General features: G+C 65.8%; 51 protein-coding genes and 1 pseudogene (1 of these 52 cut by a window edge). 22 read left to right on the top strand and 30 right to left on the bottom strand.

Features of this window, described 5'->3' with window-relative positions:
* On the bottom strand, positions 1 to 493 hold the beginning of the coding sequence (locus AC4BAR_RS07670; protein ID WP_490627261.1) for a pilus assembly protein PilM. It extends 569 nt beyond the left edge of the window; the window shows 493 of its 1,062 coding nt (coding positions 1-493); its start codon is at positions 491 to 493; the stop codon falls past the left edge of the window.
* Positions 494 to 845: 352 nt separating this feature from the next.
* Between AC4BAR_RS07670 and AC4BAR_RS07665 the strand changes: the two genes are divergently transcribed.
* Positions 846 to 3,173, top strand: a complete 2,328-nt coding sequence (locus AC4BAR_RS07665; protein ID WP_490627260.1) for a penicillin-binding protein 1A — start codon at positions 846 to 848, stop codon at positions 3,171 to 3,173.
* A 22-nt stretch (positions 3,174 to 3,195) separates the two neighbouring features.
* On the opposite strand, the gene cyaY is transcribed toward AC4BAR_RS07665, so the two are convergent.
* Complete coding sequence (gene cyaY / locus AC4BAR_RS07660; RefSeq protein ID WP_490627259.1) at positions 3,196 to 3,525, bottom strand: iron donor protein CyaY; 330 nt, start codon at positions 3,523 to 3,525, stop codon at positions 3,196 to 3,198.
* Between the two features lie 218 nt (positions 3,526 to 3,743).
* Here cyaY and lysA point away from each other — a divergent pair, with 218 nt between their 5' ends.
* Complete coding sequence (gene lysA / locus AC4BAR_RS07655; RefSeq protein WP_490627258.1) at positions 3,744 to 5,024, top strand: diaminopimelate decarboxylase; 1,281 nt, start codon at positions 3,744 to 3,746, stop codon at positions 5,022 to 5,024.
* Positions 5,025 to 5,051: 27 nt separating this feature from the next.
* Here the strand turns inward: lysA and msrQ are convergent, their stop codons facing one another.
* The 5 genes from msrQ to AC4BAR_RS07630 all read right to left on the bottom strand — a co-directional run bounded on the left by msrQ (position 5,052) and on the right by AC4BAR_RS07630 (position 11,004).
* Entirely contained in the window at positions 5,052 to 5,696 is a 645-nt protein-coding gene (gene msrQ / locus AC4BAR_RS07650) for a protein-methionine-sulfoxide reductase heme-binding subunit MsrQ (protein ID WP_490627257.1), read from the bottom strand.
* A 26-nt stretch (positions 5,697 to 5,722) separates the two neighbouring features.
* Complete coding sequence (gene msrP / locus AC4BAR_RS07645; RefSeq protein ID WP_490627256.1) at positions 5,723 to 6,718, bottom strand: protein-methionine-sulfoxide reductase catalytic subunit MsrP; 996 nt, start codon at positions 6,716 to 6,718, stop codon at positions 5,723 to 5,725.
* A 46-nt stretch (positions 6,719 to 6,764) separates the two neighbouring features.
* A complete protein-coding gene (gene ccsB / locus AC4BAR_RS07640) occupies positions 6,765 to 8,084 on the bottom strand; it encodes a c-type cytochrome biogenesis protein CcsB (protein ID WP_490627255.1) in 1,320 nt (439 codons plus the stop codon).
* Positions 8,085 to 8,108: 24 nt separating this feature from the next.
* The gene (locus tag AC4BAR_RS07635; RefSeq protein ID WP_490627254.1) at positions 8,109 to 10,244 is read right to left on the bottom strand and encodes a cytochrome c biogenesis protein ResB; all 2,136 of its coding nucleotides are present in this window, start codon (positions 10,242 to 10,244) and stop codon (positions 8,109 to 8,111) included.
* A gap of 121 nt (positions 10,245 to 10,365) precedes the next feature.
* On the bottom strand, positions 10,366 to 11,004 hold the full coding sequence (locus AC4BAR_RS07630) for a c-type cytochrome (protein WP_490627253.1): 639 nt from the start codon (positions 11,002 to 11,004) through the stop codon (positions 10,366 to 10,368).
* Between the two features lie 114 nt (positions 11,005 to 11,118).
* Here AC4BAR_RS07630 and yihA point away from each other — a divergent pair, with 114 nt between their 5' ends.
* On the top strand, positions 11,119 to 11,868 hold the full coding sequence (gene yihA / locus AC4BAR_RS07625; RefSeq protein WP_490627252.1) for a ribosome biogenesis GTP-binding protein YihA/YsxC: 750 nt from the start codon (positions 11,119 to 11,121) through the stop codon (positions 11,866 to 11,868).
* Between the two features lie 19 nt (positions 11,869 to 11,887).
* A complete protein-coding gene (locus AC4BAR_RS07620) occupies positions 11,888 to 12,811 on the top strand; it encodes an alpha/beta fold hydrolase (protein ID WP_490627251.1) in 924 nt (307 codons plus the stop codon).
* An 11-nt stretch (positions 12,812 to 12,822) separates the two neighbouring features.
* Here the strand turns inward: AC4BAR_RS07620 and AC4BAR_RS07615 are convergent, their stop codons facing one another.
* Together AC4BAR_RS07615 and AC4BAR_RS07610 are read right to left on the bottom strand one after the other, a co-directional pair.
* Positions 12,823 to 13,689 carry an LpxL/LpxP family acyltransferase gene (locus AC4BAR_RS07615; RefSeq protein WP_490627250.1) on the bottom strand — a complete coding sequence of 289 codons (867 nt, stop codon included), beginning with the start codon at positions 13,687 to 13,689 and terminating at the stop codon, positions 12,823 to 12,825.
* Positions 13,689 to 14,519: a lysophospholipid acyltransferase family protein gene (locus tag AC4BAR_RS07610; RefSeq protein WP_490627249.1), complete on the bottom strand. Its 831-nt coding sequence runs from the start codon at positions 14,517 to 14,519 to the stop codon at positions 13,689 to 13,691. Before AC4BAR_RS07610 ends, AC4BAR_RS07615 begins: the two co-directional genes overlap by 1 nt.
* 172 nt (positions 14,520 to 14,691) lie before the next feature.
* On the opposite strand from AC4BAR_RS07610, the gene metK reads away from it, so the two are divergent.
* Complete coding sequence (metK, locus tag AC4BAR_RS07605; protein ID WP_490627248.1) at positions 14,692 to 15,873, top strand: methionine adenosyltransferase; 1,182 nt, start codon at positions 14,692 to 14,694, stop codon at positions 15,871 to 15,873.
* 64 nt (positions 15,874 to 15,937) lie between these two features.
* Here metK and AC4BAR_RS07600 read toward each other — a convergent pair whose 3' ends face one another.
* A complete protein-coding gene (locus AC4BAR_RS07600) occupies positions 15,938 to 17,746 on the bottom strand; it encodes a CocE/NonD family hydrolase (RefSeq protein ID WP_490627247.1) in 1,809 nt (602 codons plus the stop codon).
* A 378-nt stretch (positions 17,747 to 18,124) separates the two neighbouring features.
* Here AC4BAR_RS07600 and groES point away from each other — a divergent pair, with 378 nt between their 5' ends.
* Both groES and groL read left to right on the top strand, forming a co-directional pair.
* The gene (gene groES / locus AC4BAR_RS07595) at positions 18,125 to 18,415 is read left to right on the top strand and encodes a co-chaperone GroES (protein ID WP_490627246.1); all 291 of its coding nucleotides are present in this window, start codon (positions 18,125 to 18,127) and stop codon (positions 18,413 to 18,415) included.
* Between the two features lie 43 nt (positions 18,416 to 18,458).
* Positions 18,459 to 20,111 carry a chaperonin GroEL gene (groL, locus tag AC4BAR_RS07590; RefSeq protein ID WP_490627245.1) on the top strand — a complete coding sequence of 551 codons (1,653 nt, stop codon included), beginning with the start codon at positions 18,459 to 18,461 and terminating at the stop codon, positions 20,109 to 20,111.
* A gap of 109 nt (positions 20,112 to 20,220) precedes the next feature.
* Here the strand turns inward: groL and pgi are convergent, their stop codons facing one another.
* From pgi to AC4BAR_RS07575, 3 genes are all read right to left on the bottom strand, one after another.
* Positions 20,221 to 21,801, bottom strand: a complete 1,581-nt coding sequence (gene pgi / locus AC4BAR_RS07585; RefSeq protein ID WP_490627244.1) for a glucose-6-phosphate isomerase — start codon at positions 21,799 to 21,801, stop codon at positions 20,221 to 20,223.
* 2 nt (positions 21,802 to 21,803) lie between these two features.
* Positions 21,804 to 22,751: a transaldolase gene (tal, locus tag AC4BAR_RS07580; RefSeq protein ID WP_490627243.1), complete on the bottom strand. Its 948-nt coding sequence runs from the start codon at positions 22,749 to 22,751 to the stop codon at positions 21,804 to 21,806.
* A gap of 228 nt (positions 22,752 to 22,979) precedes the next feature.
* Entirely contained in the window at positions 22,980 to 24,086 is a 1,107-nt protein-coding gene (locus AC4BAR_RS07575) for a porin (protein WP_490627242.1), read from the bottom strand.
* A gap of 302 nt (positions 24,087 to 24,388) precedes the next feature.
* Here AC4BAR_RS07575 and coq7 point away from each other — a divergent pair, with 302 nt between their 5' ends.
* A complete protein-coding gene (gene coq7, locus AC4BAR_RS07570; protein ID WP_490627241.1) occupies positions 24,389 to 25,018 on the top strand; it encodes a 2-polyprenyl-3-methyl-6-methoxy-1,4-benzoquinone monooxygenase in 630 nt (209 codons plus the stop codon).
* 72 nt (positions 25,019 to 25,090) lie between these two features.
* On the opposite strand, the gene AC4BAR_RS07565 is transcribed toward coq7, so the two are convergent.
* Positions 25,091 to 25,540 carry an OsmC family protein gene (locus AC4BAR_RS07565; RefSeq protein ID WP_490627240.1) on the bottom strand — a complete coding sequence of 150 codons (450 nt, stop codon included), beginning with the start codon at positions 25,538 to 25,540 and terminating at the stop codon, positions 25,091 to 25,093.
* Between the two features lie 301 nt (positions 25,541 to 25,841).
* Here AC4BAR_RS07565 and ilvA point away from each other — a divergent pair, with 301 nt between their 5' ends.
* Positions 25,842 to 27,401, top strand: coding sequence for a threonine ammonia-lyase, biosynthetic (gene ilvA / locus AC4BAR_RS07560; protein ID WP_490627239.1), 1,560 nt, complete (start codon positions 25,842 to 25,844; stop codon positions 27,399 to 27,401).
* Positions 27,402 to 27,416: 15 nt separating this feature from the next.
* Positions 27,417 to 28,529 (top strand): anhydro-N-acetylmuramic acid kinase, encoded by a 1,113-nt coding sequence (locus AC4BAR_RS07555; protein WP_490627238.1) that lies wholly within the window; start codon positions 27,417 to 27,419, stop codon positions 28,527 to 28,529.
* Positions 28,530 to 28,541: 12 nt separating this feature from the next.
* On the opposite strand, the gene erpA is transcribed toward AC4BAR_RS07555, so the two are convergent.
* The 7 genes from erpA to AC4BAR_RS07520 all read right to left on the bottom strand — a co-directional run bounded on the left by erpA (position 28,542) and on the right by AC4BAR_RS07520 (position 32,927).
* Complete coding sequence (erpA, locus tag AC4BAR_RS07550; protein ID WP_490627237.1) at positions 28,542 to 28,907, bottom strand: iron-sulfur cluster insertion protein ErpA; 366 nt, start codon at positions 28,905 to 28,907, stop codon at positions 28,542 to 28,544.
* A gap of 82 nt (positions 28,908 to 28,989) precedes the next feature.
* Positions 28,990 to 29,385: a bactofilin family protein gene (locus AC4BAR_RS07545; protein WP_490627236.1), complete on the bottom strand. Its 396-nt coding sequence runs from the start codon at positions 29,383 to 29,385 to the stop codon at positions 28,990 to 28,992.
* A gap of 23 nt (positions 29,386 to 29,408) precedes the next feature.
* Positions 29,409 to 30,119, bottom strand: coding sequence for a DUF6776 family protein (locus tag AC4BAR_RS07540; protein ID WP_490627235.1), 711 nt, complete (start codon positions 30,117 to 30,119; stop codon positions 29,409 to 29,411).
* 84 nt (positions 30,120 to 30,203) lie between these two features.
* Positions 30,204 to 31,355 carry a porin gene (locus AC4BAR_RS07535; protein ID WP_490627234.1) on the bottom strand — a complete coding sequence of 384 codons (1,152 nt, stop codon included), beginning with the start codon at positions 31,353 to 31,355 and terminating at the stop codon, positions 30,204 to 30,206.
* A gap of 303 nt (positions 31,356 to 31,658) precedes the next feature.
* Entirely contained in the window at positions 31,659 to 32,051 is a 393-nt protein-coding gene (gene rpsI, locus AC4BAR_RS07530; RefSeq protein WP_490627233.1) for a 30S ribosomal protein S9, read from the bottom strand.
* An 11-nt stretch (positions 32,052 to 32,062) separates the two neighbouring features.
* On the bottom strand, positions 32,063 to 32,494 hold the full coding sequence (rplM, locus tag AC4BAR_RS07525; RefSeq protein ID WP_490627232.1) for a 50S ribosomal protein L13: 432 nt from the start codon (positions 32,492 to 32,494) through the stop codon (positions 32,063 to 32,065).
* Positions 32,495 to 32,690: 196 nt separating this feature from the next.
* Positions 32,691 to 32,927 carry a hypothetical protein gene (locus AC4BAR_RS07520; RefSeq protein WP_490627231.1) on the bottom strand — a complete coding sequence of 79 codons (237 nt, stop codon included), beginning with the start codon at positions 32,925 to 32,927 and terminating at the stop codon, positions 32,691 to 32,693.
* A gap of 83 nt (positions 32,928 to 33,010) precedes the next feature.
* Here AC4BAR_RS07520 and AC4BAR_RS07515 point away from each other — a divergent pair, with 83 nt between their 5' ends.
* Positions 33,011 to 33,937, top strand: a complete 927-nt coding sequence (locus AC4BAR_RS07515; protein ID WP_490627914.1) for a 23S rRNA (adenine(2030)-N(6))-methyltransferase RlmJ — start codon at positions 33,011 to 33,013, stop codon at positions 33,935 to 33,937.
* Between the two features lie 20 nt (positions 33,938 to 33,957).
* On the opposite strand, the gene AC4BAR_RS07510 is transcribed toward AC4BAR_RS07515, so the two are convergent.
* A complete protein-coding gene (locus tag AC4BAR_RS07510; RefSeq protein WP_490627230.1) occupies positions 33,958 to 34,794 on the bottom strand; it encodes a DUF6279 family lipoprotein in 837 nt (278 codons plus the stop codon).
* A 46-nt stretch (positions 34,795 to 34,840) separates the two neighbouring features.
* On the opposite strand from AC4BAR_RS07510, the gene glmU reads away from it, so the two are divergent.
* The 5 genes from glmU (at position 34,841) to AC4BAR_RS07485 (ending at position 39,996) form a co-directional block, all read left to right on the top strand.
* Positions 34,841 to 36,265, top strand: a complete 1,425-nt coding sequence (glmU, locus tag AC4BAR_RS07505) for a bifunctional UDP-N-acetylglucosamine diphosphorylase/glucosamine-1-phosphate N-acetyltransferase GlmU (protein WP_490627229.1) — start codon at positions 34,841 to 34,843, stop codon at positions 36,263 to 36,265.
* An 84-nt stretch (positions 36,266 to 36,349) separates the two neighbouring features.
* Positions 36,350 to 38,218: a glutamine--fructose-6-phosphate transaminase (isomerizing) gene (glmS, locus tag AC4BAR_RS07500; protein WP_490627228.1), complete on the top strand. Its 1,869-nt coding sequence runs from the start codon at positions 36,350 to 36,352 to the stop codon at positions 38,216 to 38,218.
* Between the two features lie 97 nt (positions 38,219 to 38,315).
* The gene (locus tag AC4BAR_RS07495; protein ID WP_490627227.1) at positions 38,316 to 38,657 is read left to right on the top strand and encodes a hypothetical protein; all 342 of its coding nucleotides are present in this window, start codon (positions 38,316 to 38,318) and stop codon (positions 38,655 to 38,657) included.
* A complete protein-coding gene (locus AC4BAR_RS07490; protein ID WP_490627226.1) occupies positions 38,654 to 39,493 on the top strand; it encodes a Crp/Fnr family transcriptional regulator in 840 nt (279 codons plus the stop codon). Before AC4BAR_RS07495 ends, AC4BAR_RS07490 begins: the two co-directional genes overlap by 4 nt.
* Before the next feature lie 257 nt (positions 39,494 to 39,750).
* Positions 39,751 to 39,996, top strand: a complete 246-nt coding sequence (locus AC4BAR_RS07485) for a hypothetical protein (protein WP_490627932.1) — start codon at positions 39,751 to 39,753, stop codon at positions 39,994 to 39,996.
* Here AC4BAR_RS07485 and AC4BAR_RS07480 read toward each other — a convergent pair.
* The 8 genes from AC4BAR_RS07480 to AC4BAR_RS07445 form a co-directional block, all read right to left on the bottom strand.
* The gene (locus AC4BAR_RS07480; RefSeq protein ID WP_490627225.1) at positions 39,899 to 40,267 is read right to left on the bottom strand and encodes a hotdog domain-containing protein; all 369 of its coding nucleotides are present in this window, start codon (positions 40,265 to 40,267) and stop codon (positions 39,899 to 39,901) included. The genes AC4BAR_RS07485 and AC4BAR_RS07480 overlap by 98 nt on opposite strands.
* Positions 40,268 to 40,287: 20 nt before the next feature.
* Positions 40,288 to 41,490, bottom strand: coding sequence for a 3-oxoadipyl-CoA thiolase (gene pcaF / locus AC4BAR_RS07475; protein ID WP_490627224.1), 1,203 nt, complete (start codon positions 41,488 to 41,490; stop codon positions 40,288 to 40,290).
* 73 nt (positions 41,491 to 41,563) lie between these two features.
* Entirely contained in the window at positions 41,564 to 43,066 is a 1,503-nt protein-coding gene (locus AC4BAR_RS07470) for a 3-hydroxyacyl-CoA dehydrogenase (RefSeq protein ID WP_490627223.1), read from the bottom strand.
* Positions 43,060 to 43,797: an enoyl-CoA hydratase-related protein gene (locus AC4BAR_RS07465; RefSeq protein ID WP_490627913.1), complete on the bottom strand. Its 738-nt coding sequence runs from the start codon at positions 43,795 to 43,797 to the stop codon at positions 43,060 to 43,062. The genes AC4BAR_RS07470 and AC4BAR_RS07465 overlap by 7 nt, the downstream gene beginning before the upstream one ends.
* Positions 43,798 to 43,870: 73 nt before the next feature.
* The gene (gene boxA, locus AC4BAR_RS07460) at positions 43,871 to 45,139 is read right to left on the bottom strand and encodes a benzoyl-CoA 2,3-epoxidase subunit BoxA (protein ID WP_490627222.1); all 1,269 of its coding nucleotides are present in this window, start codon (positions 45,137 to 45,139) and stop codon (positions 43,871 to 43,873) included.
* An 81-nt stretch (positions 45,140 to 45,220) separates the two neighbouring features.
* The gene (gene boxB, locus AC4BAR_RS07455; RefSeq protein WP_490627221.1) at positions 45,221 to 46,648 is read right to left on the bottom strand and encodes a benzoyl-CoA 2,3-epoxidase subunit BoxB; all 1,428 of its coding nucleotides are present in this window, start codon (positions 46,646 to 46,648) and stop codon (positions 45,221 to 45,223) included.
* A 10-nt stretch (positions 46,649 to 46,658) separates the two neighbouring features.
* Entirely contained in the window at positions 46,659 to 48,317 is a 1,659-nt protein-coding gene (boxC, locus tag AC4BAR_RS07450; RefSeq protein WP_490627220.1) for a 2,3-epoxybenzoyl-CoA dihydrolase, read from the bottom strand.
* 114 nt (positions 48,318 to 48,431) lie between these two features.
* Positions 48,432 to 49,406: a helix-turn-helix transcriptional regulator gene (locus AC4BAR_RS07445; RefSeq protein WP_490627219.1), complete on the bottom strand. Its 975-nt coding sequence runs from the start codon at positions 49,404 to 49,406 to the stop codon at positions 48,432 to 48,434.
* Positions 49,407 to 49,488: 82 nt separating this feature from the next.
* Here AC4BAR_RS07445 and AC4BAR_RS07440 point away from each other — a divergent pair, with 82 nt between their 5' ends.
* The 6 genes and pseudogenes from AC4BAR_RS07440 to AC4BAR_RS07415 form a co-directional block, all read left to right on the top strand.
* Positions 49,489 to 49,956, top strand: a complete 468-nt coding sequence (locus tag AC4BAR_RS07440) for a DUF4863 family protein (RefSeq protein WP_490627218.1) — start codon at positions 49,489 to 49,491, stop codon at positions 49,954 to 49,956.
* Between the two features lie 24 nt (positions 49,957 to 49,980).
* Positions 49,981 to 51,531 carry a 3,4-dehydroadipyl-CoA semialdehyde dehydrogenase gene (locus AC4BAR_RS07435; protein ID WP_490627217.1) on the top strand — a complete coding sequence of 517 codons (1,551 nt, stop codon included), beginning with the start codon at positions 49,981 to 49,983 and terminating at the stop codon, positions 51,529 to 51,531.
* A gap of 23 nt (positions 51,532 to 51,554) precedes the next feature.
* Positions 51,555 to 53,147, top strand: coding sequence for a benzoate-CoA ligase family protein (locus tag AC4BAR_RS07430; RefSeq protein ID WP_490627216.1), 1,593 nt, complete (start codon positions 51,555 to 51,557; stop codon positions 53,145 to 53,147).
* Positions 53,144 to 53,941 carry an alpha/beta fold hydrolase gene (locus AC4BAR_RS07425; RefSeq protein ID WP_490627215.1) on the top strand — a complete coding sequence of 266 codons (798 nt, stop codon included), beginning with the start codon at positions 53,144 to 53,146 and terminating at the stop codon, positions 53,939 to 53,941. Before AC4BAR_RS07430 ends, AC4BAR_RS07425 begins: the two co-directional genes overlap by 4 nt.
* 30 nt (positions 53,942 to 53,971) lie before the next feature.
* Positions 53,972 to 55,141 carry an ABC transporter substrate-binding protein gene (locus tag AC4BAR_RS07420; RefSeq protein WP_490627214.1) on the top strand — a complete coding sequence of 390 codons (1,170 nt, stop codon included), beginning with the start codon at positions 53,972 to 53,974 and terminating at the stop codon, positions 55,139 to 55,141.
* A gap of 6 nt (positions 55,142 to 55,147) precedes the next feature.
* Positions 55,148 to 55,279 (top strand): annotated as a pseudogene (locus tag AC4BAR_RS07415) (branched-chain amino acid ABC transporter permease); the annotation flags it as partial.

Raw genomic sequence — 55,279 nt, 5'->3', positions numbered from 1 at the left:
TCACGGGCTTGAGTCCAGCGGCCTCGGCGATGCCTTGCAGGTCCTGCACCTTTTCCTTGCGGGAAGCGGCAATCAGCACCTCGATGTCGCCGTTGGCGGTGGCGCTGGGGCCGATCACGCAAAAATCCAGACTCACTTCGTCCAAAGAGAACGGAATGTACTGGTTGGCTTCCGACTCGACATGGACTTCAAGCTCCTGCTCGTTCAGTCCTCCCGGCACGGTGATTTTCTTGGTGATGACGGCGGACGCCGGCAAAGCGAGCGCCACCTGACGGGTCCGGCTGCCGCTCTTGCGCACCACGCGACGCACTGCTTCGGCCACCTCGTCGAATTTCTCGATGTTGCCGTCGCTGACCCAGCCCTTTTCGAGGGGCTCCATTTCGCAACGCTCCAGAACCAGATTGCCCGATGCGTTACGCCCCAATTCAACCAGCTTGACGCTTGAAGAACTGATGTCCAGGCCAAGCAAGCCGGCCGGCTCCTTGGCAAACATTGATCCCCATGAAATCAAAACGCACCTCTGTTCGTGTGTCGAGGGGTTACCAAACCTCACAACTTTGCGCCAATACTATCAGCAAGCCCAGGGTTTGCCGTCAGAATTTTCAAGAGCCAATGCAGGGCCGCGTTGTCAAAAGCAGACGCCCGAACCACGGGTAGGTTGTTCGTACTCAGGGTCGCACCACGCGCCTACGCCACCGGGCATGCGCGCTCGGTGGCTTGCCGATGGCCTGGCCCGGACTTTTTATAAACTGAGAGGCGTTAACCTCTGCCTTATGCCCAAACAAAAATCCGCCGGCCCCGGCCACCCCTCGCAAGCAACCGAAGACGGTCGAGCCACCCCCACCATGCCGCGGCTTTTGATGCGGGTGGGTCTGTGGGCCCTGGGCCTGGCCGCCGCGGCGGCCGTGTGCCTGTTGCTGGTGATTGCCACCTCGCTGGCCGTGGCCTACCCCAATCTGCCGGACGTGTCTGACCTGTCCGACTACCGGCCCAAGCTGCCGCTTCGCATTTTCTCGACCGAGGGCACGCTGATCGGTGAGTTTGGCGAGGAAAGGCGCAAGCTCACCCCCATTCAGGACATTCCCCAGGTGATGAAGGACGCGGTGCTGGCCATTGAGGACGCCCGCTTCTATTCCCACGGCGGCGTGGACTACCTGGGCGTGATTCGCGCCGGACTGGCCAACGTGGGGCGGGGCGCCAAGGCCCAGGGCGCCTCCACCATCACCATGCAGGTGGCGCGCAATGTCTACCTGTCGGCGGAGAAAAGTTACATCCGCAAGATTTACGAGATTCTGCTGACCTTCAAGCTGGAACATCTGCTGACCAAGGACCAGATCCTGGAGATCTACATGAACCAGATCTACCTCGGCCAGCGGGCCTACGGCTTTGCCGCCGCCGCCGAGGTCTACTTTGGCAAGGAACTGAAAAGCATCTCGGTGGCCGAGGCCGCCATGCTGGCCGGCCTGCCCAAGGCGCCGTCGGCTTACAACCCGGTGAGCAACCCCAGCCGAGCCCGGACACGCCAGCTTCACATCATCGACCGCATGGAAGAAAACGGCTTCATCAAGCCGGAACAGGCCAAGGCCGCCCGCGTCGAGAAGCTCACCATCCGGACCAAACAAGACCACGCCGGTCCGCACGCGGAATACATCGCCGAAACGGTGCGCCAGCTGATGTACAGCCAGTACGGCGACGAAACCTACACCCGGGGCCTGAACGTCTACACCACCGTGCGGGCCTCCGAGCAGGCGGCGGCCTACCGGGCGCTGCGGCGCGGCATTCTGGACTTTGAGCGCCGGCAGGTCTACCGCGGGCCCGAAAAGTTCGTGGAACTGCCCACAGATGCCAAAGAAGCCGCCGAAGCCATCGACGACGCGCTGGCCGACTTCAGCGACAGCGAGGACCTGATGGTGGCCATGGTGCTGACCGCCACCCCCCAGCGTGTGGTGGCGGAACGCCAGAACGGCGAGCGCATTGAAATCGCAGGCGAGGGCCTGAAGCCCGCCCAGTCCGGCCTGTCGCCCAAAGCCCCGCCCAACATCCGCATCCGCCGTGGCGCCATCATCCGCGTCGCGCCGGCTGCCAAGGGCAGCTGGGAAATCACCCAGCAACCCGAGGTGGAAGGCGCTTTTGTGGCGCTGGACCCCCGCGATGGCAGCATCCGGGCCCTGGTGGGCGGCTTTGATTTCCAGACCAACAAGTTCAACCACGTCACCCAGGCCTGGCGCCAGCCCGGCTCCAGCTTCAAACCTTTCATTTACTCGGCGGCGCTGGAAAAGGGCTTCACCCCTGCCACCGTGGTCAACGACGCCCCGCTTTTTTTTGACGCCGGTGTGACCGGCGGCCAGCCCTGGGAGCCGAAGAACTACGACGGCACCTTCGACGGCCCGATGAGCCTGCGCCGGGCCCTGGCCAAGTCCAAGAACATGGTGTCCATCCGCATCCTGCAGGCCGTGGGGCCGCAGAACGCGCAGGAATGGGTGGCTCGCTTCGGCTTCGATCCCGACAAACACCCCGCCTACCTGACCATGGCGCTGGGCGCTGGCTCGGTCACGCCCATGCAGATGGCCACCGCCTACTCGGTGTTTGCCAATGGCGGTTACCGCCTCAACCCCTATCTGATCGCCCGCGTCACTGACTACAAAGACAAGCTGCTGGTGGAAACCAAGCCCCCCGAACTCGACGAGTCGCTGCGCGTCATCGACGCCCGCAACGCCTTCGTGATGAGCAGCCTGCTGCAGGAAGTCACCCGCTCAGGCACCGCGGCCCGAGCCCAGGCCACGCTGAAACGGCCCGACATCTACGGTAAAACCGGCACCACCAACGACTCCATTGACGCCTGGTTCGCCGGCTACCAGGCCAACGTGGCGGCGGTGAGCTGGATAGGTTACGACACCCCGCGCAAGCTGGGTGACCGTGAAACCGGCGGCGGCTTGAGCCTGCCGGTGTGGATCAGTTACATGCAGCAGGTGCTCAAGGGGGTGCCGGTGTCCGAGCCAACGCCCCCGCCCGGGGTGGTCAACGTCGGTGGAGAGTGGTTCTACGACGAGTACGCGGCCAACGCCGGTGTCAGCAGCCTGGGTGTGGACGATGCGGCTGCCGCCCCCAAGCAGCCTCAGACCGCCCCTTCGGCCGAGGAAAAACGCAGCATCCTCGACTTCTTCAAGAACTGAGTGCAGCCCCGAGTGGCTGTGCTCAGATCGTGAATTGCAGCGGCAACCCAGCCTGGGCGCTGGCCTGCTGGCTCAGATCCCCAAAGAACTCCTGCGCGGTCTTGGTGTCGCGCCAGGCAGCGCCGTCAAATTTGTAATGGAAACCGCCGGCACGCGCGGCCATCCAGATTTCATGCAGGGGTTTTTGCAGGTTGACAATGACCTGAGAGCGGTTGGCAAACGTCAGCGTGACCATGCCGCCCACCCGCTGGTTGTCGATGTCGGCATCGCTGGCGTCGTTGATGCGGTCGCAGGCCGCCTCGATCGCGCGCAGCACCGCCTCGGCGCGGTCCATGAATTCGGGGTCGGTCATTACAATTTCACCATGTTGTCTATCCGTCAAATTCTAGTCACCGCCCTGGCCGGTGTCCTGCCCCTGTTGGGCGGCTGCGGTCAAAAGGGTCCCTTGGTGGTGCCCAACCCGCCCCCGGGGGTTGAGCGACCCACGCTGCCCCAGGTGCTGCGCTCCAGCGTCACTGGCAGCCCCGCCAGCGCGGCGCCCGCGGCAAGTGCCCCTGAGACGGGCAAGCCATGAGCCGCCCCGCCCTGCCCGGCCACCCCCACATCGCCTACTGGAATGACGCCCTTTGCGTGGAAGGCCAGCGCCTCGATGCACTGGCCACCGAGTTTGGCACACCGCTGTTTGTCTACTCCAAGGCGGCCATGTTGCAGGCCCTGGCCGCCTACCAGCGCGGCTTTGCCGGCCGCCGCGCGCAGATTTGCTACGCCATGAAGGCCAACTCCTCGCTGGGTGTGCTGCAGGTCTTTGCCCAGGCCGGCTGCGGCTTCGACATCGTGTCGGGCGGTGAGTTGCAGCGCGTGCTGGCCGCCGGTGGCGATGCCGCCAAGGTGATCTTCTCCGGCGTGGGCAAGACCCGCGCCGAGATGCGCCAGGCGCTGGACGCTGGCATCGCCTGCTTCAACGTGGAAAGCGACGCTGAGCTGGAGGTACTCAGCGAGGTCGCCCAGGCCATGGGCCGGCGCGCGCCAGTGAGCATCCGCGTCAACCCCAACGTCGACCCCAAGACCCATCCCTACATCTCCACCGGCCTCAAGGGCAACAAGTTCGGTGTAGCCCACGAGCAGGCGCTGCAAACCTACCAGCGCGCCGCCGCCCTGCCGGGCCTGCAGGTGGTGGGCATCGACTGCCACATCGGCTCGCAAATCACCGACAGCACCCCTTACCTGGACGCAATGGACCGGGTGCTGGACCTGGTGGAAGCCATCGAGGCCGCCGGCATCCCCATCCACCACATCGACTTTGGCGGTGGCCTGGGCATCGACTACAACGGCGACACCCCGCCCGCGGCCGATGCGCTGTGGGCCCAGCTGCTGGCCAAGCTGGACGCGCGCGGCTTTGGCCAGCGCCAGCTGATGATCGAACCCGGCCGCTCGCTGGTGGGCAACGCCGGCGTCTGCCTGACCGAAGTGCTTTACCTGAAGCCGGGCGAGCAAAAGAACTTCTGCATCGTCGACGCGGCCATGAACGACCTGCCGCGCCCGGCCATGTACCAGGCCTTCCACCAGATCGTGCCGCTGACACCCCGCGACAGCGCCACCACCGACTACGACGTGGTGGGCCCGGTGTGCGAAAGCGGTGACTGGATCGGCCGTGACCGTGCGCTGGCGGTGCAGGCCGGCGACCGGCTGGCCGTGCTGTCGGCGGGCGCCTACTGCATGAGCATGGCCAGCAACTACAACACCCGGGGCCGGCCGGCCGAGCTGCTGGTGGACGGCGACCGGGTGCATTTGCTGCGGCCCCGGGAGACCGTGGCCGACCAGCTGCGCGGCGAACAGCTGCCCACGGCCTGAAAGCCAGCCAGCACTCGCACAGCAGTCCTACTGTTTCGAGAGCTGTGCGCCCATGCGGGGAAATGGTGGGCGGTTCTTTTTGCTGAAAAAATACCAGACCCGCCAGCCCAGCAGGCTGCCGAGAATGGCGGCGTAGACAAAGACCTCGGCAAAGTTGTTCTTGCCGGCGCGCATCCAGAAAAAATGCAGTACCGCCAGCCCGGCGATGGCATACACCGCCTTGTGCAGCCATTGCCAGCGGCGGGCGCCCATGGCCTTGATGGCGCGGTTGAACGAGGTGGCGGCCAGCGGCGTCAGCAGCAGCCAGCCGGCAAAACCCACCAAGATGAACGGCCGTTTGGCGATGTCCTTGGCGATGTCGGCCACGTCAAAGCCCATGTCAAACCAGCTGTAGCTCAGCAGGTGCACCACCGCGTAGAAATACACAAACAGGCCCAGCATGCGCCGAAAACGCGCCAGCGCAGGCAGGCCGGCCATCACCCGCAACGGCGTGACCGCCAGCACAAAGCAGAGGAATCGCAGCGTCAGATCCCCGGTGGACCGGATCAGCGCTTCCTGCGGGTTGGCACCCAGGCCGTTGGTGGCGGCCGCGTACACCAGCCACAGAAAAGGCAGCAGCGCCGCCACGAACAGCAGCGGTTTGGCCAGCGGATGCAGCAGCCAGGCTTTCATGGACGGCTCCAGACCAGACCGTGTGGTCAGAAGAACTTTTTCAGGTCCATGCCGGCGTAGAGCTGGCCCACCTGGGCCTCGTAGCCGTTGAACATCAGGGTCTTGCGTTTGCGAGCGAACAGCCCGTCTTCGCCGATGCGGCGCTCGCCGGCCTGGCTCCAGCGCGGGTGGTCGACCTCGGGGTTCACGTTGGAATAAAACCCGTACTCCTGCGCTGCGGCCTTGTTCCAGGCGGTCGCCGGCTGCTTGTCGGTGAAGCGGATTTTCACCAGGCTCTTGGCGCTCTTGAAACCGTATTTCCAGGGCACCACCAGCCGCACCGGTGCACCGTTCTGGTTGGGCAGCACCTCGCCGTACATGCCAAAGGCCAGCAGGGTCAGCGGGTTCATGGCCTCGTCCAGCCGCAGGCCTTCCACATAAGGCCATTCCAGCACCCGTGAACCCACGTAGGGCATGGTCTTGGGGTCGGCCAGGGTGACGAATTCCACGTACTTGGCGCTGCCCAGCGGCTCGACTTTTTTGATCAGTTCGGCCAGCGAGTAACCCACCCAGGGAATCACCATGCTCCAGCCTTCCACACAGCGCAGCCGGTAAATGCGTTCTTCCTGGGCACTGAGTTTGAGCAGGTCTTCCAGCGCCAGCTTGCCCGGCTTCTTCACCAGGCCCTCAATCTCGACCGACCAGGGGCTGGTCTTGAGCGTGCGGGCACTGCGGGCCGGGTCGGCCTTGTCGGTGCCGAACTCGTAGAAGTTGTTGTAACTGCTGGCGTCTTCGTAAGGGGTGAGCTTGTCCAGCGTCATCGCGCCGGCCACCGCCGATTTGGCGCCAGGCAGCGCCGTCAGCTTGCCCGGCCGCGCCACCTGGGCGAAGGCCTCGCGCTGGGCCCAGCCGGCCAGCGCCAGCCCGGCTGCACCGCCGGCCAGCGCCTGCATCAGTTGGCGACGGTTCTGGTACACGCCTTGCGGCGTGATCTCGCTGCCCAGGGGGTGGGTGAAGCCGGTGTCGTTCGTTTGAATGAGCATTGCACGTGTCCTTTGTGGTGCTTGGTCGTGCGGCCGGCTAGGCTTCTTACAAGGTGCCGTAACTGTGCAGGCCGCTCAAAAACATGTTGACGCCGAGGAAGGCAAAGGTGGTGACGGCCAGGCCGGCCAGCGCCCACCAGGCCGCCACCGTGCCACGCAGGCCTTTGACCAGGCGCATGTGCAGCCAGGCGGCGTAGTTCAGCCAGACGATCAGCGCCCAGGTTTCCTTGGGGTCCCAGCTCCAGTAGCCGCCCCAGGCCTCGGCCGCCCACAGCGCGCCCAACACGGTGGCGATGGTGAAGAAGGCAAAGCCCACGGCGATGGCCTTGTACATCACGTCATCGAGGATCTCGAAGCTGGGTAGGCGCGACGCAATGCGTTTGCGGCCCAGCAAAATGCCGGCGGCAATCAGCGCCGAGATGGCGGCATAACCCAGCCAGTAGCTGCCCCCGGCTTCCGTGAGGCCGCGCTGGCGGAAGGCGATGGGCACAAAACACAAGGCCACGCCCAGCAGCCAGATCGGGGTGAGCTTGTACCAGCGGGTCTCGCTGGCCTGTTGTTTCATCAGGTAAGCAAAAGCCACCATGGCTGACATCGCAAAAGTGCCATAGCCAATGAAGTTGGCGGGCACATGCAGCTTCATCCACCAGCTTTTGAGCGCCGGCACCAGCGGCTGGATTTCATGGGCCTCGCGGACCACGGTGTACCAGAGCAGAAAACCCACGGCGGCACTGACCACCAGCATCACAAAAGCACCCAGGGCCCGGGTTTTGTACTGGGCTTCAAAGTACAGGTAAAAGGTGGCGGTGAGCCAGCAGAACAGCACAAATACCTCGTAGAGGTTGCTCACCGGGATGTGGCCCACATCGGCACCGATCAGATAGCTTTCGTACCAACGCACCATGGTGCCAATCAGCGCCATGCCCACCGCCACCCAGGTGATGCGGGAGCCCAGCAGCTCCATGGTGGCGCTTTGGCCCTTGGCAAACATGCCCAACCAGTAAAAGGTGGTGGCCATGAAGAACAACACACTCATCCACAGGATGGCCGACTGACTGGACAAGAAGTATTTGAGCCAGAACACCGAATCGGCGCGCGCCAGGTCGCCCTGGTAGGACGCCGTGCCCAGCAATGAAAACACCGCCACAGCCACCATCAGCGTGCGCAACGGCCGCCAGAACCAGCCCAGCCAGATGGCGGCCGGCACGCTGCCCACCAGAATGGCTTTTTCGTAAACATCCATGAAGCCGGCGTAGCGCGACAGCGCAAACAGGCCGCCGGCCAGCACCAGGGCCGCAAACAGCCAGTCGCCCCCGTTGCGTTTGGACAGAAAACTCTCGTTGAGTGAAATGGTGGCGGTGTTCATCTGGGGATCCTTCAACCTCGGGCGTCAGTCGACGACGCCAATCAGCTTGCTTTTCAGGTGCGCGAATTCGTGGTCGCCGTCCATGGTCTTGCGGTTGGTCGACAAGGCCATGGTGGCCTGCGACCCTTCACCCGCGGGCGACAGCCAGACCCACAGGCGGCGGTCGCGCACATAGAGCATCGCAAAGATGCCCAAAATCAGCAAGGCGCAACCAAGATACACGATATTTTTTCCGGGTGCACGGGCCACCTGGAACACACTGGCCTGGACCTGGGTGAAATCCTTGAGCTCGAAGGCCACCGGCACCGGGTAGAAAAACGCGTCGCTCAGGCTCAGCACGGTTTGCACCATCAAGGCCTGGGTTTTCTCGCTCGGCACCAGCGGCGGCTGGCCCGCCTTCTCGCGGGTCAGTTGCACCAGCTCGAACAGCGCGCCGTTGAGGATGCGAACCAGCACGTCGCCGGCGCGGGCCCGCTCGGCTTCGGGCACATTGCCTTCCATGAAATCGGAGATGGCCTGCAAGCCGGCCGCGCCGGGTTTGGCGCCGGAGCCGGGTGCACCGGCAAACAGCGCCAGCGCCCGGTTGGCCGAGGTGGTGAGCTGGCCCACCAGCTCGGCGCGCTGCGGATCGGTGGCCTTGGCCACGTAGCGGCGCACCGCCTGCTCGCGCAGCGCGGGGCTGCGCAAAGCCTCGCGCAAGGCCACAAAGCCCTTCATGCTGCCCTGGTCGTCGGCCGGCACCCGCAGGTAGCGGAAGGCTTCGGCCGGGCTGTCGCGGGTGCCCAGCAGAAACACCGGCACGCCCTCGCCCAGGTCCACCGGCAACATGTAGTTGTTGAACTCACGGGCCTGACCGGCGCTGTCGCGCAGCTTGTAGCCGATGCTGGGGCCGATGTTGCGCAGCTCCTTCTTGGTGACGGTCTTGTTGGCCGCGCCCAGCCGGGCGTCGATGGCCGACTGCAGGTCGACCTTGCGCACGTCGACCGCACCGGCACCCGAGCTGCCGCCGGCGCCGAAGTTCTCGACGTTGATGACCCGCAGGCTGGTGAATTCCAGCGTCAGCTTGTCCTTGCTGGCCAGGTTGTCCGGGGCCAGCAGCGTGCTGCCACCGATGGTGCCCTGCACCTCGAAGGGCGCGATCTCCGGCGACATCGGCACGCCTTGCAGCTTGACGCTGGATCCCCCGTCGTCAAAACTGGCCTGGTAGATCTCGATGCCGCGGTGGCTGGCCGGGTGATTGACCTCGACCCGGGTGGCGATCTTCTCGCCGGTTTCGCGGTCATGGATCACGATGTCGCTGGCAAACAGCTTGGGCATGCCGGTCGAGTAGTACTCCACCACAAACTTCTTCAGTTCCACCGCGAACGGCAGTTCCTGCAGAAACACGCCATTGGGCTGGGTCAGCACCGCGGTGTCGGCCATCGCGCCCTCGGGCACCATCAGGTTGGCGCGAAAGGTCGGGTTGCTGGTGGACAGCCGGTGCTGCGGCCCCACTTCGGCCATGGAACCGCTGCCGTTGAACGGCGTCTTGCCGGTGAACCAGGTCTGGGCTCGCACCACCAGGTCACCGTCCAGCAAGCCCCCCAGGCACACCAGCACGATGGCGCTGTGGGCGGCGATGTAGCCCAGTTTGTTGGCGGCACCGGCCTTGGCCGCCACCATCCAGCCGCTGCCCTCGGCGGTTTCGCGCTGCTGCAACTTCACCCGCCAGCCACCGCTGGCCAGGGTCTGGCCGATGCGCCGGGCCGCCACCTCGGCCGACTCCGACAGCGCGGCCTCGGCATGGTGGCCAAAGGCCTTCAGGCTCTGGGCCCGCAGGCCTTCCTTGTAGTTGCGCAGGTCGACCAGGATTTTGGGCGTGTTGCGGGCCACACACAGCGAGGTGCTGATGACCAGAAAGGCCAGGATCAGCAAAAACCACCAGGCGCTGTAAACCGAGTACAGGTCGATCGCGCTGAACAGCTCGGCCCAGAACGGCCCGAACTGGTTGACGTAGTTGTTCAGCGGCTCGTGCTGCTTGAGCACCGTGCCGATGATGGAGGCGATGCAGATGACGGTCAGCAGCGAGATCGCGAATCGCATGGACGACAGCAGTTCCACCGCCGTGCGAAGCGCCAGCGAGCGGGTTTTCAGCCGGAGGCCATGGGTGGAAACAGACATGTGGTGGCGTTGCCAAAAGGGCTCAAGAAAAAGGGCGGACCATCCTTCGATGCTCCGCCCTGGATAGGGTCAGTTGCCCGGGAATGGTTCAATCAAAATGCACCATTCACCGCCACAGCGGTCAGCGCAGGCCGGCGATGTAGTCGGCCACCGCGCGGATTTCGCGGTCATTCAGCTTGGCGGCAACCTGGGTCATCTGCGTGCTGTTCTTGCGGGTGCCGTCACGGAAACCGCTCAGCTGGGTGGCGGTGTATTCGGCGTGCTGGCCGGCCAGACGCGGGTACTGCGACGGAATGCCAGCGCCACTGGGGGTGTGGCAGCCGGCACAGGCGGGCACGGCGCGGTCGGCAATGCCACCGCGGTAGATGCGTTCACCCAGGGCCACCAGTTCCTTATCCTTGGCGAAACCGGGCTTGGCCTTCTGCGAGGCCACCCAGTAGGCGATGTTCTTCATGTCTTCGTCCGACAGGCCGCCGGCAAAACCCGACATGATGGCGTTGGCACGCTTGCCGGCCTTGAACTCTTGCAGTTGCTTGACCAGGTATTCGGGATGCTGTTGCGCCAGCTTGGGATTGGCGGGGACGGCGGAGTTGCCATCGGCGCCATGGCAGGCGGCACAGGCGGCGAAACTCGCGCTGCCCTTGGTCAGATCGGGTTTGACCACCTTGGGCGCCTCGGCCTTGGCAGGCTCGTTGGCGAAAGACAGGGCGGAGGTTGCTGCCAGCAGGGCAGCCATCAACAGAGAAACAAAGGGCTTCATAGGATGGAGTTGGAAGATTGGCGCAAAACTGACTGATTCTACAATGCGGTGCTGTCCGCCCTCGGGTTTCCCCGCAATCTCCAACGGTTTGCGACAGGCCTCCAGAGAGCCTTCATGACCCCACACCCGGAAAACCCGGTCCCACCGACACCCACCACCGCCACCGCCGCCCAGGCGATGGGCTGGCTGCACACCGCCAAATTCCTCACCTCGGCCCCGCAGTTGGTGCACCTGCCGCCGTTGCAGGTGCCGGAAATTGCCTTCGTGGGCCGGTCCAACGCCGGCAAATCCACCTGCATCAACGTGCTGGCGCAGCAAAAACGGCTGGCCTTTGCGTCCAAGACGCCGGGCCGGACCCAGCACATCAACCTGTTTTCGCTCGGCAAACAAGGCGTCACCGACGCGGTGCTGGCCGACCTGCCCGGCTATGGCTACGCCGCTGTGCCCAAGGAGGCCAAGTACCGCTGGCAGCAGGTCATGGCCAATTACCTGGCCACCCGCGAAAACCTGGTCGGCATCGTGCTGCTGTGCGACCCGCGGCTGGGCCTGACCGAACTCGACGAAATCCTGCTGGACGTCATCCGGCCCCGGGTCGCCGAGGGCCTGAAGCTGTTGGTGGTGCTGACCAAGTCCGACAAGCTCAACCGCGCCGAGGCCACCAAGGTGCTGTCCATCACCAAACTTCAGGCCGGCGGTGGCGAGGTCAAGCTGTTCTCGGCATTGAAGAAAAAGGGCGTGGACGAGGTGGGCCTGCTGCTGTGGCAATGGGCCCACAGCGCCGGCAGCGCCCGCCGCATGGCCACGCTCACCGAGGCACGGGCCGAAGCAGCGGTGGACGACGACCAGGCCCCGCTGGCCGACTGATCACGGACCCACCCGCCCCATGGTGCAGACCAGCCTCGTTCCCCTGCCCCATGGCGTCACACTGAGTGTGCGCAGCGCCGGCCAGCCCGGCCGGCCGGCGCTGGTGTTCCTGCACGGCTTCCCCGAAGCGGCTTTTGTCTGGGACGGCTTGCTGACCCATTTCGCCGCCCTGGGTTACCGCTGCCTGGCCCCCAACCTGCGTGGCTTCGAGCGCTCCAGCGCACCGGCCGACCCCAGCCTCTACCGGCCCAAGCTGCTGGCCCAGGACATTGCCGCCCTCATCGCGCTGGAGGCCGGCCCGGCGCCGCTGGCGGCACTGATCGCCCATGATTGGGGCGGCGCGGTGGCCTGGGGCCTGGCCAACCAGCGGCCAGACCTGATGGCCAAGCTGGTGATCCTGAACTCGCCGCACGCCGGCACCTTTTTGCGCGAGTTGCAAACCAGCCCGGAACAGCAGGCCGCCAGCGCCTACATGAACTTTCTGGTCCGGCCGGACGCTGAAGCCCTGCTGGCTGAAAACGACTACCAGCGGCTGTGGAAATTGTTTGCCAACATGGGCGCCGTGGACGGGCCCCGGCCCTGGCTCACCGAGGCGGTGAAGGCCCGCTACCGTGAAGCCTGGCAAGACCCGCCCGGCACACCCCCGGGCACCGGCCTGCGCGGCGGCTGCAACTACTACCGGGCCTCGCCGCTGCGCCCACCGCGGCCCGAAGACCCGGCCGCCGCGGCGGTGACGCTGCCCGACGCCATGCTCAGCGTGGCCGTGCCCACGCTGGTGCTGTGGGGCCTGGGTGACATCGCGCTGCGGCCGGAGTTGCTGAATGGGCTGGACCGCCATGTGCCACACCTGACGGTGAAAACCCGCGCCGACGCCACCCACTGGCTGGTGCACGAGCACCCGGACTGGGTGACGCAGGAAATCGCGGCTTTCCTGGCCAGCTGACGGCGTTCGGCTCAGTAGACCGACGGCTCGCCGGCCGGCCGGCTCTTGAAGCGCTTGTGCACCCAGTAGTACTGGTCGGCCATGGGGGCGATGTAATCCTGCAGGCGCCGGTTCATCAGCGCGGTGTCGGCCTCGGCGTCGGCGCTGGGGAAATCGGTCCAGGCCGGGAGCACCCGCACCTCGTAACCCTGCGGCGTCAGCCGGCTCAGCACCGGCACCACCTGGGCCCGGCCCAGCCTGGCAAAACGCGACAGCGAGGGCACGGTGGCCGCCAACTGGCCGTAAAACGGCACGAAGATGGACTCTTCGGGGCCGAAGTTCATGTCGGGCAACAAATACAGCGGGTCGCCTTCGCGCAGCTTGGCCACGATGGCTTTCACGCCGTCGATGCGGCCGAACAAATGGGCGTCACCGAAGCGCTGCCGCCCACTCAGAATCCACTGGTCCAGTCGCGGATCGGGCTGGTCGGTGTAGATGGTGGTGAAGTGGCGCGGCAGGTTCAGCGTCAGCGCCGTCCAGCCCGCGTCCATGCCGACAAAATGCGGCGCAAACAGCACCGTGGGGGCCTGGCCCTGCAAGGTGTCCAGCGCGCCGGTCAGCGTCAGGCGCGAGCGCACCTTGGCTTCCGAACCATGCCAGAGCCAGGACCGGTCCAGCCAGGCCTGGGCGAAATGCACAAAGGTGCCCAGCGCCACCTCCCGCCGTTGCTCAGGCGTCTGCTCCGGAAAACAGAGCGCCAAATTGGTCAACGCAACACGCCGGCGCGGCAAGGCCAGGTAGAACAGCAGCCAGCCCATGAAGGCCCCGAAGGTCCGCACCCAGGCCAGCGGCAGCAGGGCCAGCAGGCGCATGAAGGCAATGCCCAGGCGCGCGCCCATCAGCCCTCGTCCCTGGGTTGTTTGTAGCGGGCGTAGCTCCACAGGTACTGCTGCGGGCATTCGCGCACCAGCCGCTCCATCTCGCCATTGATCTGCGCCAGCGCGGTGGCCAGGTCGTCCGACAGCGGGGCCAACAGGTTGCGGAAATGCAGCCGGTAGCCGCGGCCCCAGGCCAGCCGCTCGCTCCACACCAGCAGGGTCACCGCACCGGTCTGCTGGGCCAGCCGGGCGGCCAGCGTCATGGTGTAGGCCTCACGGCCAAAAAATGGCACCCATTGGCCCAGGCCCTCGGGCGGCACCTGGTCGGGCAGCAGGCCCACCGCCTGGCCCCGGCGCAGTGCCTTGATCATGTCGCGCACGCCAGACAAGGTGGTGGGCACGGCCTTCAGGCCGGGCCTATCCCTTGCACTGGCCTCGATCTCGGCCAGCGCGGCCTTGCGGGCCGGCCGGTACAACACCGTCAGCGGGCCGTGCTCGGCGCTGTAGCGCGAGGCCAGGGCCTGGGCCATGACCTCAAAGCAGCCCAGATGGGGCGTGAGCAGCAGCACGCCCTTGCCGGCCGCGTAGGCGGCATCGACCACCGGCAGGTCACGCCATTCATAGGGCGGCGAGGCGCCCATCCAGATGCGGGGCAGTTCGGCCGTCATGCAACCGGCCTGGCCCACCGCGCCGCGCACCGCGGCAAAACCGTAGCCGGCCTGGGCGGCGTTGGCCAGAAAACGCTGGCGATATCCCTTGGACAGCGCAAACACCAGCCAGCCCAGCAGCCAGCCGCCGGCATGCAGCAGCCACAGCGGCCAGCGGGACAGGGTTTGGAACACGACAAACATGCAAATGGCTAAAATAGAAGCGTCGCTGAGTTAAATGAGCAACTTGCAGGGCGACCAGAGACGGCCGAATCTTTCGAGGTGGGCCGGGCTTGTTAAACAAATCTGCTAAAGCGTTCGCCAGGGGCTTCCGAGCTGCAGGCAACGCGCCACAGCAACCACGGAGTTTATTCAAATGGCGAACGACTTTCTTTTCACATCCGAATCGGTCTCTGAAGGCCACCCCGACAAGGTCGCCGACCAGGTGTCGGATGCCATTCTGGACGCGATTTTCAAGCAGGACCCGCTGAGCCGGGTCGCGGCCGAGACCCTGACCAACACCGGTCTGGTGGTGCTGGCCGGTGAAATCACCACCAACGCCCATGTGGACTACATCCAGGTGGCGCGCGACACCATCAAGCGCATCGGCTACGACAACACCGAGTACGGCATCGACTACAAGGGCTGCGCTGTGATGGTCTGCTACGACAAGCAGAGCAACGACATCGCCCAGGGCGTGGACCATGCCTCCGACGACCACCTGAACACCGGCGCCGGCGACCAGGGCCTGATGTTCGGCTACGCCTGCAACGAAACGCCAGAGCTGATGCCCGCGCCGATTTACTACGCCCACCGGCTGGTGGAGCGCCAGGCCCAGCTGCGCAAGGACGGCCGCCTGCCCTTTCTGCGGCCCGACGCCAAGAGCCAGGTGACCATGCGCTATGTGGATGGCAAGCCACACAGCATCGACACCGTGGTGCTGTCCAGCCAGCACGCACCCGACCAGAGCCAGACGGCCACCAAGATGAAGGCCAGCTTCATCGAGGCCATCATCGAGGAGATCATCAAACCGGTGCTGCCCAAGGAATGGCTGCAGGACACCAAGTATTTGATCAACCCCACCGGACGCTTCGTCATCGGTGGCCCGCAGGGCGATTGCGGCCTGACCGGCCGCAAGATCATTGTGGACACCTATGGCGGCGCCTGCCCGCACGGCGGCGGTGCCTTCTCCGGCAAAGACCCCAGCAAGGTCGACCGCTCGGCCGCCTACGCCGCGCGCTATGTGGCCAAGAACATCGTCGCCGCCGGCCTGGCCAAGCAGTGCCAGATTCAGGTGGCGTACGCGATCGGCGTGGCCAAGCCGATGAACGTGACGGTGTACACCGAAGGCACAGGCGTGATTTCCGACGACAAGATCGCCGCGCTGGTGAACGAGCACTTCGACCTGCGCCCCAAGGGCATCATCCAGATGCTGGACCTGCTGCGTCCGATCTACGAAAAGACCGCGGCTTATGGCCACTTCGGCCGCGAGGAGCCCGAGTTCACCTGGGAGCGCACGGACAAGGCGGCCGCACTGCGCGCGGCGGCGGGTCTGTAAGGCTTGCCTCACCCCAGAAAAAAGCCACCGTGAGGTGGCTTTTTTGCAATCAACGGTCAGCGGATCACTTCGTCACAGCGGGCTCACCGATGCGTGGCACCCACACATTGCCGCTCACCGTGACCGGCATCACGCTGGCCTTGGGCACATTGAAGCTGGTGGAACCGGTCAGCAAATACTGGTCTTTGGCGCCGTACAACAACAGCACCAGCCGCTGGCCTGGCTGCAGGCGACCGGCGATGCCGCTCAGGTCCACGTCGTGGCGGCCCAGGCCCTTGAGCGGGGTGACCTGGTTGTCCAGCAGCTCATAGACCGGCAGCGCCGGGTTGTGCTGGATGCCGATGCCGGCAAAGAGCACCGGCTGGCCCAGGGCCGGGCCGGCGGCGCTCAGCGTCACGTCGAGGTGGGGAATGCCGGCCACCACCTCGGTGCCTGCACCTTGCACCGGGCCCAGCGGCACGGCCACCTGAACCTCGGGCAGGCCGGCAACGACCAGGGTCTTGGGCACGGTGGCCTGGGTGCCGGCGCGGCCCACGGTCAGGGCATCGACCAGCGCCGCGTCGGTGCCGGCAATCGACAGGCAGATCTTCTTGGGCACGGCCGAGGCGGCGCCGGCAATGCCTTTCAGGTGCTCCTCAAAAAAGGCCAGGGCCGCGTCAGCCGGTTCCACGGTGCCGCAGCGGGTGTTGAGCAAGTCGCTGGGGTTGTAGGCGAACTGGCTGAGGTCAGGCGTGACCTGCAGCGTGTTGTGGCCGGTCTGGGTGGTCAGCAGGCGCACATCGCCGCCCTGGGCTTTCAGGCACTGGTAATTGGCGTGGGCCTCGTTCAGGTTGAACAAGGTGTCGCGCACACCCTGTACCAGCAAGGCATTGACCTTGCCACCGGGCACAGGCGCGTAGCGCGGCCGGGTGCCGGGTCCGCCATTGGTGGCCACGGCCTGGCCGTCGCAGAAATAGCGGTTGCTGTGGTACAGCAACAGGTCTTTCAGGCCGGGGGTGAGTTCGTTCTGGGCGAAGGAGGTGACGAAGCCGTTGAAGATGAAGGGATCGAAGCCAGTAGCGGTTTTCAGGCCGGTGAGGTTGCCGATGCCGAACAGGCTGAGGTTCCACAGCGTCTTGGGCGTGTTGCCCGGGGCCAGGCTGTAGGTCAGGTCATGCGGTGCCCACATCGGCACCATCGCGTCCAGCCGCTTCTTGGGATCGATGTTGTGGATCAGGTACTGGAACATGCCGCCGTAAGACGTCCCGATGGAACCCACCACCAGGTTGTGCGGGTCGGTGCCGTCGGCGCTCGGGCCATACTTGAGCCAGGCCAGGTTGGCCTCAGCCCAGTCGAGCACAGCCAGCAGATTCTGGCCTTCGAAGTCGGGGTCCATCACCCGGTCGGAGCCGTTGCTGTCGCCGTGGGCCCGTTCGTCGATGCTGATGACGCCATAGCCCTTGTCGATGAAGACACCGATGTCGGTGAAGTCCGAGCCCAATGGGTTGGCAAAGTCCACCTTCAGCGGGCCAAAGGGCACCGGGCGGCTCTTGTAGCGTGCGCCCTGGAAACCATGGCTGTGCAGGATCAGCGGGTAGGTCTGGCCGCCGGTGAGCGTGGCCGGCTCAAACACGGTGAACGCCACGGTGTCGCCGGTGGCGGGTACCTTGAGCGACACCGAGTAGGTTTTGCCCGCGCGGGACTGCCCCGCGGTGGGCAGTGAAGGGATCGCCTCGGCGCTGACCGACGCTGAACCCGAGGCGCTGGCGCCGCTGCCGCTGGCCACGCCGCCGACCGAAGGCGCCTGGGCCACCGCGGTTTTTTCGGCCGCACCATCGCCGCCGCCGCAGGCCGCCAACGCGCCACAGAGCAGCACAACCGAGATCAATCGCATGGGGAACTCCTTCAGGGGCAGGGCAAAGGACAGACCACCCCCTGGGGGCGTCCGTCTCGATTCGGTACTTATCGGTACCAGACTATCGTCGCAAATGCGAACTTTCGGTGTCGCCAAATCGACTTTCCAGGCTGAGAAAGAAGTCTTTTTGCATCAGACCGGGCATTTGTCACGCACTCGGGTGCCCGGCGCCTAGGCTCTGCCATGCTGCACTCGCCGCGCGAAGCGGCAGGCCCACCCTTGAAAGCCGGACAAAAGACCTTATGATTAGCACTCGCGCAGATGGAGTGCTAACAACATCCGCTGCCCGTTGCCCGGCGTCGGCCCTGCCCGCCGCCCACCGTTTGCACCATCTTTATGTTTAAAACAGGAGAACCCATGAAACTTCGCCCCCTGCACGACCGCGTCATCGTCAAACGCATCGAGAGCGAGACCAAGACCGCCTCGGGCATCGTGATCCCTGACAACGCCGCAGAAAAGCCGGACCAGGGCGAGATCCTGGCCGTGGGCCCGGGCCGCAAGACCGACAAGGGTGAAGTGATTGCCCTGAACGTGAAGGTCGGCGACCGCGTGTTGTTCGGCAAGTACAGCGGCCAGACCGTCAAGGTCGACGGCGACGAGTTGCTGGTGATGAAGGAAGACGACCTGTTCGCGGTCGTCGAGAAGTAATCCCCCCCGCCCCCATTAACTGACTGAATTCGGAGATATCAACATGGCAGCAAAAGACGTCATTTTCGGCGGCGAAGCCCGCGCACGCATGGTTGAAGGCGTGAACATCCTGGCCAATGCGGTCAAGGTGACCCTGGGGCCCAAGGGCCGCAATGTGGTGCTGGAGCGCTCCTTCGGCGCCCCCACCGTGACCAAGGACGGTGTGTCCGTGGCCAAGGAAATCGAGCTGAAGGACAAGCTGCAGAACATGGGCGCACAGATGGTCAAGGAAGTTGCTTCCAAGACCTCCGACATCGCCGGTGACGGCACCACCACCGCCACCGTGCTGGCCCAGAGCATCATCCGCGAAGGCATGAAGTACGTCGCCGCCGGCATGAACCCCATGGACCTGAAGCGCGGCATCGACAAGGCCGTGACGGCCCTGGTCGCCGAGCTGAAGAAAGCCTCCAAGGCCACCACCACCTCCAAGGAAATCGCGCAAGTCGGCTCGATCTCGGCCAACAGCGACGAAACCATCGGCCGCATCATCGCTGACGCGATGGACAAGGTCGGCAAGGAAGGCGTGATCACCGTGGAAGACGGCAAGTCGCTCGAGAGCGAACTCGACGTCGTTGAAGGCATGCAGTTCGACCGCGGTTACCTGTCGCCCTACTTCATCAACAACCCCGAAAAGCAGGCCGCCCTGCTGGACAACCCCTTCGTGCTGCTGTTCGACAAGAAGATCAGCAACATCCGTGACCTGTTGCCCACGCTGGAGCAAGTTGCCAAGGCCGGCCGTCCGCTGCTGATCATTGCCGAAGACGTCGAGGGCGAAGCCCTGGCGACCCTGGTGGTCAACACCATCCGCGGCATCCTGAAGGTCGTGGCTGTCAAGGCCCCGGGCTTTGGCGACCGCCGCAAGGCCATGCTGGAAGACATCGCCATCCTGACCGGTGGCAAGGTCATCGCTGAAGAAGTCGGTCTGACGCTGGAGAAGGTCACCCTGGCCGATCTGGGCCAGGCCAAGCGCATCGAAGTGGGCAAGGAAAACACCATCATCATCGACGGCGCCGGTGCCGCTGGCGACATCGAAGCCCGCGTGAAGCAAATCCGCGTGCAGATCGAAGAAGCCACCAGCGACTACGACCGTGAAAAGCTGCAAGAACGCGTGGCCAAGCTGGCCGGCGGCGTGGCCGTGATCAAGGTTGGCGCGGCCACCGAAGTCGAAATGAAGGAAAAGAAGGCCCGCGTGGAAGACGCGCTGCACGCCACCCGCGCTGCGGTGGAAGAAGGCATCGTGGCCGGTGGCGGCGTGGCCCTGCTGCGTGCCAAGCAATCCGCTGGTGTCATCAAGGGCGACAACGCCGACCAGGAAGCCGGCATCAAGCTGGTGCTGCGTGCAATTGAAGCGCCGCTGCGCGAGATCGTTTACAACGCCGGTGGCGAAGCCTCGGTGGTCGTGAACGCCGTGCTGCAAGGCAAGGGCAACTACGGCTTCAATGCCGCCAACGACACCTACGGTGACATGATCGAGATGGGCATTCTGGACCCGACCAAGGTGACCCGCACCGCGCTGCAAAACGCCGCGTCCGTGGCCTCGCTGATGCTGACCACCGAGTGCATGGTGGCCGAGGCGCCGAAGGAAGACGCCGGCGCCGGCGGCATGCCTGGCGGTGGCATGGGCGGCATGGGTGGCATGGGCGGCATGGACATGTAAGCCCTGGCGCGCCCCTGGGGCGTGCCTGCCGAACAAAACCCCCGTCGGGCGCCAAGCCCGGCGGGGGTTTTTCTTGGTTGGGTGAGAGGGGGACTGGTCTGAGAGGCGCCTATTCGGCGCAGATTTTCTGCAGCAAGCCCGCACTGGACGCGTCCAGACCGGTGGTGTCACCGCTGGCCAGCCGCTCGGCCATGCCGCGCGCCAACACCTTGCCCAACTCCACACCATGCTGGTCAAAGCTGTTGATGCCCCACATGCTGCCGGCCACAAACACCCGGTGCTCGTACAGGGCCAGCAAGGCGCCCAGGCTGCGTGGGGTCAAGGCCTCCAGCAGCAGAAAAGTGCTGGGCCGGTTGCCCGGGAAATGGCGGTGGCCGTCGGTGTTGGCTTCCCCCAGCATCAGCGCCTGGGCCTGGGCCAACGCGCTGGCCAGCAGTTGGCGGTGGTGGCCCGGCATGCGGTGGCTGTCCTGCTTGACGGCGATGAACTCCACCGGCACCACCTCGGTGCCTTGCAGCAGCATCTGGAAATAAGCGTGCTGGCCATTCATGCCCGGCTCGCCCCAGACCACTGGCGCGGTTCGGTAAGTCAGGGGCTGGCCCGCCATGTCCACCCGCTTGCCGTTGCTCTCCATCTCCAGTTGCTGCAAATGGGCGGGCAGGCGGCGCAGGGCGCTGCAATAGGGCGCCACATTGCGGCTGCTGAAACCCAGAAAGTTGCGTTGCCACAGGTCCAGCAGGCCCAGCCGCACCGGCAGGTTGGCCTCCAACGGCGCGCTGCGGAAATGGCGGTCCATCTCATGGGCACCCGCCAGCAGTTCGCGAAAACCCTCGGCGCCGATGGCCATCGCCACCACCAGGCCAATCGCCGACCACAGCGAGTAACGGCCGCCCACCCAATCCCAGATGGCAAATCGGGTGCGCATGCCCAGCGCCTGCCCCGCCAAGGGGTCGGCACTCAGGGCGACGAAATGGCGGGCCACGTCACTGCCGCCCTGGGCATGGAACCAGCGCAGCACCGACAAGGTGTTGCCCATGGTTTCCACGGTGGTGAAGGTTTTGGAGGCCACCAGGAACAAGGTGGTGGCCGGGTCCAACATGTCCAGCACCGCAGCCAGGGCGTCACCATCGCCGTTGGACACGAAATGGAAGCGCTTGCCCTGCGTGACAAAGGGATCGAGCGCCAGCACCGCCATCTGCGGCCCGAGGTCGGAGCCCCCAATGCCAAGGTTGACGATGTCGGTGATGCGCGCATCGGCCCGCACCTGCTCGGCAAAGGCCAGCATGCGCTCGCGCTCGGCGGTCACGGCCTGCCAGGCCGCCAGCAAGGCCGGCGTGGCAGGCTCGGGGGCGGTGGGGCACCGCAGCAGCGTGTGCAGGGCCGCGCGGCCCTCGGTGGTGTTGACCGCCGCGCCGGCATACATCGCGTCGCGGTGGGCTTCCAGACCACACTCACGCGCCATGTCCAGCAGCAGGCACTCGGCCTGGTCATCGATCAGGTTTTTCGACAGATCGGCAAAGACTTCCGGCGCCTGCTGGCTGAAACGGGTAAACCGGCCTGGGTCGGTGGCAAAGGCCTGGCGCAAATCGAAGCCACCCACTGACCTGAACACCACGGCGGCATGGTCTTGCAGCCGGGGCCAACTCGCGGTCTGGTCGCAGCGCAAGCGCTGCGGCATTGGGAGCGCCATGGTCAGGCAGCCTGCATGAGCTGTTCGAGCCTGACCGCGTCGGCCACAAAGGCACGTATGCCCTCGGCCAGCTTGTCGGTGGCCATGGCATCGGCATTCAGCGCATAGCGGAAGCCGGCCTCGTCGAAGTTGACCGGCGGCAGGTCCAGTGCCCGGGCCTGATCGGCATTGAGTGCGCGGCTGAGCGGGGCCTCGCTGGCGGCCAGCTGGGCCAGCAGTTCGGGGCTGATGGTCAACAGGTCACAGCCCGCCAGCGCCACGATCTGGCCGGTGTTGCGAAAGCTCGCGCCCATGACCTCGGTGGCAATGCCGAAATGTTTGTAGTGTTGGTAGATCTGCCGCACCGACTGGACGCCAGGGTCGTTGGGGCCGGCCTGGGCCGCGTCGTCCCAGGCGGGGCCGGCGGCTTTTTTGTACCAGTCGTAGATGCGCCCGACGAAGGGCGAAATCAGCTTGACCCTGGCCTGCCCACAGGCCACCGCCTGGCAAAACGAGAACAGCAGCGTCAGGTTGGTGTGGATGCCGCGCGACTCCAGCCGCGCCGCGGCCTGAATGCCTTCCCAGGTGGCGGCGATCTTCACCAGCACCCGGTCCACCGGCACCCCCTCGGCCTGGTACAGCGCCACGATGCGCTCGGCCCGGGTCACGGTGGCCTCGGTGTCAAAGCTCAACCGGGCATCAACCTCGGTCGACACCCGACCGGGAATCGTGGCCAAAATTTCGCAGCCAAAGCGCACGATCAACCGGTCCATGACCTCGTCCAGTGGCCGGTCACGGAAACGCGCCACCACCGCCTGCATCAGCGGCCGGTAATCGGGCTTTTGCACCGCCTTCAGAATCAGTGAGGGGTTGGTGGTGGCGTCCTGGGGCTGGAACTGGGCCAGCTGGTGAAAGTCACCAGTGTCGGCCACCACGGTGGTGTACTGCCTGAGCGCGTCGAGTTGGTTCATATTTGATTGTCAGTCCAGCCGGAAGGCGCACATTGCCTCCCGACAGGCCAGCGCGCAAAGCAGGCCGGCGACGGAGATTCTATCGGTGTCCATTCGGCCTGAACGCCGTCACCAACAGGCAGGGTCAGCGGGCGCGGTTCCACACCGGTACGGGCAAAAAAAAACCGCCGGGCCCTGAGGCCCAGCGGTTTTTGTTGTGGTCGCAAAGCTGGTCAAGCCAGCCTTGGATCAGAACGCGTGGCGAATGCCCAGGTCCAGACCGGTGGTGTTGCCACCAGCAACGGTCGTTGCACGGCCGTTGTTGAAGCCGGTGCCGGTGCCCTTGTTGTTCACACGACCGTAGGTGGAGTACAGCGCAGTGCGCTTGGACAGGTTGTAGACGTAGCCGATGCCGATTTGGTCGGCGTCGTTTTCGGTGTTGGCCACGTTCACGCGAACATAGGACACCTTGACCAGACCGGCACCCAGCGGCACGGCAGCGGCCAGACCGAACAGCTTCTGGTTCGGGTTGGCAACGCTCTTCACCTGCTCCTTGTTGTACAGGGCGGTGATCTTGGCCACGCCCAGGTCGTAGCTGCCGCTCAGAGCGGTGGTCTGGTAATTGCCAGTGGAGAACTTGGTCGACAGGGTGGCCACGGACACGTCGAACGGACCGTTGGCGAAGCCCAGGCGCACAGCACCGGTGTTGCCGTCGTTCTTGGTGGCGCCGACGTTGCTGGCGTTTTCACCTTGACCAATGGCCAGCTGGCCGTAGAAGCCACCCAGGGAGTTGGGCGTGAAGTAGGAGTAGCCGTTGGTCAAGCGCAGTGCCGGCAGGGTGGTCAGGCCAGCGGTGCCAGCGGTGGTGCCGATGGCGGAGCCAGAGATCAGGTTCTGCACGGTGGCCGAGCCCACGAAGGTGAACGGGTCAAACGCGACTTGGCTGTTGAACACCGGGGTGTAGTCACGGCCCAGACGCACTTCACCGAAGTTGCCCGACAGGCCAACGTAGGAGGTGCGGTTGAAACGGAAGCCAGCGTTGGAGTTGGCGATGTCGGTGGCACCGGAAGTTTGGTTGTTACCGTTGGTGGTGAAACCAGCGCCGCTGTCGGCCAGGACGGAACCTTCCAGCACGAAGTTGGCCTTCAGGCCGCCACCCAGGTCTTCCGTGCCACGCACGCCCAGACGGCTGGACGAGTTCATGCCAGAGCCCACTTGACGGGCGATGTGGCCATTGCCTTCGCCGGCAACGCGGTTGAAACCAACGTCAACCACGCCGTACAGGGTGACGCTGGATTGGGCGGAAGCGGCACCAACGGCAGCCAGAGCGGCCAGAGCGATCAGGGACTTTTTCATTGAGAAGATCTCCAAGGTTAAAAATTTGGGCATCAGACTGGCCAGTCCAGACGTCGCTTTCGGCGAGCACCTGCTGCACTCACATCTCTGAGCCAACCTTCATTTCTGAAAGCTGACGCAATTGCACCAGACGCAGCCCCGGTTGGCAAAGGATTCACCCGCCCAGACCCGGCATCCCGGCCATTTCGTCGCATTGGCACAACAAAGCCAGGCCGAGCCGGGCATCGGGGCCGGGCACAGCCAAGGCCGCAATCCCTCTATCATCAGCGGGAACTCCCCAGTTGAACCTGACCTTGCCCACCATGGACGCCCTGCTGAACGCCGCCGACACCGCCCTGCGCACCCTGTTTGCCACGCCCTCGGCTCGCCGCACCTGCCCCACCGTGCCCGAGGCGCTGGCCTCGGGCGACCCTGTGCTGAACGCCGACGACAAGGCGCTGGCCGGTGCCCTCATGCGGGTCAACCATGTGGGAGAGGTCTGCGCCCAGGCCTTGTACAGCGCCCAGGCCCTGGCCACCCGCAGCCCGGCCTTGCGGGCCCAATGCCTGGAAGCTGCGCGGGAGGAAACCGACCACCTGGCCTGGACCCAGGCGCGGCTGGACGCGCTGGGCGCCCGACCCAGCCTGCTCAACCCGTTGTGGTACGCCGGGGCTTTTGGCCTGGGCTATGTGGCGGGCAAGCTGGGGGACCGGGTCAGCCTGGGTTTTGTGGTGGAAACCGAACAGCAGGTCGAGGCCCACCTGGCCGACCATTTGGAGCGCCTGCCTGCGCTGGACCACGCGTCGCGCGCGGTGGTGGCGCAAATGAAGGACGACGAGGCCCGCCATGCCCGCGAGGCCAGGCAGGCGGGCGCGGCCGAGATGCCCGCCCCAGTGAAAGGCCTGATGCGGGCGGCCGCCAAGCTCATGACCACGGTGGCCCACCGCATCTGAGCCAGGCCCCCGCGGCCCATCACTCACTTTTTGACAGCTCAATGCCCGGCACAGGTGCTGGGCAAAGCCAAGTCAGGCCTCGATCAGATCGAAACCGGTGGTGATCTCCGCCGTTTTGCCCAGCATGATGCTGGCCGAGCAGTATTTGTCATGGCTCATCGCGATCGCCCGCTCCACCGCGCTGGCCGGGATGCCCTTGCCGGTGACGGTGAACTGCATGTGGATCTTGGTGAACACCTTGGGGTCGGTGTCGGCACGCTCGCTGGTGAGTTTGACGCTGCAGCCCCGCACATCGTGGCGGCCGCGCTTCAAAATCAGCACCACGTCATAGGCGGTGCAGCCGCCGGTGCCCGCCAGCACCGTCTCCATGGGCCGCGGGGCCAGGTTCTGGCCGCCGTTCTCGGGCTTGACGGCGTCGGGCGCGCCGTCCATCAACAGCGTGTGGCCGCTGCCGGTTTCGGCCACAAATCCCATGCCCGAGCGGGCGCCGGTGGCGCCGGTCCAGCTGACGGTGCATTCCATGTTCAACAACCTCCTGGTGCACCCCCGCGGTGCGCGGGGGTCTGTGTTTGACAAAATGCCGGCAAAACAGAGAGCCGACCCTAAAAAAACCCCGGAAACTCGGCCTTGGCATGTTGCGTTGCAGCACGAGCTGGCTATACTGAAATCCAGTTCAGAGAGAGTTCAGTGCCTCTTGTCTCCTCCACCTCCTCAAAAGGGTGGATTCAGCCCCGGGTTTCACACCCCGGGGCTTTTTTCTTGGGTGTCGCATCGTAAGGCACCCGCCGGGCCAGGGCCTATCATCGGAGGCTCGAGGAGCACCATGACCCATCCTTCCCGCGCTGCCGCACTCAAGCCTGCCGATTACCTGAAAAAAATCCTGAACGCCCGCGTCTACGACGTGGCGGTGGAGTCGGCGCTGGAGCCGGCCAAAAACTTGAGCCGCCGCCTGGGCAACACCGTGCTGCTCAAGCGCGAAGACCAGCAGCCGGTGTTCAGCTTCAAACTGCGTGGCGCCTACAACAAGATGGCCCACCTGACACCCGCCCAGTTGAAGAAGGGCGTGATCTGCGCCTCGGCTGGCAACCATGCCCAGGGCGTGGCCCTGGGCGCCAAGCGCCTGGGCACCCGGGCGGTGATCGTCATGCCCACCACCACGCCGCAGCTCAAGATCGACGCCGTGCTGGCCCTGGGGGGCGAGGTGGTGCTGAGCGGCGACAGCTACTCCGACGCCTACACCCACGCGGTCAAGCTGGAGAAGAAAGATGGCCTGACCTTTGTCCACCCCTTCGACGACCCCGACGTGATTGCCGGCCAGGGCACCATTGCCATGGAAATGTTGCGCCAGCACCAGGGCCCGCTCGACGCGGTGTTTGTGGCCATTGGCGGTGGCGGCCTGATCGCCGGCGTGGCCAACTACATCAAGGCGGTGCGGCCCGAGGTCAAAGTCATCGGCGTGCAGATGAACGACTCCAACGCGATGATGCGTTCGGTGACGGCCAAAAAGCGGGTCACGCTCAGCGACGTGGGCCTGTTTTCCGACGGCACGGCGGTCAAGCTGGTGGGCGAGGAAACCTTCCGCATCAGCCGCCAGCTGGTGGACGAGTTCGTCACGGTGGACACCGACGCGGTGTGCGCGGCCATCAAGGACGTGTTTGTCGACACCCGCAGCATCGTTGAGCCGGCCGGCGCGCTGGCGGTGGCCGCCATCAAGCAGTACGTGGCCAAACACAAGACCAAGGGCGCAACCTACGCAGCCATTCTGTGTGGCGCCAACATGAACTTCGACCGGCTGCGCTTTGTGGCCGAACGGGCCGAGGTGGGCGAAGAGCGCGAGGCGCTGTTCGCCGTGACCATTCCCGAAGAACGCGGCAGCTTCCGCCGCTTCTGCGAACTGGTGGGCAACCTGCCGGGCAACCCGCGCTCGGTGACCGAGTTCAACTACCGCATCAGCGACGCCCAGCGCGCCCATGTCTTCGTCGGCCTGACCACCCATGGCAAGGGCGAAAGCCAGAAGATCGCCACCCAGTTCAGCAAACACGGCTTCAAGGCGCTGGACCTGACCCATGACGAACTGGCCAAGGAGCATGTGCGCCACATGGTGGGCGGCCATTCGGCCTTGGCCAAGGACGAGCGCTTGATGCGCTTCGAGTTTCCCGAGCGCCCGGGTGCGCTGCTGAAGTTCCTGAGCCTGATGCAGCCGGGCTGGAACATCAGCCTGTTCCACTACCGCAACCAGGGCGCCGACTATGGCCGCATCCTGGTCGGCCTTCAGGTGCCCAAGTCCGACGACAAGGCCTTCCGCCAGTTCCTCGCCACGCTGGACTACCCGCATGTGGAGGAAACCGCCAACCCGGTTTACCAGCTCTTCCTGCGCGCCTGAGGCACGGCAACGGCCATGACGGACCTGTACCTGGGACTGATGTCGGGCACCTCGCTGGACGGGGTGGACGGCGTGCTGGCCGATTTTTCGGCCGAGCGCCCGCAGCTGCTGGCCCATGCCAGCCAGGCATTTTCACCGGCGTTGCGGGCGGAACTGCTGGCCCTCAACACCGCGGGCCACAACGAGTTGCACCGCGCCGCGCTGGCCGCCAACGCGCTGGTGCGGGTGTACGCGCAGGTGGTGGCCGACACGCTCGCTCAGGCCGGTGTGGCCGGGCGCGCGGTACAAGCCATCGGCGCCCATGGCCAGACCGTGCGGCACCGCCCGGGTGAACACGACGGGCTGGGCTACACCTGGCAGATCAACAACCCCGCCCTGCTGGCCGAGCTGAGCGGCATCCGGGTGGTGGCCGATTTCCGCAGCCGCGACCTCGCCGCCGGCGGCCAGGGGGCACCGTTGGCCCCTGGCTTTCACCAGGCACTGTTTGGCCAGACTGGTCAGCCCTTGGCAGCGCTCAACCTGGGCGGCATTGCCAACCTGAGCCTGATCACGGCCGACAGCGCGGTGCAAGGCTTTGACTGCGGCCCGGCCAATGGCCTGATGGACCACTGGTGCCAGCAGCACCGTGGCCAGCCCTTTGACGCCGATGGCGCCTGGGCGGCCAGCGGCCAGGTGAATGCCGGCTTGCTGGCGCGGCTGCTGGACGAGCCCTATTTCGGTCAAACCCCGCCCAAAAGCACCGGCCGCGACCTGTTCAACCCGGACTGGCTGGCCGCCAGGCTGGCCGCTGGCCCCACCGCGCTGCCGCCGGCAGATGTGCAGGCCACGCTGGCGGAGTTGACGGCGCGGACCGTGGCTGCTGATTTGCAGCAATACAGCGTGGGAGCCACCGAGCTGGTGGTGTGTGGCGGCGGCGCCTTCAACACCCACCTGATGGGCCGGCTGCAAGCCTGCCTGCCCGCGCTGCGGGTGTTGTCGTCGGCCGAGCGGGGCATTCCGCCGCAGCAGGTGGAGGCCTGCGGTTTTGCCTGGCTGGCCAGGCAGACGCTGCTCGGTTTGCCGGGCAACCTGCCAAAAGCAACGGGCGCCCAAGGCGCCCGTGTGTTGGGGGCTGTCTACCCCGCGTGAGTCGGCAAAGGCTCAGGTCGAGAAGCTGGAACCGCAGCCGCAGGTGGAGGTGGCGTTGGGGTTCTTGATGACGAACTGGGCACCCTGCAGGTCTTCCTTGTAGTCGATCTCGGCGCCCACCAGGTACTGGTAGCTCATGGCGTCGATCAGCAGCGACACACCGTTTTTGGTCATGGTGGTGTCGTCTTCGTTGGTCACTTCATCGAAGGTGAAGCCGTACTGGAAGCCCGAGCAGCCGCCGCCCTGCACAAACACGCGCAGCTTCAGTTCGGGATTGCCCTCTTCGGCGATCAGGTCGGCCACCTTGGCGGCGGCACTGTCGGTGAACACGATGGGGGTGGGCATGTCCGTCTGGATGTCTTGCGCGACTGCACTCATGGGAATCTCCGGTAATCTGACCAAAATACTAAGCTATTCTAGCCAACTGCGTTCGCAGTAGGGATTTGAACAGCCGCCAGCGTCAGCTGTTGCTGGCCGCCAGCACCAGCGCAGGCTGGTCTTTCTCGTTGGCCAACGGGACCAGACGGCCGGCGATCAGCGCACCCTGGTGCATTTCCAGCGCCTTGTAGGTCACGTCCCCTTCGATGCGTGCGGTGGGCTGAAGTTCCAACAGCTCGGCAGCCCGCACCGGGCCCACCACACGGCCGTTGATGATGACGTGGTCGGCGTGGATTTCGCCGGTGACCACGGCGCTCTCGGCCACCACCAGGATGCTGGGCCGGCCCTCGATGGCCAGCACATTGCCATTGACCTTGCCGTCGATGCGCAGCCCTTCACCAAAGCTGATGTGGCCCTGGATGGTGCTGTCGGCGGCGATCAGGCTGCGAATGGGGGGTTGTTTTTTGCGGTTGAACATGGGTTTTCCTGAAACGGCCGGGGCTAGAGCTTGATGCTGTGCGACGCCCGGGTGGCGGAACCTTCTGTCACCTTGACCGACACGGTTTTTACCACGGTGGCCGGTGGCAAGTCCACCACGCCGTCCACCCGCCGGTACTGGCGAAACACCAGTGCCTGCGGGCCACCGGGCAAGGTCATGCTCCAGGGTTTGCCATTCTGCAGGCCAGACAGCGTGAGTTCCAATTGGCCATTGAATTCGGGGCCCTTGCGGGCCGGCTGCAACACCAGCAACTGCCATTTGAGCTGCATGCCGCCGCCCAGCACCTCGGCCTGCAGGCTGCGCACGCTGATGGCGTTGCCGCCTTCGGCCGGAATCAACTGCTCGAAAAAGCCCAGGTCGTCACGCAACGCGCGGTTCTCGGTTTCGAGCTGCTTGATCTGTTGAACCAGCTTCTCCTGCGCCACCTGTTCGGCCACCAAAAGGCTGTTGGCCGCTGGTTGGCTGGCGGCGGCTTGGCTGCGCTCGGCCCGCAGCCGGGTGACCTCGCTGCGCAGCGCCAACAGTTCGGTCTCCCGCCCCTGGTCCAGGCCAGCGATGTGTTTGCCGAACTCGAAGGCCCACAGGCTGATGGCCGCGCAAAACCCCAGGGCCAGCGCCCAGACGATCCAGCGCAGGGGCCAAGGCATGGCACTGCGCACCGCCATGCGCGGGGCACTGATGGTCAAACGGCGGCGGAGCAGGCGAAAACGCATGGAACAGACTGGGCCAAAGGAGCGCCAGTGTAGGCCATGCGCCGGTGGCACCCGGCCACTGCCGGTGTGCCCTCTGAAGCCACCTCAGTACTGCAACTGCAGGCCCAGGATGAAGGCGTCGATGCTGGCGCTGGCCTGCGGCTTGACCTTGCGGTAGTCGGCCACGATGCGGGCATTGGCGCCGTCGATCACGTAGTTCAGGCCCAGGTCGGTCTGCTTGAGGTCAGCCCCGGTGGCGTCGGCATCGAACTTCTGAAAACGCACAAAGGGTTGCAGCCGACCCCAACCCAGCTTGTCCGGGAACATGAAGGCCGCCACGACCAGCCCCGACTTGCCAGGCAGCAAGCCGGGGGATGAGACATCCACCGCACCGGCCGCCGCGCTGAAGTCGTATTTGCCGTAGCCGCCCTCCAGGGTCAACACGCCTGCCGGCAACTTTTTCTCCAGCAACAGGTCCAGCCCGTAGGCGGTGTAGTTGTCGCGCGTGGTGGCGTTGCCCACACCGTCCTTCTGGCTCTGCGCCACCAGGCCCAGCGTCAGGATGTCGGCCCCACCGTAGTAGGTGCTGCCGGTCAGGTAGGCCGGGGCGGGCTCGGCGTCCCAGAAATTGAATGCCACACGCCCCGCGTACAGCAGCGAGCTCGACTGGTTGGAGCCCCCCACCACGCGGTTGCGCCCCTTGAAGGCGCCCAGCGAGTAAACCAGCTTCTTGTCCAGCACCTTGCCCCAGACCACCGCGCCGTCGTCGCGGCTGGCAAACTTGGAATAGAACTGGGAGGTCACGCCGGGGAACTCGTAGGGCACGATGTAATAGCCGCCCGACAGGTTGGCGCGGTCGGATGGAATGATGGTGCGACCGATGGCCAGATTGAACGCCGGCGAAAACTGCAGTTCACCGTAGGCGTCCAGCACACGGACCTTGTCATCGGCGTCCTTCTCGGTGTTGAAGGTCAGCTTGATGGTCTTGCTGAGCGATGCGCCCAGGTAGATGCGTGCGCTGTCGACGTTGAAGTCGCTGGAGCGGCTGGTGCCATTGAGCGCGCCTTTTTCGACGCTGCTGAAGCTGGTCTTCAGGCCCAGGCCGATGCTGAGGGATTTGTCGTCGCCCAGGGAAAAGGTCGCTCCGGCATGGGCAGCGCCGAGGGCGCCAGCCAGTCCGGCGCCGACCAGCACCTGGCGCAGGGTCAGTTGAAACGACCGGGACTTTGCAGCGGGATCAGAGGGGGTCTTTGGCATGAGGGGCTCTCCTTGGGTGCGTTGGTCAGTCGCTGGTAAAACCAGACCAGAAGCTGGTCTGATGTCAGCGTAAAGACGCGGTCTCAGGCCCTCAATACGCCCTCCAGCGTACGGCGCCAAGCCGGTGCACCCGTCGCTGTGGCCCAGCCCAAAAAACGCACCGCACAAGGGCCCAAACGCGGCGTTTTCGCCCCCGCCGCACCCCCTTGGGCCGCACCGAACCAAAGCCGGGCGTGGCCCCAAAAGCACAAAGCCGCAGCAGGTGACCCTGCTGCGGCTTTGTGGGGGCGAACCCGAAGCGGTTTAGCGCTTGGAGAACTGCTTGCGACGGCGGGCGCCGTGCAGGCCGACCTTCTTACGCTCGACTTCACGCGCATCGCGCGTCACGAAGCCGGCTTGGCTCAGCGCGGGCTTGAGCGTCGCGTCGTAGTCGATCAGCGCACGGGTGATGCCGTGACGCGTCGCGCCGGCCTGGCCGGACTCGCCGCCGCCGTGCACGTTGACGAGGATGTCAAACGTTTCGACGTGGTTGGTCAGGTGCAGGGGCTGCTTGACGATCATGATGGAGGTTTCGCGGCCGAAGAAATCGGACACGTCCTTGCCATTCACGCGGATCTGGCCAGAGCCTTTTTTCAGAAACACACGGGCGACGCTGGATTTGCGACGGCCGGTGCCATTGTTCCAATCACCAATCATCTCAAGGCTCCTTAGATTGCCAGCACTTTAGGCTGTTGGGCGGTATGGGGATGCTCTGCACCGCCATAAACCTTGAGTTTCTTGATCATCGCGTAGCCAAGCGGGCCCTTGGGCAGCATGCCCTTGACGGCCTTTTCCAGCGCACGGCCGGGGTGCTTGGACTGCATGTCGCGGAAGTTGGTCGCGCTGATGCCGCCGGGGTAACCCGAGTGGCGGTAGTAGATCTTGTCAGTCGACTTGGCGCCGGTGACGCGCAGCTGGGCTGCGTTGATGATGACGATGAAGTCACCGGTATCGACGTGAGGCGTGTAAATGGCCTTGTGTTTGCCGCGCAAACGGAGAGCAACTTCGCTGGCTACTCGTCCGAGGACCTTGTCGGTCGCGTCAATCACAAACCACTCGTGCGTCACGTCAGCGGGTTTGGCGCTGAACGTTTTGGTCATGAGTTTTTCTCTGTAAAGAGGGTTTGGTCAGCTCTTTTCCACGGTCGGTTTTCCTCTGATGGGAATCTCTTAGGTGGGGTTGCGCCCGGACACGGATGCCCCAACGTCTTCGCCGCGGAGCCAGAAAATCGCTGCGAAGCCTGTGATTATATGAAAAATCAACGACTTAGCGCAAGTCGCCGCCCAACGGCCGGGTTCAGCAGTTCAAACGCCACTTGTCCATCACGGTGTTCATTGCCCGGGTCACGGCGTCCATGTGCTTGTCGGCATTGCCGAAACCCGTCATCGCCCAATTGCAGCCGTCGATGGGGTCGGTCTCCATCGGGGCGGGAACCTGGATCTGCACCTGGTCTTTGATGACTTGGGGGTCCAGGTGGACCAGGCGGTGCACCTCGGCCTGGATTTCCTGGCGGGTTTTCAACTCACGGTTCATAGCGATGGCCTCCACATTTTGCGAGGCCGCATTATGCGGCGAAGCCGCCGCTGGGCCCAGGCACACGGGTTACCATGCCCCCCATGTTCAGTTACCGCCACGCCTTCCACGCCGGCAACCACGCCGACGTGCTCAAACACCTGGTGCTGGTGGCCATGCTCAAGCACCTGACCGAAAAAGAAGCGCCCTTGACGGTGATCGACACCCATGCCGGCGCCGGCCTGTACCGGCTCGATGGCGATTTCACCGCCACCAGCGGCGAGGCCGCCGAGGGCATTTTCCGGCTGATGGGCCAGACCAGCGCCGCTGGCGCTCCCCCGCTGGCCACCGCCTTGCAGGATTACCTGGAGGTGGTGCAGGCCTTCAATGCTGGCGCCAAGGCCAATGCCCCACCCCGCGCCTATCCTGGTTCGCCCTTTGTGGTGCAGCACTGGCTGCGCGAGCAGGACAAGCTCAAGCTGTTTGAGCTGCACCCCACCGACAGCCGCACGCTGTCGGCCAACATCGCCCAATTGGAGGCCGGCCGGCAGATCGCGGTGCTGACCGAGGACGGTTTCGAGGGCCTGAAGAAATTCATCCCGCCGCCCGCCCGGCGTGCCCTGGTGCTGTGCGACCCCAGCTACGAGCTGAAAACCGATTACGCCCGGGTGGCGGCGATGCTGGGCGAGGCGCTGAAGCGCTTTGCCACCGGCACCTACGCGGTCTGGTACCCGGTGATTCCGCGCCCCGAGGCGCACGACCTGCCGCGCAAGCTCAAAACCCTGGCCACCAAGGCTGGCAAACCCTGGCTGCACGCCACGCTGGCCATCAAGTCGGGCAAGCCGGTGCTGGCCACCGACAAGGTGGGGCTGGACCTCAAGGCCCCACGCCCCGGCCTCACGGCCAGCGGCATGTTCATCGTCAACCCACCGTTCAGCCTGAAACCGGCGCTGGCGGAGGCCTTGCCACAGCTGGTCAAGCTGCTGGGCCAGGACAAGGCGGCCAGGCACACCCTGGAATCGGCCGGCTGAAGCCGGGCGGCACTGGGCCTTCAGGACTGGGCCGCCAGGGCCCGGAAATCCCGCTCATAGCCCTTCAGCCGCTTGACCGCGCTCTCGCGCTGCGCCGGCGTGGTGCTGTTGTGCAGCGTGGCAAAGCCGGCGCAGCCGGCTTTCAACTGCGCATCGGCATAGGCCCGGTAGGCCGGCGGGCCTGTGCGTAATGCGCGTTGGGCCACGCCGTGCAGCAGGTCGCGGGCCACCGGCAGCGCCGGCTTGTCAGTGGCGATCTGCCGCATGGTGTCCTGCAAGTCCCGGTGGCGGCGCTGGCGCTCGGCATGAGCCAGCGAGTCGTCGCGCGGCGACTGTGCGAGCTGCTCGCGCAGCACCGCCCGCTGTGGCTCGGCCAAGGACCCGTAAATCCGCTCCACATCGTCCAGGGTTTTCTCAAAGCGCCGCTTGGCCCGCTCTTCCAGCGTGCCTTCCAGCCACAGCTTGCGGTAGTCGGCGTCGGTGCGGGCGTATTTGCGGGTCATCTGTTCAAACTGCGCCGGTTTCATGGTCAACGCCAATTCGGCCGCGGCCGGCTCGGCCTGCGCGGCCAGCCGATCGAGGTTGCTGCGCACCTCCTCGGCGAAGGTGCACACCTGCTCGGCGGTCAAAGGGCCTGGCATGCGCTGGGCAGCACGCTGCAGGCTGTCGGCGTAGCGCAGCAGCTCGTTGCGGCGGTGCCATTGCTGGTATTGGGCCAGGTCGCTGCGCACCCGGGGCGACTGCGCCTCGTCAAAGTCCACGTAGGCGTCCAGCCACCAGAACATCACCTCGGGCGCGCTGTTGTAGACCAGCTTCATCGCGCTGCAGGCCTGCAACAACAGCACCAAGGCCAGCAACCCGATAATCCGGCACGCATTCAGGCGATTGGTTTGAGGAACAGACATGCAGCACAGCATAAGCGACACCCCGTTGCCACCCATTGATGTGGTCATCATGGCCGCCGGCAAAGGCACGCGCATGAAGAGCCGGCTGCCCAAGGTGCTGCACCGGCTGGCCGGCACCGCCCTGCTGGGCCATGTGGTGGCCACCGCGGCGGCGCTCAACGCCCGCCACGGCGTGGTGGTCACAGGCCATGGCGCGCCCGAAGTGGAGGCCTACCTCCACGGCCTGGGCACGACCCTGGCCCTGCAATGTGTGCGCCAGGAGCCGCAGCTGGGCACCGGCCACGCGGTGCAACAGGCCGCCCCGCAGCTGCCCGACGACGGCGTGGTTCTGGTGCTGTCCGGCGATGTGCCGCTGGTGCAGGCCGACACCTTGCGTGCCCTGGTGGCGGCCAGCGGCGGCAGTCGCCTGGCGCTGCTGGGCATGGACCTGCCCGACCCCACAGGCTACGGCCGGCTGGTGTTCGATGCGGCGCTGGGCGAGGGCCGGGTGGCGGCCATCGTCGAGCACAAGGACGCCACGCCCGAGCAGCGCGCCATCCACGCCGTTTACAGCGGCATGATGGCCGTGCCGGCGCGCCAGCTCAAGGCCTGGCTGGCCCGGCTGGACAACCGCAACGCCCAGCAGGAGTACTACCTGACCGACATCGTCAAGTTCGCGGTGGCCGACGGCGTGCCGGTGCTGGCCCACCTGACCACCGACCGCCTGCAGACCGAGGGCATCAACAGCCCCAGCCAGCTGGCTGCGCTGGAACGCGCCTGGCAGCTGCGCCAGGCGCAAGCCTTGATGGACCAGGGCGTGCGGCTGGCCGACCCGGCCCGGCTCGACGTGCGCGGCCAGCTGCAGTGTGGGCAGGACGTGGAGATCGACGTCAACTGCGTGTTCGAGGGCCAGGTGGCGCTGGGCGACGGCGTGCGCATCGGCGCGAACTGCGTGCTGGCCAACTGCCAGCTGGCGGCCGGCGCGGTGATCCACCCCTTCAGCCACATCGACGGCGCCAGCGTCGGCCCCGGGGCGCTGGTCGGGCCCTATGCCCGGCTGCGGCCCGGCACGGTGCTGGGCGCCGAGGTCCACATCGGCAACTTCGTCGAGGTGAAAAACAGCACCCTGGCCGCTGGCGCCAAGGCCAACCACCTGGCTTATCTGGGCGACGCCAGCGTGGGCGAGCGGGTCAACTATGGCGCAGGCAGCATCACCGCCAACTACGACGGTGCCAACAAGCACCGCACCGTGATCGAGGCCGACGTGCATGTGGGCAGCAACTGCGTGCTGGTGGCGCCGGTGACGATAGGCGCCGGCGGCACGGTGGGCGGCGGCTCCACCGTCACCAAGAACACCGCGCCCGGTGCACTGACGGTGGCGCGCGGCAAACAGCTCAGCATTGCCAACTGGCAGCGCCCGGCCAAGACCCCCAAGCCCGGCTGACGCAAGCCCCGGCTGGCCTGCACCGGGCCACGGGGATGGCCCTGCGCTCAGGCGACAATCGGGGCTTGTTTCAGGAGGTGGTTCATGTGTGGCATTGTTGGCGCGGTTTCGCTGCGCAACATCGTTCCGGTGCTGGTACGGGGTTTGCAGCGGCTCGAATACCGGGGCTATGACTCCTGCGGTGTGGCCATCGTTCGGCAAACCGGCCCCCAGGCCGGCCAGCTGCAGCGCAGCCGCAGCACCGCCCGGGTGGCCGCATTGGCCGCCCAGGTCGAGGCCGACCACATCGAGGGGTTCACCGGCATCGCCCACACCCGCTGGGCCACCCACGGCGCACCGGCCGAACACAACGCCCACCCGCATTTCAGCCACGGCCCCGGGACGGACGCGGCGCAGCGCCCCGGCCGGGTGGCCCTGGTGCACAACGGCATCATCGAAAACCACGACGAGCTGCGCAGCGGCCTGCAGGCGCAAGGCTATGTGTTTGCCAGCCAGACCGACACCGAGGTCATTGCCCACCTGATCGACAGCCTGTACCAGGGCGACCTGCGCAGTGCGGTGCAGGCCGCGCTGGCCCATTTGCGCGGCGCCTACGCCATCGCGGTGTTCTGCCAGGACGAACCCCACCGGGTGATTGGCGCCCGCGCCGGCTCCCCGCTGGTGCTGGGCGTGGGCCAGGACGGGCAGACCCATTTCCTGGCCAGCGACGCCATGGCCCTGGCCGGTGTGACCGACCAGATCGTCTACCTCGACGAAGGCGACCTGGCCGACCTGCAGCTGGGTCAGTACACGGTGTTTGACCCGACCGGCCAGCCCGCGCTGCGCCCGGTGCGCACCGTGGTGGCCCACAGCGGCGCGGCCGAGCTGGGCCCCTACCGCCACTACATGCAGAAGGAAATCTTCGAGCAGCCGCGGGCCATTGGCGACACGCTGGAAGGTGTGGCCGGCATCGTGCCTGAGCTGTTCGGCGCCCAGGCCGGCGCGGTGTTCGACGCCATCGACCAGGTGCTGATCCTGGCCTGCGGCACCAGCTACTACAGCGGCTGCGCGGCCAAGTACTGGCTGGAAGACATCGCCCAGATCCCCACCCAGGTGGAGGTGGCCAGCGAGTACCGCTACCGCCGCACCGTGCCGAATCCACGCACCCTGGTGGTCACCATCACCCAATCCGGCGAAACCGCCGACACCCTGGCCGCGCTGCGCCACGCCCAGTCGCTGGGCATGGCCCACACGCTGACCATTTGCAACGTGGCCACCTCGGCCATGGTGCGCGAATGCGCGCTGGCCTACATCACCCGCGCCGGTGTGGAGATCGGTGTGGCCTCCACCAAGGCCTTCACCACCCAGCTGGCCGGCCTGTTCCTGCTGACGCTGGCGCTGGCCAAGGCCAAGGGCCGGCTGGCCGCCGACGACGAGGCCCGCCACCTCAAAGCCATGCGCCACCTGCCCGCCGCGCTGCAGGCGGTGCTGGCACTGGAGCCGCAACTCATCGCCTGGTCGCAGGACTTCGCCAAGGTGGAAAACGCCCTCTTCCTGGGCCGTGGCCTGCACTACCCGATTGCGCTGGAAGGCGCGCTCAAGCTCAAGGAAATCAGCTACATCCACGCCGAGGCCTACCCGGCCGGCGAACTCAAACACGGCCCGCTGGCGCTGGTCACCAGCGCCATGCCGGTGGTGACGGTGGCGCCCAACGACAGCCTGCTGGAAAAGCTCAAAAGCAACCTGCAGGAAGTGCGCGCCCGCGGTGGCGTGCTCTATGTGCTGGCCGACGCCGACACCCGCATTGACAACGCCGAAGGCCTGCATGTGATCCGCATGCCCGAGCACTACGGCGCACTGTCACCGCTGCTGCATGTGGTGCCCTTGCAGCTGCTGGCCTACCACACGGCCTGTGCCCGCGGCACCGATGTCGACAAGCCGCGCAACCTGGCCAAGAGTGTCACGGTGGAGTGAGTGGCCGTGGGTGTCCGATTCGCTCACCGAATGGCGCGTTTTTGGACATTGAGGAATGGTTCTGCCCTCACTAAACTGGCGCGCTTTCGGAGAAGAAATGTCGCGCGAATACGTGAGGTCATTGAAACGCAGCCTGCGCTCCAGCGCGCGAGTCAGTGGTTGTGAAGCCAGTCGAAACCTGAAGCAAGAGAGCGCGCTCTCTTTGCTGAAGCGAAGCGTTGACATGAAACACAAGCGCTTGGCCTTGATTCGTCTCGATGCAGCCATTCGCTTCGACGCCGCCGTCCCGGTGGAGTTCTGGCGCTACTGTTCTCAGGTCGCCAGCGAATCGACCCATGTCGACCTGCGAGCCCTGTTTTCGCGCATCACGCTGGAAGCCGCGCGAAAACGCAGCCCATGGCAAGCGAGTGGCGTCACTGACATGACCGCCATCGCATGACCGAGGCCGGTGATTCGAGACTTGATGACGGCAGCGAACAGGCTTCCCCTTCGGGGGCATTTGCTGCATGCGCGCCATGGCTGGACCAGCTGCCCGAATGCGCGCGACGCCGACTTGTGCTGGCCAGCCACGAGCGGCGCTTCGAGCCGGGGGAGTTGGTGGGAAGGCATGGAACGCCGGCCGTTGAATGGGTGGGCGTGAGTCAAGGCCTTCTCAAAGCACAGACAAGCCAAGGCCCGGGTAAAAAGGTGTTGCTGGCATGTGTTTCCAAAGGAAGCTGGATCGGTGAAGGTTCCATCGTCAGACAGAGCAGCCGGCCTTATGACCTGATTGCGGTGCAAGCCAGTCGGGTGCAGCTTGTCCCTGCGGGCGTGGTACAGCAGCTGCTGGACGAAAGCCTTGAATTCAATCGCCTGATCATGCGGCGGATCGCCGAGCGGCTTTCGCAGCATCTGAGGATGTTGGAGATCGACCGGATGACCGATCCCGTGGTCCGAGTGGCCCGAAGCATCGCCAATCTGTACAACCCGGCGCTCCATCCGCTTTTGGGGCCCAAGCTTCCTTTGTCGCAACAAGAGATTGGAGAACTGACAGGCATGTCCCGTCAAAGCGTCGGAGAGGCTCTGAGAAAACTGCAGTCCAGAGGCTTGCTCAGCATCGGATACGGCGGCCTGGTGGTTCACGACTTGGCAGGTCTGGCATCTGCTGAAAAAGACGATTTCCGGGGACGACGGAACCATCTGGTGGTGGACAGCCGTGCGTCGGCTGGGCGACCTGGTTTCAATTTCCCGCTGCCGCGTCCAACCGTTTTCACAGAATATTTACCCCAAACCTGACTGGGGCGACCCATGGCCGGTCGTTGGTCATTCTGATTCTGGCCACCAAGGCGGGGGTCGCGCCAGCCGATCAGCCTGCCCCTGTTTCGGCGGACTTTGCCATTCGACGCTTTTGGGGGAGACGCCAGAACCGTTTTCCGACCCAGATTGCTTTTGACGGTGACTGCCCCCCGTGGCGCAAACACGGCAGATCACTGGTGGGCGACCCTACCATCGTCGCATTGTGGTGAAGCAGCGACCCGTGGTAAACCCGCGCCATGGACACCATTTACCTTCCGAAATGGCTGTACGAGGCCAAACCGTTTGCCTTGGTCGTGGTGGGCGTCTGCGTGGCCCTCTTTGGCAGTGGCCGACTGGCCGTTTTCAGCGGTGCGGCACTGGCCCTGATTGGCATCTACCTGTGGTTCACACGCCGCGGCAAGCGCCGCAAGATGGCCGAGCAGCAGGCGGCCATGGACGCCAGGCTGCGACGGGAACGAAAGCGGCAGGTGTCGGACGCCTGAGCGGCTGTTTGCGGCTGTCCCTGTCAAACACCCTCGGTGCTGCGGATGGCGGCAAACCGGGTTTCCATGTCGCGCCGCATGGCCCGCCGGATTTCTGCCGCGGCGTGGCGCTGGCGGGCCTCCGGGGTGGCAGGCAGCAGCGGCTGGCGCAGGCATAGGCCACCTGGTCCAGCAGTTTCAGAATGGTGCCGCCATGCACCTTGCCGGAGAAGTTGGCGGTGTCCGGTGTCATCAGCACCGTCATCGTCAACTGGTGGGTGGGCAGATTCATGGCGGTCTCCGTGGACTGGTTCACACCCGCTCAATCACCAGCGCAATGCCCTGCCCCACGCCGATGCACATGGTGCACAGCGCGTAGCGGCCGCCGCTGCGGTGCAACTGGTTGACGGCCGTGGTCACCAGCCTTGCCCCGCTGGCACCCAGCGGATGGCCCAGCGCAATCGCGCCGCCATTGGGGTTCACACGTGGGTCGTCGTCTTGCAGGCCCAGCTGGCGCAACACCGCCAGGCCTTGCGCGGCAAAGGCCTCGTTGAGTTCGATCACGTCCAGCTGGGCCAGGCTCAGGCCGGTCAGGGCCAGCACCTTCTCGGTGGCCGGGGCGGGGCCAATGCCCATCACCCGGGGGGGCACACCGGCGGTGGCCATGCCCAGCACCCGGGCCCGCGGCGTCAGGCCATTGCTCGCGGCCGCTTCCTCGCTGGCCAGCAGCAGCGCACAGGCGCCGTCATTGACGCCGCTGGCGTTGCCGGCGGTCACGGTGCCGTCGGGTTTGACGATGGGTTTGAGTTTGGCCAAGACCTCCAGGCTGGTGTCGCGCGGGTGTTCGTCCTGGCTGACCACAAGGGCGTCGCCCTTCTTTTGCGCGATGCGCACCGGGGTGATTTCGGCGTTGAAGAAGCCGGCCTTCTGGGCCGCCACCGCCTTGGTCTGGCTGGCCAGGGCCATGCGGTCCTGGGCTTCGCGCTCAATCTTGAAGTCGGTGGCGACGTTCTCGGCCGTCTCGGGCATGCTGTCCACGCCGTAAAGTTCTTTCATGCGCTTGTTGACGAAGCGCCAGCCGATGGTGGTGTCGTAAACCGCGTTGGCGCGGCTGAAGGCGCTCTCGGCCTTGGGCATGACAAAGGGCGCACGGCTCATGCTTTCCACGCCGCCGGCAATCATCAGCCCGGCTTCGCCGGCCTTGATGGCGCGGGCGGCTGAGCCCACCGCGTCCAGGCCGGAGCCACACAGGCGGTTGACGGTGGCACCGGGCACGGCCAGCGGCAGGCCGGCCAGCAAGGCGGCCATGCGGGCCACGTTGCGGTTGTCTTCGCCGGCCTGGTTGGCGCAGCCATACAGCACGTCGGCCATCTGGGCCCAGTCCACACCGGGGTTGCGGGCCATCAGGGCCTGGATGGGCAGGGCGGCCAGGTCGTCGGCGCGCACGCTGCTCAAGGCACCGCCGTAGCGGCCAAAGGGCGTGCGCTGCGCGTCGCAAATGTAAGCGTGTTGCATGGAATTTATTCCTCGGAGAGATGAACAAAACGGTGGGCACCAGGACCGGAAAGATGGGGGCGCAGCTCCATTGTCATGCCTCCTTCAAACCTTGTTGGCGCAGCCAGGGGCTGACGCGGTAGCGCTCGCCCCGGTAGTGGTGGTCCAGCCCTTGCAGCAGCCCGACGGTGGTGGCCGCGCCCAGCCGGGCCAGCCATTCGAACGGGCCCTGGGGGTAGTTGACCCCCAGCTTCATGGCCGCATCGGCCCCCTCGGGGGTGCACACGCCCTGCTGGACCGCGTCGGCCGCCTCGTTGACCAGCATGGCCACGGTGCGGCCCACCACCAGGCCAGGCGCATCAGCGATGCGATGGGCATCAAAACCCAGGGCCAACAACCAGCGCTCGGCCTGCGCACACCAGGCGGCGCTGGCGCGGGCCGATGGCGCCCAGGCCAGCGCGCGGCCGGGTTCGGCCGACAACGGCAGGTCGAATACCGCCAGCTCCGCGCCCAGTTCGGTGGCCAGGCGGCCGTCGGTTAGGCGCAGCTGGGCGGCATCGATTTCCAGACCGACCCAGTCGCTGCCCTCTTGGCGCTCGAACGCCCTGCCCTGCTGGACCAGCGCCTGGGCCAGTCGCTCGGCCACCGGGCCGGTGCCATGCAGACACACCGAGGTGGCGGGCGGCAGATCGGCCGGTACAAAAGCGGGGGGCGCCACTTTGGGCGCGTCCTGGGTGTGGTCGAAAAAACCGCGGCCCGACTTGCGGCCCAGCAGCCCGCCGTCCACCAGCTCCCGTTGCACCAGCGAGGGCACAAAACGCTTGTCGAAAAAATTGGCCTCGTAGACCGACTGGGTCACCGCGAAATTGGTGTCGTGGCCAATCAGGTCCATCAGCTCACAAGGCCCCATGCGGAAACCGGCGCCGCGCAAACAGGCATCCAGCACCGTCGGCGTGGCGGCCTGCTCCTGCAACAGCGCCAGCGTTTCGGCGTAATAAGGCCTGGCAATCCGGTTGACGATGAAGCCGGGGGTGGAGCGTGCGTGCACAGCCACCTTGCCCCAGGCCTTGGACAACGCAAACACCTGGGCTGCCACTTCGGCATCGGTCTGCAGGCCAGACACCACCTCCACCAGCCGCATCAGCGGCACCGGGTTGAAGAAATGCATGCCCACCAGCCGACCGGGGTGCTGCAGCCCGTTGGCGATGGCGGTGACCGAAATGGAGGAGGTGTTGGTGGCCAGCACACAGTCGGCAGCCACCACCGCTTCCAGCTGCTGGAACAGGCCGCGTTTGGCCGCCAGCTGCTCGACGATGGCCTCCACCACCAGCCCGGCCGATGCGGCCAACTGCAGCGCGGTGATGACCTCGATGTGGGCCAGAATGTCGGCGGCAGCGGCCTCGGCCATCTTACCCTTGGCCACCAGGGTATTCAGACTGCTGGCCAGACGGGCTTTGCCCTTGGCGGCCGCGCCGTCAAAGGCGTCGTACAACATCACCGCATGGCCGGCCTGGGCCGCAACCTGTGCAATGCCCATGCCCATCACACCGGCGCCAATCACCAGCACCGGGCGGCCTGTCGAAGCGGCCGTCACCACAGCGGGGTCCAGCGCGCCGGGCGCTTGCCCAGAAAGGCGGCAAAACCTTCTCTGGCCTCGTCGGTGCCACGCACCCGGCTGATGGTCTGGGCGGTCAGTTCCTGCACCGCCGCGGCGGTGTCGCCGGTGGGCAGCTGGGAGAACAGCGCCTTGATCTCGGCCTGGGCGTTGGGCCCGCCCAGCAACAGGTTGGACACGGTGATGTCGATGGCGGCGTCCAGCCCGTCCGTCGGCACCACCTTCTGCACCAGCCCCATGGCCAGGGCATCGCTGGCCGACAGGCGCTCGGTGGTGAGTGCCAGCCGCTTGGCCTGGCGCTTGCCCACCGCACTGATCACGTAGGGGCCAATCACCGAGGGCAGGATGCCGAACTTGGCCTCGCTGACGGCAAAGCTGGCGTTGTCTGCGGCAATCGCGATGTCGCACACACAGACCAGGCCCACGCCGCCGCCCAGCGCCGCGCCCTGCACCCGGGCCACGGTGGGCTTGGGGCAGGATTCGATGCGTTTGAGCATGGCGGCAAAGCGGCGCGCGTCCTGCAGATTCCAGTCCAGCGACGCGGTGCTGGCCCGCTGCATCCACTGCAGGTCGGCGCCGGCACTGAAATGTTTGCCGTCGCCGGCCAGCACGATCACCCGGACCCGGGGGTCTTGGGCCAGCTGCGAAAAAGCGGCGTCCAGTTCGCCAATCATGGCCTCGTCAAAGGCGTTGAAGACCTCGGCGCGCGACATGGTGACCCAGGCCACACCCGAGGGGCCGAGCGACAGCTTCAGGGTTTTGAAGGCCTCGTCCAGCGCCAGCGGTTCAGTAAGTTTCAAGGTGCAGTCGTCCTTCTTGTTTCAATGCGGCGCCCAGGGTGTCCCAGTTCAGCCCAGCCTGCTGGGCCACGTCGCGCAGGGCCAGCACCACGCCTTCTTCCATGCTCTTGAGGCCACAGACGTAGAAGCAGGTGTTGGCGTCCTTCAGCAGCGCGGCGAGGTCCGCCGCCCGCTCCCGCATCAGGTCTTGCACATAGCGCTTGGGCGCGCCGGGGGTGCGGGAGAAGGCAAAGTTGGTGTCGATGAAGTCCTTGGGCAGGCTTTGCAGCGGCCCGAAATAAGGCAGCTCTTCCTTGGTGCGGGCGCCGAAGAACAGCATCAGCTTGCCGCCCTCGAACTTGCCCGACTGGCGCAAACGCCGCCGCCATTCCGTCATGGCCCGCATCGGCGCACTGCCGGTGCCGGTACAAATCATCACGATGTTGGAGCGCGGGTGGTTGGGCATCAAGAAGCTGGTGCCGAACGGCCCCACCACCTGCACCTTGTCACCCACCTTCAGGTCGCACATGTGGTTGGACGCCACGCCGCGCACCGGCTGGCCGTCGTGGTCTTCCAGCACCCGCTTGATGGTCAGAGACAGGTTGTTGTACCCCGGCCGCTCGCCGTTGCGCGGGCTGGCAATCGAGTACATGCGGGCATGGTGGGGCTTGCCGTGCGCGTCCTGGCCGGGCGGCAAGACGCCGATGGACTGGCCCTCCAGCACCGGGAAGGGCATGCTGCCAAAGTCCAGCACGATGTGGTGGGTGTCGTAGTCCTTGCCGGCCTCGGTGACCCGCACATTGCCCACCACTGTGGCGGTGAGGGGCGACTTGGGGCCATGCAGATTGGTGTAGGGGTGGGCCGCCGACCAGGGTGGCAGCGTCGCGCCATAGGCCGAGGCGTTGAAGCTGTCGCTGCTGGTGGCGTTGGTGGGGGGCGCGGCGTCCGGTGCCGCGGCATCCGGGGCCACCGCGCTGACGCCAGCCTCGGCCAATTGGTCTGCCGTCCACGCTGGCGGCAACTCGTCCCAGGTCAGCTGCTCGGCCAGGCTGTAGGCCTGGGCCTTGGGCATGGTGCGCCAGTTGTCGATGGAGCCGGTCGGGCAGGGGGAAATGCAGGCCATGCAGAGGTTGCACTTGTCGGCGTCCACCACGTAGTTGCGCGAATCGTGGGTGATGGCCTGAACCGGGCAAATGGCTTCGCAGGTGTTGCAGCGAATGCAGATTTCCGGGTCGATGAGGTGCTGCTGGATGGCAATGCTGCTGGCCGTGGTCATGGCGGGTCTCCTGTGTGGGGGGTGCCTTGTGCACAAGGGGCCGCTGGGGCCCCTTGTGCTGGACTTCCAAGTCGCTCTGGTTCAGTTGAAACGCACGTACTCAAAGTCGGCCGGCTGGCGGTTGATGCCCATCACCGGCGGCGCAATCCAGTTGGCGAACTTGCCCGGCTCCACCACACGGCCCATTAGCGAGGCGACGAAGGCGCGGTCTTCCGCGCTCGGCAGCCACGAGTTGACCTTGGCGTTCCATTCGCTGTCCGACACCACGCGGCCTTCGGGCGACACCTTGGCGCCCGACAGGGCACCGATGTTGCGGTGGAAGGCCTTGTGCGGCACGGTCAGGCGGGTGGGAATGCCGGCTTTTTCCAGCACCTTGTTCCAGCGTTCGACACCGGCCACCGAGTCCTTGATGTAGTCGTCGCGCAGCACCTCGTTCAAGGCGTTGAGCATGGGCACTTCTTTTTCCACCAGCTGGCCGTTCTTGACTTCCAGGATCTTGTAGGTCTGGCTCTTCAGCACATGGTCGTCGACCCGCTTGCCTTCTTCATAGCGGCCCTTCAGGCCGGTGCTGTAGAAGGTGGCGGCGTTGCTGGACTCGTCGGCACCAAACAGGTCGATGGTGACGCTGTAATGGAAGTTGATGTAGCGCTGGATGGTGGGCAGGTCGATCACGCCAGCCGCGCGCAGGCGGCCCACGTCGTCGGTCTTCAGCTCGTTCATGGTCTGGGCGGTGCGCTGGATCACGCGCGAGATGCCGCTCTCACCCACAAACATGTGGTGAGCTTCTTCGGTCAGCATGAACTTGGTAGTGCGGGCCAGCGGCTCGAAGGCGCTTTCCGCCAGGGCACACAGCTGGAACTTGCCATCCCGGTCGGTGAAGTAGGTGAACATGAAGAAGCTCAGCCAGTCCGGCGTGGCTTCGTTGAAGGCACCCAGGATGCGTGGGTTGTCGGCGTCGCCGCTGCGGCGGTCGAGCAGCGCCTCGGCTTCGTCGCGGCCGTCGCGGCCAAAGTGCTTGTGCAGCAGGTAGACCATGGCCCACAGATGGCGGCCTTCTTCGACGTTGATCTGGTACAGGTTGCGCAGGTCGTACATGCTGGGCGCGGTCAGGCCCAGGTGGCGCTGCTGCTCCACCGAGGCCGGCTCGGTGTCGCCTTGCGTGACGATGATGCGGCGCAGGTTGGCGCGGTACTCACCGGGCACGTCGTTCCAGACCTTCTCGCCCTTGTGGTCGCCGAAGTGGATGGTGCGGTCGTTGTCACCGGGGTTCAGGAAGATGCCCCAGCGGTAGTCGCGCATCTTGACGTGGCCGAACTGGGCCCAGCCCTGGGGGTCGACGCTGACGGCGGTGCGCAGGTAGACGTCGGAGTTGGTCGAGCCCTCGGGGCCGATGTCGTCCCACCAGTTGATGAAGTTGGGCTGCCACTGCTCCAGCGCGCGCTGCAGGGTCCGGTCTTCGCTGAGGTTGACGTTGTTCGGGATCTTTTCGCTGTAGTTGACGTTGCTCATGGCTTGCTCCTTAAACACGGTTCCAGTCGAATGCGGCCTTGTTGCCCTTGCCGTACACCTTCAGTGCGCCCATGTCGCCGACGGCGTTGGGGCGCTGGAAGATCCAGTTCTGCCAGGCCGTCAGGCGGCCGAACACGCGGGTGAACATGTTCTCCGGACCATTGAAGCGCAGGTTGGCTTCCATGCCGGTCAGCGCATCGGGCGACATCGCCACCCGCTCTTCCACCGCGATGCGGATTTCGTCGGCCCAGTCGATGTCGTCCGGGTTGGCCGTGACCAGGCCCACCGCGTAGGCCTCGTCGGCGTCCAGCGCCTGGCCCACCTTGGCGCGCACCGCGTCCAGCGCCGGCTGCTCGTCGTAGAAGCGACGGGCCAACCGGCTCTGGCCGGTGACCATGGGGAAATGGCCGAAGTTGATCTCGCCCACGGTGAGCTTGGGGGCCTTGGCCGCGTCGTCTGGCAGCGCCAGGTGGTAGCTGCGGTCGCAGGCCAGCGCCAGTTCCAAAAAGGTGCCGGCGAAACAGGAGCCGACGTCGATCAGGCAGAACAGGCTGCGCGAGGACACGTCCAGGCGGCTGAAGGTGCGGCGCAGCAGGCCCAGCGTCTCGCGCACCAGCCAGTGGCTCTGGTGGGCCAGCAGCGTGGCGTCCATGGCCAGCACGGCGGCGGCGTCGCCCTCGGTCTTGATGATCCAGGTGCCGATGTCCAGCTCGTTGGTGCGCATCTGCAGGATGGCGTCTTCCAGCTCGCGCGCCATTTGCAGCGGGTACCAGGCGGCACCCAAGGCCTCGATCTCGGCCACGGTGCTGGGCTGCACGCCGGTGGGGGCCTTGACGGTCCAGGTGGCGGTGCGCTTGGCGCGGTCCAGCTCAACCACCACGTTCGGGTAGCGCAGCGCGTTCTCGTCGATCTGGCAAGCCACCGGCGGCAGGGCCACACCCTTGCCGTCGGCGGGGCGGTCGCTCTGGACGGCCAGGGCCAGCGCGCGGGCCTTGACCTTCTCGGCAAAGACCTGCGGCTTGGCGATGTCGTCGACCAGGCGCCAGTCCTTGGCCTTCTGGCCACGCACACCCTCGACGCTGGTGCAGAACAGGTCGGCCAGGTCGTGGCGCACATGGCGCTTGTCGGTCACCCGGGTCAGGCCGCCGGTGCCGGGCAACACGCCCAGCAGCGGCACCTCGGGCAGGCTGACCGCGCTGGAGCGGTCGTCTACCAGGATGATCTCGTCGCAGGCCAGGGCCAGCTCGTAACCCCCACCGGCGCAGGCGCCATTGACGGCGGCCAGGAACTTCAGGCCGCTGTGTTTGGACGAGTCTTCCAGGCCGTTGCGGGTTTCGTTGGTGAACTTGCAGAAGTTCACTTTCCAGGAATGGCTGCTGACGCCCAGCATGAAGATGTTGGCGCCGGAGCAGAACACTTTTTCCTTGCCGCTGGTGACCACCACGGTGCGCACCTCGGGGTGCTCGAAGCGGATGCGGTTGATGGCGTCGTTGAGCTCGATGTCCACGCCCAGGTCGTAGCTGTTGAGCTTGAGCTTGTAGCCGGGGCGCAGGCCGGCGCTCTCGTCGAAGTCGGCGACCAGCGTGGCCACCGGGCCGTCAAATTTCAGGGCCCAGTGCTTGTAGCGGCTGGGGTCGGTCTGGTAGTCAACACGAGGAACAGGGCTCACATCGTCTCCTTGGACAGGTAAAATAGTGCACAAACCGAAGTGGTGTGCACGCATAATAGTGCCTATCTCGGAACGAAGTCAAGCACTTTACTGCATCTTTTCAAATTTCTTCGTTCAGACCGGCAGGCGCAGTGCGTCGCGCACCAGGCGCCGCAGCGCGGCCATGGTGTCGGGCAGGGGCTGGGCGCTGGTGTCCAGCGTGAATTCGGCTTTGGAATAAAAGGCCGCCCGGCCGGCCAGGATTTCACGCAGGTCGTCCATGGCCTCTTTGCTGTGGGCCATGGGCCGCATGTCGCCCTGTTCCATGACCCGTTTCATGTGGTCTTCCGGGCTGGCCTGCAGCCAGACCGTGGTGCAGTGGCTCAGCAGCAGGTTGAAATTGGCCGGGTCAGAGACGATGCCGCCGGGCGTGGCGATCACTGCCTCGGGGTAGATCTGGATGGCCTCTTCCATGGCCCGGCGCTCGTAGCGCCGGTAGGCATTGGCACCGTACAGCGCCTGGATTTCGGCCACGCTGCAGCCGGCCACCGTCTCGATCTCCCGGCTCAACTCGATGAAGGGAAAACCCAGGTCTTCGGCCAGCAGCCGGCCCAGCGCCGACTTGCCCGCCCCACGCAGCCCGACCAGCGCGATGCGCGGGCTGCGGGCGGTGTTGCCGCCGCCGGTGCCCAGCAGCTCGCCGATGGCGATGCGCACCCGGCGCAGGGTGGCCTCGTCGCGCTGCTCCAGCAGCTCGCGGATCATCAGCCACTCGGGGGTGCTGGTAGTCACGTCGCCAATGATTTCGGTCAGCGAGGTCTGCAGCGCACCGGCCACCTGCAGCAGCACCAGAATGGAGGCGTTGCCCACCCCGTACTCCAGGTTGGCCAAATGCCTTTCCGACACGTCGGCCATCTGGGCCAGGGCCTTGCGTGTCATGCCGCGACGCGCCCGCAGGCCCGACAGCCGGGTGCCTAGCGCCACCAGAAAGGGGTTTTTTCCTTCGGGCTCGGCGGCCTCCGGCGGCTTGACAACCCCCGCCTGGCCGTCCTCGGGGGGCAGTGGCGTCATCGGTGTTAACCCGGATTTATGCAATATAGTGCTTGACATGGAATAAGTCAGGAATTATCGTTCATCATGCACAATATTTCATATTGCCTCGTTGCGCAAGCCCATACCCGCCCACACCACCATGTCGCCTGAACAATTTCGCACCCAGATCGGCCAGCTGACCGCCCAATTGGCCGGCCGGCCGCTGAACAAAGACCTGCAAGCCTGGCTGAACGCCGAACACGGTGACGGGAGTATCACCTACCAGGCCCTGAAAACCACCTGCCAAACCGGCGTGGCTGAAGGCTGGCTGTGCGACCGCGAAGGCGGTGGCATCCAGTATGGCCGCATCTTCAAGCCCAGCGATGACCTGCATCAATTCTCGGTCGACGTGGTCAACATGCAAGACATCGCCGGCCCCCACCACGCCCACCCGCTGGGCGAAATCGACCTGATCATGCCCATCGAAGGCGAGGCCCGCTTCGACGGCCACAGCGCCGGCTGGCTGGTCTACCCCGCCGGCAGCGCCCACCGCCCCACCGTGTCCAGCGGCCGCGCGCTGGTGCTCTACCTGTTGCCCCAGGGCCGCATCGACTTCACCCCTGCCTGATCACTCCCGCCTGAAAGCCCCTTCATGACCGAACTGCTTCCCAACCTTCTCGCGGGCCGCTGGCAAAACGGCAGCGGCCCCGGCGTGGCCCTGACCGACCCGGTGCTGGGCCATGACCTGGTGCGGGTGGACGCCACCGGGCTGGACCTGGCCGCCGGCTTTGCCTTTGCCCGCGAACAAGGCCGCACGGCGTTGCAGGCCCTGAGCTACAAGGAACGCGCCGCCCTGCTGGCCGCCGCCGTCAAGGTCTTGCAAAGCCACCGCGACGCCTATTACGAGATCGCCACCGCCAACAGCGGCACCGTCAAGAACGACTCTGCGGTGGACATCGACGGCGGCATTTTCACGCTGGGCCTGTACGCCAAGCTCGGTGAATCGCTGGGCGACCGCCATTTCATGCTGGACGGCGAGGCCGCCCGGCTGGGCAAGGACGGGCTGTTCCAGGCCCAGCATGTGCTGACGCCCACCCGCGGCGTGGCCTTGTTCATCAACGCCTTCAACTTCCCGAGCTGGGGCCTGTGGGAAAAGGCCGCCCCGGCGCTGCTGTCGGGGGTGCCGGTGATCGTCAAACCCGCCACCACCACCGCCTGGCTGACCCAGCGCATGGTGAAGGACGTGGTGGACGCTGGCATCTTCCCGCCCGGCGCGCTGTCGGTGGTCTGTGGCAGCTCGGCCGGGCTGATGGACGCGCTGCAGCCCTTTGACGTGGTGTCTTTCACCGGCTCGGCCGAGACCGCGGCGGTGATCCGCTCGCACCCGGCTGTGACCCAGCGCTCGGTACGGGTCAACATCGAGGCCGACAGCATCAACTCGGCCATCCTGCTGCCAGGCGAGGCCGCCGACAGCGCCGCCTTCGAGCTGCTGGCCAAGGAGGTGGTGCGGGAAATGACGGTCAAGTCCGGCCAGAAATGCACCGCCATCCGCCGGGTCTTTGTGCCCGACCACCTGTACGACGCCGCGGCCCAGGCCATTTCGGCCCGGCTGGCCAAGGTGGTGGTGGGCAACCCGCGCCGTGAGGCCGTGCGCATGGGCGCGCTGGTCAACCGCGCACAGCTGCAAAGTGTCCGCGATGGCCTGGCGCAGCTGCAAACCCAGGCCCAGCTGCTGCACGACGGCCAGCAGCACGCGCTGGTGGACGCCGACCCCGCGGTGGCCTGCTGTGTGGGCCCCACGCTGCTGGGCGCCCGCAACGCCGACCAGGCCCACACCGTGCACGACACCGAGGTCTTTGGCCCGGTGGCCACGCTGCTGGCCTACCGCAACAACGACCTGCCCCACGGCCTGGACCTGGTGCGCCGCGGCCAGGGTTCGCTGGTCTGCTCGGTCTACGGCAGCGACCCGGCCGCTTTGGCCCGCGCCGCGCTGGGCCTGGCCGACAGCCATGGCCGGGTGCACGCGGTGTCGCCCGACGTGGCCCAGTCACACACCGGCCACGGCAACGTGATGCCGCAGTCGCTGCACGGCGGGCCCGGCCGCGCCGGCGGCGGCGAAGAACTGGGCGGCCTGCGCGCCCTGAACTTCTACCACCGCCGCAGCGCGCTGCAAGCCAGCGCCGCTGTGCTCGCCGCACTCTGAGCCCCGGCCGCACCCGCCCTGCCATGGAGACCCCCGTGACCCACCACCCCACCGTCAGCCCGCCGCCGGCACGCTTCAATTTCGCCCAGCACCTGATTGACTGCAACCGCAGCCGGCCCACCAAGCTGGCCTACATCGACGACCAGGGCAGCCTCAGCTATGGCGCGCTGGTCGATCAGGTCCAGCGCCTGGCCGCGGCCCTGCTGGCCACCGGCCTGCGGCGTGAAGAACGGGTGCTGCTGCTGGCCCAGGATTGCAGCGACTGGCCCGTGGGTTTTCTGGGTGCGATGCACGCCGGCATCGTGCCGGTGGCGGTGAACACCCTGCTCACCGCCGAAGACTATGCCTACATGCTGCAGCACAGCCGGGCCCAGGCCGTCATCGTCTCGGCCACGCTGCTGCCCACGCTGCAGGCCGCGCTGACCCAGGGCAGGCACGAGGTCAAGGCGGTCATCGTGTCGCGCGCCACGGCCGCCCTGCCCGACGGCATGGTGGCGCTGGACGCGCTGATCGCCGCCCACGAACCACGGGCCCAGGCCGCCGACACCAGCCCCGACGACCCCGGCTTCTGGCTCTACTCCTCCGGCTCCACCGGCAAACCCAAGGGCACGCTGCACAGCCACGGCAGCCCCTACTGGACGGCCGAGCTGTATGGCAAGGCGGTGCTGCATCTGAACGAAAACGACGTCTGCTTTTCGGCCGCCAAGCTGTTCTTTGCCTACGGCCTGGGCAATGGCCTGAGCTTTCCGCTCAGCGTGGGCGCCACCACCATCCTGATGGCAGAACGGCCCACGCCGGATGCCACCTTCAAGCGCTGGCGGGGCGAGGTCGGTGGCGTCAAGCCCACGGTGTTTTTTGGCGCCCCCACCGGCTTTGCCGGCATGCTGGTGTCGCCCGCGCTGCCGGCGCGGCAGGACATCGCACTGCGCCTGGCCTCGTCGGCCGGCGAGGCCTTGCCACGGGACATCGGCGAGCGCTTCACCGCCCATTTCGGGGTGGAGATTGTGGACGGCATCGGCTCCACCGAAATGCTGCACATCTATTTGTCCAACCTGCCCGGCCAGGTGCGCTACGGCACCACCGGCTGGCCGGTGCCGGGCTACGCCATCGCGCTGCGCGACGAAGACGGCCACCCCGTGCCCGACGGTGACGCCGGCGACCTCTACATCCAGGGGCCCAGCGCCGCGCTGATGTACTGGGGCAACCGCGAGAAGTCGCGCGACACCTTCCAGGGCGCCTGGACCAAGAGCGGCGACAAATACACCCGCAACGCCGACGGCACCTACACCTATGCCGGGCGCAGCGACGACATGCTCAAGGTCAGCGGCATCTATGTCTCGCCCTTCGAGGTCGAGGGCACGCTGGTGCAACACCCGGCGGTGCTGGAATGCGCGGTGATCGGCAAGGAAGACGCCGAGGGCCTGACCAAAACCAAGGCCTTTGTGGTGGTCAAGCCCGGCCATGAGGTCGACGCCGCCACGCTGCAGGCCTTTGTCAAGGAACGGCTGGCGCCCTACAAATACCCGCGCTACATCGAGTTCCTGAACGACCTGCCCAAAACCGCCACTGGCAAGATCCAGCGCTTCCGCCTGCGTGAACTGGAGCGCAAGGCATGAGCGGCGTGGACTTCGTCGACATCGATTGGGCCGGCCGCCCGGTGACCATCGAGCACCAGTGGGTCAACGCCGAGCGCACCGACCGGCCGCTGGTGGTGTTTCTGCACGAGGGCCTGGGCTCGGTGGCGATGTGGAAAGACTTTCCGCAAACCCTGTGCGACACCGCCCAGCTGCGCGGACTGGTGTTCTCCCGGCCCGGCTACGGGCGTTCCACGCCCCGCCCGGCTGGCGAGCGCTGGCAGGCCGACTTCATGCACCGCCAGGCGCTGGAGGTCTTGCCGGCGCTGTTGGCCGCCCTGGGCGTGACCGAAAACATCTGGCTGCTGGGCCACAGCGACGGCGGCTCGATCGCGCTGATACACGCCGCCCGCTTCCCCGAGCGGGTGGCCGGCCTGGTGGTGATGGCGCCGCACCTGATGGTGGAAGAGTTTGGCCTGAAAAGCATACGCGCGGCCCGCGTGGCCTACGACACCACCGACCTGAAAACCAAGCTGCAGCGTTACCACGCCGACGCCGATTCCGCCTTTCGGGGCTGGAACGACATCTGGCTGGACCCCAGCTTCCTGCCCTGGAGCATCGAAGCCGAGTTGCCGGCCATCCGCTGCCCCATCCTGGCCGTCCAGGGCCTGGACGACGAGTACGGCACGCTGGAACACATCCACGGCATTGCCCGCCGCCTGCCGCAAACGCGGCTGCTGGAACTGGCCGACTGCGGACATTCGCCGCACCGCGACCAGCCCCAGGCGCTGGTGCGCGCCATCCGCGACTTCATCGGTGAACACACCACCACCTGACCCCCTCACACCCCCACAGGAGACAAACCCATGACCAAGCCATCCACCTTCCAGCGCTGGGGCATTGCCGCGGCCCTCTTCACAGCCGCCACCGCGCAGGCGCAAAGCAGCGAGCCCGTCAAGGTGGGCCTGATGCTGCCCTACACCGGCACCTTTGCCCAGTTGGGCAATGCCATCGAAAACGGCTTCAAGCTCTATGTGCAGGAACAGGGCGGCACGCTGGCCGGCAAGAAAATCGAGTTCTTCAAGGTGGACGACGAGTCCGAGCCGTCCAAGGGCATTGAAAACGCCAACAAGCTGGTGCAGCGCGACAAGGTCGATGTGCTGGTGGGCACCGTGCATTCCGGTGTGGCCATGGGCATGGCCAAGGTGGCGCGCGACAACAAAACCCTGCTCATCGTGCCCAACGCCGGCGCCGACGCCATCACCGGGCCGCTGTGTGCACCCAACGTCTTCCGCACCTCGTTCACCAACTGGCAGCCGGCCTACGGCATGGGCCTGGTGGCGGCCGAGCGCAAACACAAGAACGCCGTCACCATCACCTGGAAATACGCCGCCGGCGAAGAGTCCACCAAGGGCTTCAAGGAAGCCTTTGAATCCAAGGGCGGCAAGGTGGTCAAGGAGCTGAGTGTGCCCTTCCCCACGGTTGAGTTCCAGGCCTTGCTGGCCGAAATCGCCGCCACCAAACCCGACGCGGTGTACGCCTTTTTTGCCGGCGCGGGCGCGGTCAAGTTCGTCAAGGACTACGCCGCCGCCGGCCTGAAGGACAAGATCCCGCTCTATGGTGCGGGCTTCCTGACCGACGGCACCCTGGACGCCCAGGGCGACGCCGCCAATGGCCTGCTGACCGCGCTGCACTACGCCGACGGGCTGGACACGCCACGCGACAAGGCCTTCCGCCTCAGCTACGCCAAGACCTACAAGCTGCAGCCCGACGTCTACGCGGTGCAGGGCTACGACGCGGCCCAGATGCTGGCGGCCGGCCTGAAGGCCGCCGGGGGCGACATTGCCAAACGCGACGCCGTCGTCAAAGGCATGGAGATGGCCAAGATCGACAGCCCGCGCGGCGCCTTCACGCTGTCCAAGGCCCACAACCCGGTGCAGGACATCTACCTGCGCCAGGTGAAGGACAAGGAAAACAAGGTGATCGGTGTGGCCGCCAAGGCGCTGGCCGACCCTGCCCGTGGTTGCCGCTTGTGATCTGACATGGACTTTGGCAACTTCCTGATCCAGCTGCTCAACAGCGTGCAGTACGGCCTGCTGCTGTTCATGCTGGCGGCCGGCCTGACGCTGATCTTCGGCATCATGGGCGTGGTCAACCTGGCCCACGGCAGCTTC

The organism is Rhodoferax sp. SPJ4 (genome assembly GCF_058216275.1).
This window is presented reverse-complemented; position numbering and strand designations above follow the sequence as displayed.

What these genes read in the sequence shown, in the direction of transcription:
- AC4BAR_RS07665 (WP_490627260.1), top strand. Translation starts at nt 846, where the DNA reads ATGCCGCGGCTTTTGATGCGGGTGGGTCTGTGGGCCCTGGGCCTGGCC.
- cyaY (WP_490627259.1), bottom strand. Translation starts at nt 3,525, where the DNA reads ATGACCGACCCCGAATTCATGGACCGCGCCGAGGCGGTGCTGCGCGCG.
- lysA (WP_490627258.1), top strand. Translation starts at nt 3,744, where the DNA reads ATGAGCCGCCCCGCCCTGCCCGGCCACCCCCACATCGCCTACTGGAAT.
- msrQ (WP_490627257.1), bottom strand. Translation starts at nt 5,696, where the DNA reads ATGAAAGCCTGGCTGCTGCATCCGCTGGCCAAACCGCTGCTGTTCGTG.
- msrP (WP_490627256.1), bottom strand. Translation starts at nt 6,718, where the DNA reads ATGCTCATTCAAACGAACGACACCGGCTTCACCCACCCCCTGGGCAGC.
- ccsB (WP_490627255.1), bottom strand. Translation starts at nt 8,084, where the DNA reads ATGAACACCGCCACCATTTCACTCAACGAGAGTTTTCTGTCCAAACGC.
- AC4BAR_RS07635 (WP_490627254.1), bottom strand. Translation starts at nt 10,244, where the DNA reads ATGTCTGTTTCCACCCATGGCCTCCGGCTGAAAACCCGCTCGCTGGCG.
- AC4BAR_RS07630 (WP_490627253.1), bottom strand. Translation starts at nt 11,004, where the DNA reads ATGAAGCCCTTTGTTTCTCTGTTGATGGCTGCCCTGCTGGCAGCAACC.
- yihA (WP_490627252.1), top strand. Translation starts at nt 11,119, where the DNA reads ATGACCCCACACCCGGAAAACCCGGTCCCACCGACACCCACCACCGCC.
- AC4BAR_RS07620 (WP_490627251.1), top strand. Translation starts at nt 11,888, where the DNA reads ATGGTGCAGACCAGCCTCGTTCCCCTGCCCCATGGCGTCACACTGAGT.
- AC4BAR_RS07615 (WP_490627250.1), bottom strand. Translation starts at nt 13,689, where the DNA reads ATGGGCGCGCGCCTGGGCATTGCCTTCATGCGCCTGCTGGCCCTGCTG.
- AC4BAR_RS07610 (WP_490627249.1), bottom strand. Translation starts at nt 14,519, where the DNA reads ATGTTTGTCGTGTTCCAAACCCTGTCCCGCTGGCCGCTGTGGCTGCTG.
- metK (WP_490627248.1), top strand. Translation starts at nt 14,692, where the DNA reads ATGGCGAACGACTTTCTTTTCACATCCGAATCGGTCTCTGAAGGCCAC.
- AC4BAR_RS07600 (WP_490627247.1), bottom strand. Translation starts at nt 17,746, where the DNA reads ATGCGATTGATCTCGGTTGTGCTGCTCTGTGGCGCGTTGGCGGCCTGC.
- groES (WP_490627246.1), top strand. Translation starts at nt 18,125, where the DNA reads ATGAAACTTCGCCCCCTGCACGACCGCGTCATCGTCAAACGCATCGAG.
- groL (WP_490627245.1), top strand. Translation starts at nt 18,459, where the DNA reads ATGGCAGCAAAAGACGTCATTTTCGGCGGCGAAGCCCGCGCACGCATG.
- pgi (WP_490627244.1), bottom strand. Translation starts at nt 21,801, where the DNA reads ATGGCGCTCCCAATGCCGCAGCGCTTGCGCTGCGACCAGACCGCGAGT.
- tal (WP_490627243.1), bottom strand. Translation starts at nt 22,751, where the DNA reads ATGAACCAACTCGACGCGCTCAGGCAGTACACCACCGTGGTGGCCGAC.
- AC4BAR_RS07575 (WP_490627242.1), bottom strand. Translation starts at nt 24,086, where the DNA reads ATGAAAAAGTCCCTGATCGCTCTGGCCGCTCTGGCTGCCGTTGGTGCC.
- coq7 (WP_490627241.1), top strand. Translation starts at nt 24,389, where the DNA reads ATGGACGCCCTGCTGAACGCCGCCGACACCGCCCTGCGCACCCTGTTT.
- AC4BAR_RS07565 (WP_490627240.1), bottom strand. Translation starts at nt 25,540, where the DNA reads ATGGAATGCACCGTCAGCTGGACCGGCGCCACCGGCGCCCGCTCGGGC.
- ilvA (WP_490627239.1), top strand. Translation starts at nt 25,842, where the DNA reads ATGACCCATCCTTCCCGCGCTGCCGCACTCAAGCCTGCCGATTACCTG.
- AC4BAR_RS07555 (WP_490627238.1), top strand. Translation starts at nt 27,417, where the DNA reads ATGACGGACCTGTACCTGGGACTGATGTCGGGCACCTCGCTGGACGGG.
- erpA (WP_490627237.1), bottom strand. Translation starts at nt 28,907, where the DNA reads ATGAGTGCAGTCGCGCAAGACATCCAGACGGACATGCCCACCCCCATC.
- AC4BAR_RS07545 (WP_490627236.1), bottom strand. Translation starts at nt 29,385, where the DNA reads ATGTTCAACCGCAAAAAACAACCCCCCATTCGCAGCCTGATCGCCGCC.
- AC4BAR_RS07540 (WP_490627235.1), bottom strand. Translation starts at nt 30,119, where the DNA reads ATGCGTTTTCGCCTGCTCCGCCGCCGTTTGACCATCAGTGCCCCGCGC.
- AC4BAR_RS07535 (WP_490627234.1), bottom strand. Translation starts at nt 31,355, where the DNA reads ATGCCAAAGACCCCCTCTGATCCCGCTGCAAAGTCCCGGTCGTTTCAA.
- rpsI (WP_490627233.1), bottom strand. Translation starts at nt 32,051, where the DNA reads ATGATTGGTGATTGGAACAATGGCACCGGCCGTCGCAAATCCAGCGTC.
- rplM (WP_490627232.1), bottom strand. Translation starts at nt 32,494, where the DNA reads ATGACCAAAACGTTCAGCGCCAAACCCGCTGACGTGACGCACGAGTGG.
- AC4BAR_RS07520 (WP_490627231.1), bottom strand. Translation starts at nt 32,927, where the DNA reads ATGAACCGTGAGTTGAAAACCCGCCAGGAAATCCAGGCCGAGGTGCAC.
- AC4BAR_RS07515 (WP_490627914.1), top strand. Translation starts at nt 33,011, where the DNA reads ATGTTCAGTTACCGCCACGCCTTCCACGCCGGCAACCACGCCGACGTG.
- glmU (WP_490627229.1), top strand. Translation starts at nt 34,841, where the DNA reads ATGCAGCACAGCATAAGCGACACCCCGTTGCCACCCATTGATGTGGTC.
- glmS (WP_490627228.1), top strand. Translation starts at nt 36,350, where the DNA reads ATGTGTGGCATTGTTGGCGCGGTTTCGCTGCGCAACATCGTTCCGGTG.
- AC4BAR_RS07495 (WP_490627227.1), top strand. Translation starts at nt 38,316, where the DNA reads ATGTCGCGCGAATACGTGAGGTCATTGAAACGCAGCCTGCGCTCCAGC.
- AC4BAR_RS07490 (WP_490627226.1), top strand. Translation starts at nt 38,654, where the DNA reads ATGACCGAGGCCGGTGATTCGAGACTTGATGACGGCAGCGAACAGGCT.
- AC4BAR_RS07485 (WP_490627932.1), top strand. Translation starts at nt 39,751, where the DNA reads ATGGACACCATTTACCTTCCGAAATGGCTGTACGAGGCCAAACCGTTT.
- AC4BAR_RS07480 (WP_490627225.1), bottom strand. Translation starts at nt 40,267, where the DNA reads ATGAATCTGCCCACCCACCAGTTGACGATGACGGTGCTGATGACACCG.
- pcaF (WP_490627224.1), bottom strand. Translation starts at nt 41,490, where the DNA reads ATGCAACACGCTTACATTTGCGACGCGCAGCGCACGCCCTTTGGCCGC.
- AC4BAR_RS07465 (WP_490627913.1), bottom strand. Translation starts at nt 43,797, where the DNA reads ATGTCGCGCGCCGAGGTCTTCAACGCCTTTGACGAGGCCATGATTGGC.
- boxA (WP_490627222.1), bottom strand. Translation starts at nt 45,139, where the DNA reads ATGACCACGGCCAGCAGCATTGCCATCCAGCAGCACCTCATCGACCCG.
- boxB (WP_490627221.1), bottom strand. Translation starts at nt 46,648, where the DNA reads ATGAGCAACGTCAACTACAGCGAAAAGATCCCGAACAACGTCAACCTC.
- AC4BAR_RS07445 (WP_490627219.1), bottom strand. Translation starts at nt 49,406, where the DNA reads ATGTCAAGCACTATATTGCATAAATCCGGGTTAACACCGATGACGCCA.
- AC4BAR_RS07440 (WP_490627218.1), top strand. Translation starts at nt 49,489, where the DNA reads ATGTCGCCTGAACAATTTCGCACCCAGATCGGCCAGCTGACCGCCCAA.
- AC4BAR_RS07435 (WP_490627217.1), top strand. Translation starts at nt 49,981, where the DNA reads ATGACCGAACTGCTTCCCAACCTTCTCGCGGGCCGCTGGCAAAACGGC.
- AC4BAR_RS07430 (WP_490627216.1), top strand. Translation starts at nt 51,555, where the DNA reads ATGGAGACCCCCGTGACCCACCACCCCACCGTCAGCCCGCCGCCGGCA.
- AC4BAR_RS07425 (WP_490627215.1), top strand. Translation starts at nt 53,144, where the DNA reads ATGAGCGGCGTGGACTTCGTCGACATCGATTGGGCCGGCCGCCCGGTG.
- AC4BAR_RS07420 (WP_490627214.1), top strand. Translation starts at nt 53,972, where the DNA reads ATGACCAAGCCATCCACCTTCCAGCGCTGGGGCATTGCCGCGGCCCTC.